This is a genomic window from Acidovorax sp. GW835-FHT14B10, from assembly GCF_058793725.1.
The window spans coordinates 112,659-162,127 of the sequence record NZ_JBXAGC010000002.1; the positions used below are offsets into that span (position 1 = coordinate 112,659).

Annotated in this window: 54 protein-coding genes and 2 tRNA genes (1 of these 56 only partly in view); 19 read left to right on the top strand and 37 right to left on the bottom strand. The window is 63.3% G+C overall.

Annotated features, from left to right (window positions below; all coding sequences use genetic code 11):
• Both AC1Q5S_RS02420 and AC1Q5S_RS02425 read right to left on the bottom strand, forming a co-directional pair.
• Positions 1-695, bottom strand: the 5' portion of a protein-coding gene (locus AC1Q5S_RS02420) for an N-formylglutamate amidohydrolase (protein WP_422203685.1). The gene continues 196 nt to the left of window position 1, outside the view; 695 of the gene's 891 nt are visible here — the first part of the coding sequence; it begins with the start codon at positions 693-695; the stop codon falls past the left edge of the window.
• Positions 695-1,678 (bottom strand): tripartite tricarboxylate transporter substrate binding protein BugE, encoded by a 984-nt coding sequence (locus AC1Q5S_RS02425; RefSeq protein ID WP_492238274.1) that lies wholly within the window; start codon positions 1,676-1,678, stop codon positions 695-697. Before AC1Q5S_RS02425 ends, AC1Q5S_RS02420 begins: the two co-directional genes overlap by 1 nt.
• A gap of 109 nt (positions 1,679-1,787) precedes the next feature.
• On the opposite strand from AC1Q5S_RS02425, the gene AC1Q5S_RS02430 reads away from it, so the two are divergent.
• The gene (locus AC1Q5S_RS02430) at positions 1,788-2,687 is read left to right on the top strand and encodes a LysR substrate-binding domain-containing protein (RefSeq protein ID WP_492238275.1); all 900 of its coding nucleotides are present in this window, start codon (positions 1,788-1,790) and stop codon (positions 2,685-2,687) included.
• Between the two features lie 52 nt (positions 2,688-2,739).
• Here the strand turns inward: AC1Q5S_RS02430 and AC1Q5S_RS02435 are convergent, their stop codons facing one another.
• On the bottom strand, positions 2,740-3,018 hold the full coding sequence (locus AC1Q5S_RS02435; protein ID WP_492238276.1) for a hypothetical protein: 279 nt from the start codon (positions 3,016-3,018) through the stop codon (positions 2,740-2,742).
• Between the two features lie 72 nt (positions 3,019-3,090).
• Here AC1Q5S_RS02435 and hemA point away from each other — a divergent pair, with 72 nt between their 5' ends.
• The 5 genes from hemA (at position 3,091) to paeA (ending at position 8,391) form a co-directional block, all read left to right on the top strand.
• Positions 3,091-4,398, top strand: a complete 1,308-nt coding sequence (gene hemA / locus AC1Q5S_RS02440; protein WP_303833158.1) for a glutamyl-tRNA reductase — start codon at positions 3,091-3,093, stop codon at positions 4,396-4,398.
• A 100-nt stretch (positions 4,399-4,498) separates the two neighbouring features.
• Positions 4,499-5,587, top strand: coding sequence for a peptide chain release factor 1 (gene prfA, locus AC1Q5S_RS02445; protein ID WP_492238277.1), 1,089 nt, complete (start codon positions 4,499-4,501; stop codon positions 5,585-5,587).
• Between the two features lie 76 nt (positions 5,588-5,663).
• Positions 5,664-6,506, top strand: a complete 843-nt coding sequence (gene prmC / locus AC1Q5S_RS02450; RefSeq protein ID WP_303835040.1) for a peptide chain release factor N(5)-glutamine methyltransferase — start codon at positions 5,664-5,666, stop codon at positions 6,504-6,506.
• Positions 6,507-6,555: 49 nt separating this feature from the next.
• Positions 6,556-6,879 carry a Grx4 family monothiol glutaredoxin gene (gene grxD / locus AC1Q5S_RS02455; RefSeq protein WP_026437548.1) on the top strand — a complete coding sequence of 108 codons (324 nt, stop codon included), beginning with the start codon at positions 6,556-6,558 and terminating at the stop codon, positions 6,877-6,879.
• 171 nt (positions 6,880-7,050) lie between these two features.
• Complete coding sequence (paeA, locus tag AC1Q5S_RS02460) at positions 7,051-8,391, top strand: polyamine export protein PaeA (RefSeq protein WP_492238278.1); 1,341 nt, start codon at positions 7,051-7,053, stop codon at positions 8,389-8,391.
• 28 nt (positions 8,392-8,419) lie between these two features.
• Here paeA and AC1Q5S_RS02465 read toward each other — a convergent pair whose 3' ends face one another.
• Entirely contained in the window at positions 8,420-9,097 is a 678-nt protein-coding gene (locus AC1Q5S_RS02465) for a lytic transglycosylase domain-containing protein (RefSeq protein WP_492238279.1), read from the bottom strand.
• The gene (locus tag AC1Q5S_RS02470; RefSeq protein ID WP_303835045.1) at positions 9,094-10,836 is read right to left on the bottom strand and encodes a proline--tRNA ligase; all 1,743 of its coding nucleotides are present in this window, start codon (positions 10,834-10,836) and stop codon (positions 9,094-9,096) included. The genes AC1Q5S_RS02465 and AC1Q5S_RS02470 overlap by 4 nt, the downstream gene beginning before the upstream one ends.
• A gap of 91 nt (positions 10,837-10,927) precedes the next feature.
• Between AC1Q5S_RS02470 and AC1Q5S_RS02475 the strand changes: the two genes are divergently transcribed.
• Positions 10,928-11,608, top strand: coding sequence for an RNA pyrophosphohydrolase (locus tag AC1Q5S_RS02475; protein WP_303835047.1), 681 nt, complete (start codon positions 10,928-10,930; stop codon positions 11,606-11,608).
• A gap of 105 nt (positions 11,609-11,713) precedes the next feature.
• Here AC1Q5S_RS02475 and proB read toward each other — a convergent pair whose 3' ends face one another.
• The 4 genes from proB to rplU all read right to left on the bottom strand — a co-directional run bounded on the left by proB (position 11,714) and on the right by rplU (position 14,769).
• Complete coding sequence (gene proB, locus AC1Q5S_RS02480; protein ID WP_492238280.1) at positions 11,714-12,853, bottom strand: glutamate 5-kinase; 1,140 nt, start codon at positions 12,851-12,853, stop codon at positions 11,714-11,716.
• Between the two features lie 94 nt (positions 12,854-12,947).
• Positions 12,948-14,018, bottom strand: a complete 1,071-nt coding sequence (cgtA, locus tag AC1Q5S_RS02485) for an Obg family GTPase CgtA (protein ID WP_303835051.1) — start codon at positions 14,016-14,018, stop codon at positions 12,948-12,950.
• Between the two features lie 166 nt (positions 14,019-14,184).
• Entirely contained in the window at positions 14,185-14,442 is a 258-nt protein-coding gene (gene rpmA / locus AC1Q5S_RS02490; protein WP_026437555.1) for a 50S ribosomal protein L27, read from the bottom strand.
• Between the two features lie 15 nt (positions 14,443-14,457).
• Positions 14,458-14,769, bottom strand: coding sequence for a 50S ribosomal protein L21 (rplU, locus tag AC1Q5S_RS02495; protein WP_005794184.1), 312 nt, complete (start codon positions 14,767-14,769; stop codon positions 14,458-14,460).
• Positions 14,770-14,999: 230 nt separating this feature from the next.
• Here rplU and AC1Q5S_RS02500 point away from each other — a divergent pair, with 230 nt between their 5' ends.
• The 8 genes from AC1Q5S_RS02500 (at position 15,000) to AC1Q5S_RS02535 (ending at position 21,712) form a co-directional block, all read left to right on the top strand.
• Entirely contained in the window at positions 15,000-15,929 is a 930-nt protein-coding gene (locus AC1Q5S_RS02500) for a polyprenyl synthetase family protein (protein ID WP_422202626.1), read from the top strand.
• Between the two features lie 45 nt (positions 15,930-15,974).
• Positions 15,975-16,051 (top strand) — tRNA-Pro (locus AC1Q5S_RS02505).
• A gap of 127 nt (positions 16,052-16,178) precedes the next feature.
• The gene (gene pilB / locus AC1Q5S_RS02510) at positions 16,179-17,915 is read left to right on the top strand and encodes a type IV-A pilus assembly ATPase PilB (RefSeq protein ID WP_303835117.1); all 1,737 of its coding nucleotides are present in this window, start codon (positions 16,179-16,181) and stop codon (positions 17,913-17,915) included.
• 20 nt (positions 17,916-17,935) lie between these two features.
• Positions 17,936-19,156: a type II secretion system F family protein gene (locus AC1Q5S_RS02515; RefSeq protein ID WP_303835060.1), complete on the top strand. Its 1,221-nt coding sequence runs from the start codon at positions 17,936-17,938 to the stop codon at positions 19,154-19,156.
• Complete coding sequence (locus AC1Q5S_RS02520; RefSeq protein WP_492238281.1) at positions 19,156-20,025, top strand: prepilin peptidase; 870 nt, start codon at positions 19,156-19,158, stop codon at positions 20,023-20,025. The genes AC1Q5S_RS02515 and AC1Q5S_RS02520 overlap by 1 nt, the downstream gene beginning before the upstream one ends.
• Positions 20,026-20,027: 2 nt before the next feature.
• On the top strand, positions 20,028-20,636 hold the full coding sequence (coaE, locus tag AC1Q5S_RS02525; RefSeq protein WP_303835065.1) for a dephospho-CoA kinase: 609 nt from the start codon (positions 20,028-20,030) through the stop codon (positions 20,634-20,636).
• Positions 20,637-20,724: 88 nt separating this feature from the next.
• Entirely contained in the window at positions 20,725-21,480 is a 756-nt protein-coding gene (gene zapD, locus AC1Q5S_RS02530) for a cell division protein ZapD (RefSeq protein ID WP_303835066.1), read from the top strand.
• 13 nt (positions 21,481-21,493) lie between these two features.
• Complete coding sequence (locus AC1Q5S_RS02535; protein WP_303835068.1) at positions 21,494-21,712, top strand: DNA gyrase inhibitor YacG; 219 nt, start codon at positions 21,494-21,496, stop codon at positions 21,710-21,712.
• 82 nt (positions 21,713-21,794) lie between these two features.
• Here AC1Q5S_RS02535 and AC1Q5S_RS02540 read toward each other — a convergent pair whose 3' ends face one another.
• The 4 genes from AC1Q5S_RS02540 to secA all read right to left on the bottom strand — a co-directional run bounded on the left by AC1Q5S_RS02540 (position 21,795) and on the right by secA (position 27,253).
• The gene (locus tag AC1Q5S_RS02540) at positions 21,795-22,268 is read right to left on the bottom strand and encodes an NUDIX domain-containing protein (RefSeq protein WP_422202628.1); all 474 of its coding nucleotides are present in this window, start codon (positions 22,266-22,268) and stop codon (positions 21,795-21,797) included.
• Entirely contained in the window at positions 22,246-23,118 is an 873-nt protein-coding gene (locus AC1Q5S_RS02545; protein ID WP_303835072.1) for an ATP-binding protein, read from the bottom strand. Before AC1Q5S_RS02545 ends, AC1Q5S_RS02540 begins: the two co-directional genes overlap by 23 nt.
• 55 nt (positions 23,119-23,173) lie before the next feature.
• The gene (gene argJ, locus AC1Q5S_RS02550; protein ID WP_303835074.1) at positions 23,174-24,403 is read right to left on the bottom strand and encodes a bifunctional glutamate N-acetyltransferase/amino-acid acetyltransferase ArgJ; all 1,230 of its coding nucleotides are present in this window, start codon (positions 24,401-24,403) and stop codon (positions 23,174-23,176) included.
• A gap of 96 nt (positions 24,404-24,499) precedes the next feature.
• Entirely contained in the window at positions 24,500-27,253 is a 2,754-nt protein-coding gene (gene secA, locus AC1Q5S_RS02555; protein WP_492238282.1) for a preprotein translocase subunit SecA, read from the bottom strand.
• A gap of 368 nt (positions 27,254-27,621) precedes the next feature.
• Here secA and AC1Q5S_RS02560 point away from each other — a divergent pair, with 368 nt between their 5' ends.
• A complete protein-coding gene (locus tag AC1Q5S_RS02560) occupies positions 27,622-27,921 on the top strand; it encodes a DciA family protein (protein WP_026437567.1) in 300 nt (99 codons plus the stop codon).
• A gap of 46 nt (positions 27,922-27,967) precedes the next feature.
• Here AC1Q5S_RS02560 and AC1Q5S_RS02565 read toward each other — a convergent pair.
• The 6 genes from AC1Q5S_RS02565 to petA all read right to left on the bottom strand — a co-directional run bounded on the left by AC1Q5S_RS02565 (position 27,968) and on the right by petA (position 32,168).
• Positions 27,968-28,043: transfer RNA gene (locus AC1Q5S_RS02565), tRNA-Thr, on the bottom strand.
• 51 nt (positions 28,044-28,094) lie between these two features.
• Entirely contained in the window at positions 28,095-28,613 is a 519-nt protein-coding gene (locus tag AC1Q5S_RS02570) for a ClpXP protease specificity-enhancing factor (RefSeq protein WP_492238283.1), read from the bottom strand.
• A gap of 40 nt (positions 28,614-28,653) precedes the next feature.
• Positions 28,654-29,265 carry a glutathione S-transferase N-terminal domain-containing protein gene (locus AC1Q5S_RS02575; protein WP_007854512.1) on the bottom strand — a complete coding sequence of 204 codons (612 nt, stop codon included), beginning with the start codon at positions 29,263-29,265 and terminating at the stop codon, positions 28,654-28,656.
• A gap of 99 nt (positions 29,266-29,364) precedes the next feature.
• Positions 29,365-30,126, bottom strand: coding sequence for a cytochrome c1 (locus AC1Q5S_RS02580; protein WP_422202621.1), 762 nt, complete (start codon positions 30,124-30,126; stop codon positions 29,365-29,367).
• Between the two features lie 18 nt (positions 30,127-30,144).
• Positions 30,145-31,560 (bottom strand): cytochrome b, encoded by a 1,416-nt coding sequence (locus AC1Q5S_RS02585; protein ID WP_303835088.1) that lies wholly within the window; start codon positions 31,558-31,560, stop codon positions 30,145-30,147.
• A gap of 11 nt (positions 31,561-31,571) precedes the next feature.
• Entirely contained in the window at positions 31,572-32,168 is a 597-nt protein-coding gene (gene petA / locus AC1Q5S_RS02590; RefSeq protein ID WP_092699899.1) for a ubiquinol-cytochrome c reductase iron-sulfur subunit, read from the bottom strand.
• A 144-nt stretch (positions 32,169-32,312) separates the two neighbouring features.
• Here petA and mscL point away from each other — a divergent pair, with 144 nt between their 5' ends.
• The gene (mscL, locus tag AC1Q5S_RS02595) at positions 32,313-32,741 is read left to right on the top strand and encodes a large conductance mechanosensitive channel protein MscL (RefSeq protein WP_303835091.1); all 429 of its coding nucleotides are present in this window, start codon (positions 32,313-32,315) and stop codon (positions 32,739-32,741) included.
• A gap of 80 nt (positions 32,742-32,821) precedes the next feature.
• On the opposite strand, the gene pdxA is transcribed toward mscL, so the two are convergent.
• From pdxA to AC1Q5S_RS02620, 5 genes are all read right to left on the bottom strand, one after another.
• On the bottom strand, positions 32,822-33,850 hold the full coding sequence (gene pdxA, locus AC1Q5S_RS02600) for a 4-hydroxythreonine-4-phosphate dehydrogenase PdxA (protein ID WP_492238284.1): 1,029 nt from the start codon (positions 33,848-33,850) through the stop codon (positions 32,822-32,824).
• Positions 33,851-33,947: 97 nt separating this feature from the next.
• Positions 33,948-34,697 carry a Nif3-like dinuclear metal center hexameric protein gene (locus AC1Q5S_RS02605; RefSeq protein WP_303835095.1) on the bottom strand — a complete coding sequence of 250 codons (750 nt, stop codon included), beginning with the start codon at positions 34,695-34,697 and terminating at the stop codon, positions 33,948-33,950.
• A gap of 102 nt (positions 34,698-34,799) precedes the next feature.
• Positions 34,800-36,770, bottom strand: a complete 1,971-nt coding sequence (locus AC1Q5S_RS02610; RefSeq protein WP_422202620.1) for a TRAP transporter large permease — start codon at positions 36,768-36,770, stop codon at positions 34,800-34,802.
• Complete coding sequence (locus AC1Q5S_RS02615) at positions 36,767-37,387, bottom strand: TRAP transporter small permease subunit (RefSeq protein ID WP_492238285.1); 621 nt, start codon at positions 37,385-37,387, stop codon at positions 36,767-36,769. The genes AC1Q5S_RS02610 and AC1Q5S_RS02615 overlap by 4 nt, the downstream gene beginning before the upstream one ends.
• Before the next feature lie 76 nt (positions 37,388-37,463).
• Entirely contained in the window at positions 37,464-38,579 is a 1,116-nt protein-coding gene (locus AC1Q5S_RS02620; protein ID WP_303835101.1) for a TRAP transporter substrate-binding protein, read from the bottom strand.
• 2 nt (positions 38,580-38,581) lie between these two features.
• On the opposite strand from AC1Q5S_RS02620, the gene AC1Q5S_RS02625 reads away from it, so the two are divergent.
• Together AC1Q5S_RS02625 and AC1Q5S_RS02630 are read left to right on the top strand one after the other, a co-directional pair.
• Complete coding sequence (locus AC1Q5S_RS02625) at positions 38,582-38,866, top strand: hypothetical protein (protein WP_303835103.1); 285 nt, start codon at positions 38,582-38,584, stop codon at positions 38,864-38,866.
• Positions 38,863-40,008: a S1C family serine protease gene (locus AC1Q5S_RS02630; RefSeq protein WP_303835105.1), complete on the top strand. Its 1,146-nt coding sequence runs from the start codon at positions 38,863-38,865 to the stop codon at positions 40,006-40,008. Before AC1Q5S_RS02625 ends, AC1Q5S_RS02630 begins: the two co-directional genes overlap by 4 nt.
• Positions 40,009-40,168: 160 nt before the next feature.
• Here AC1Q5S_RS02630 and tatC read toward each other — a convergent pair whose 3' ends face one another.
• The 13 genes from tatC to hisH form a co-directional block, all read right to left on the bottom strand.
• Positions 40,169-40,963: a twin-arginine translocase subunit TatC gene (tatC, locus tag AC1Q5S_RS02635; protein WP_303835107.1), complete on the bottom strand. Its 795-nt coding sequence runs from the start codon at positions 40,961-40,963 to the stop codon at positions 40,169-40,171.
• A gap of 53 nt (positions 40,964-41,016) precedes the next feature.
• Entirely contained in the window at positions 41,017-41,478 is a 462-nt protein-coding gene (tatB, locus tag AC1Q5S_RS02640) for a Sec-independent protein translocase protein TatB (RefSeq protein WP_303835109.1), read from the bottom strand.
• A 20-nt stretch (positions 41,479-41,498) separates the two neighbouring features.
• Positions 41,499-41,741, bottom strand: a complete 243-nt coding sequence (gene tatA, locus AC1Q5S_RS02645; protein ID WP_422202618.1) for a Sec-independent protein translocase subunit TatA — start codon at positions 41,739-41,741, stop codon at positions 41,499-41,501.
• 89 nt (positions 41,742-41,830) lie between these two features.
• Positions 41,831-42,187, bottom strand: coding sequence for a histidine triad nucleotide-binding protein (locus AC1Q5S_RS02650; protein ID WP_303835111.1), 357 nt, complete (start codon positions 42,185-42,187; stop codon positions 41,831-41,833).
• A 45-nt stretch (positions 42,188-42,232) separates the two neighbouring features.
• The gene (locus AC1Q5S_RS02655; RefSeq protein ID WP_492238286.1) at positions 42,233-43,264 is read right to left on the bottom strand and encodes a patatin-like phospholipase family protein; all 1,032 of its coding nucleotides are present in this window, start codon (positions 43,262-43,264) and stop codon (positions 42,233-42,235) included.
• On the bottom strand, positions 43,257-43,643 hold the full coding sequence (locus tag AC1Q5S_RS02660; protein WP_492238287.1) for a DUF4870 family protein: 387 nt from the start codon (positions 43,641-43,643) through the stop codon (positions 43,257-43,259). The genes AC1Q5S_RS02655 and AC1Q5S_RS02660 overlap by 8 nt, the downstream gene beginning before the upstream one ends.
• Positions 43,640-44,038 carry a phosphoribosyl-ATP diphosphatase gene (locus AC1Q5S_RS02665; protein ID WP_303833826.1) on the bottom strand — a complete coding sequence of 133 codons (399 nt, stop codon included), beginning with the start codon at positions 44,036-44,038 and terminating at the stop codon, positions 43,640-43,642. The genes AC1Q5S_RS02660 and AC1Q5S_RS02665 overlap by 4 nt, the downstream gene beginning before the upstream one ends.
• A 5-nt stretch (positions 44,039-44,043) precedes the next feature.
• The gene (gene hisI, locus AC1Q5S_RS02670) at positions 44,044-44,442 is read right to left on the bottom strand and encodes a phosphoribosyl-AMP cyclohydrolase (protein ID WP_208859744.1); all 399 of its coding nucleotides are present in this window, start codon (positions 44,440-44,442) and stop codon (positions 44,044-44,046) included.
• 113 nt (positions 44,443-44,555) lie between these two features.
• Positions 44,556-45,356, bottom strand: a complete 801-nt coding sequence (gene hisF / locus AC1Q5S_RS02675; RefSeq protein WP_422202616.1) for an imidazole glycerol phosphate synthase subunit HisF — start codon at positions 45,354-45,356, stop codon at positions 44,556-44,558.
• Between the two features lie 119 nt (positions 45,357-45,475).
• Positions 45,476-46,486, bottom strand: a complete 1,011-nt coding sequence (gene galE / locus AC1Q5S_RS02680) for a UDP-glucose 4-epimerase GalE (RefSeq protein WP_492238288.1) — start codon at positions 46,484-46,486, stop codon at positions 45,476-45,478.
• Between the two features lie 488 nt (positions 46,487-46,974).
• Complete coding sequence (locus AC1Q5S_RS02685) at positions 46,975-47,859, bottom strand: D-hexose-6-phosphate mutarotase (RefSeq protein ID WP_303833821.1); 885 nt, start codon at positions 47,857-47,859, stop codon at positions 46,975-46,977.
• Complete coding sequence (hisA, locus tag AC1Q5S_RS02690; RefSeq protein ID WP_092699926.1) at positions 47,849-48,595, bottom strand: 1-(5-phosphoribosyl)-5-[(5-phosphoribosylamino)methylideneamino]imidazole-4-carboxamide isomerase; 747 nt, start codon at positions 48,593-48,595, stop codon at positions 47,849-47,851. Before hisA ends, AC1Q5S_RS02685 begins: the two co-directional genes overlap by 11 nt.
• A gap of 64 nt (positions 48,596-48,659) precedes the next feature.
• Positions 48,660-49,337 carry an imidazole glycerol phosphate synthase subunit HisH gene (gene hisH, locus AC1Q5S_RS02695; protein ID WP_492238289.1) on the bottom strand — a complete coding sequence of 226 codons (678 nt, stop codon included), beginning with the start codon at positions 49,335-49,337 and terminating at the stop codon, positions 48,660-48,662.
• Positions 49,338-49,469 lie beyond the last annotated feature (132 nt).

The window sequence follows — 49,469 nt, forward strand, 5'->3', positions numbered from 1 at the left end:
TAGGGCTCGTTGCAGGCCACGCTGTAGCCAAAGCCCCGCAGCGTGTCGCCGATCAGATGGATGAATTCGGGTGCGCAGGTGGTGCCATCGCGGTCGCCCAGCACGAAGTCGGCCAGGGGCGGCGCATTGGTACGGCCCAGGCGCCGGTACACGTCGCTCGGCATGGAGTGCAGGTTCAGATGCCACACGCCGCCAAAGCGCTGCACGCTCGTGTCGATGGCCTGCTGCAGCGCGGCGTGGTAGGGGCGCCAGTAGTTGGCGATGCGCCCCTGCACCTCGGCCACGGTCAGGCGGCGGTCATACAGCGGCGTCGCCACGCCATCCTTGTTGATGCACGCCCACACCAGGCCCAGGCCCTGGCGGGTTTTCTCGCCCGGCGTCAGGGGGCCGGGCCAGTCGCCAGCCAGCATGGCGGGGTCGATATCGAACTCGCTGCGGTTGGGGTCGATATAGGTGCGGGGAAAGGTCGCCGCGATCAGGGTGGCACCATGGGCCGGCGCCTCCTGCCACAGCGTATGGATGTGCGTGTCCTCGCCCCGGCGCAGCAACGACAGGGGCACGACATGGCCAAAGTCGGCCGGGTAGGCCGTGCCGCTGTGCGGCGAGTCGCACACCAGCGGCAGGGCCGCCGCGGTGGGCGCGCGCACCTCGACCGGGGCTTCCGGCCGGGGCTGCAGGAAGTCGGGCAAGACCATCAATCGATACGGATATTGGCCTTCTTGGCCACGCCCTGGTAGCGCGCGATCGCGGCATCGATCTGCTTGGCGAACTGGGCCGGCGTGTTGGCCATGGACTCGCCCGAGATCGCGTTCATGCGCTCGATGTAGTCGGCACTGGCCATGACCTTGTGGGCCGCGTCGTTGAGCTTCTGGATCACGGCCGTGGGCGTACCGGTCGGCGCCACCAGGCCGAACCAGCCGCCGTCGCCCATGCCGGGGTAACCCAGCTCGGTATAGGTGGGCACGTCGGGCAGCACCGGGCTGCGCTTCAGGGCCAGCACCGCCAGCGGGCGCAGCTTGCCCGACTTGATGTGCGGCAGGGTCGAAGGCAGGTTGTCGGTCATGGAATCGACCTGGCCCGCCAGCGCATCGTTGATGGCCTGGCCCGCACCCTTGTAGGGGATGTGCAGCAGGCGGATGTCCGCCAGGTCCATGAAGTTCTCGATGTTGGCGTGGCCCAGCGAGCCGGTACCCGGCGAGGCAAAGGTGTATTTGCCGGGATGGGCCTTGGCCAGGGCGATGAATTCCTTCATGTTCTTGGCGGGCACGCTGGTGTGCACCACGAACACGCTGGGCACGGCCATGACGTTGGTGATGGGGGCGAAATCCTTGACCGCGTCATAGGGCAGCTTGGCGTAGATGGCCGGATTGGCACCGTGGGTGCTCACCGTGGCCATGCCGATGGTGTAGCCATCGGGTGCGGCCTTGGCGATCGCGTCGGCCCCCAGCGAGCCGCCCGCGCCGCCCTTGTTGTCCACCACCACGGCCTTGCCCAGCACCGCCGTCATCTTGTCGGCCAGCATGCGCGCCACCATGTCGGTGGAGCCACCGGCGGCAAACGGCACGATCAGCTTGATCGGACGGGCCGGGTAATCGCTGGCCTGGGCCAGCGCGCCCGGCACACACAGGGCGGCGGCGCTGGCGGCCAGGGTGGCAGCAAGGCAACGGCGAGACATCATGGCTTTCTCCCTTGTAATGAATTGAACGTCCATTCTGGACAATCGCACCAGGGAGGAAAAGCGACAATGCGGCACCCATCCATTACCAACGCTCACCAATCCCACGGCCATGCGCATCCGCTCCCCCTCCCTGTCCGAACTGCACGCCTTCGCCACGGCGGCGCGCCTGGGCAGCTTTTCCCAGGCGGCGGATGAACTGCATGTGACACAGGGCGCCATCAGCCGCGCCATCGCGCGCCTGGAAGAGCACCTGGCGCTGGCCCTGTTTGTACGCGAGGGGCGGCGCAGCGTGCTCACGGCCACCGGCCAGTCGTACCTGGACGCCATCGCCCCCGCCATCGCCGCGATCGAGGCGGCCACCGTGGCCCTGCAGACCCGCCGCGCCGAGCGTGCGCTGCGCCTGTCGGTCCCGCCCACGCTGTTCAGCCACTGGCTGATTCCCCGCCTGCCCGACTTCCACGCCCAGCACCCGGACACCACGCTGTCGTTCGCCCCCTACCGGCGGGACGATCCGCTGCAGGCGCCCGAGATCGATGCCTGGCTGCGCGTGGGCACGCGCGAATGGCCGCGCCACATCCAGGCCGACTATGTGGTGGGGCGCGAACTCGTGCCCATCTGCCGCCCCACCGACCTGCAGGGCCCCCATGCCATCCGCACGGCGCAAGACCTGCTGGCACGCCCGCTGCTGTTCCACACCAATTACCCGGACAACTGGGCCCGCTGGTTCGAGGGCGTGGGCTGCCCGCACCCGCCGCTGGCGCCTGCGGCCGACTTCGAGCTGGTCGCCCTGCTGGTGCAGGCCGTGATCGCGGGGCTCGGGGTGGCGGTCGTCCAGCACTGCCTGGTGGAAAAAGACCTGGCGGCCGGCCGCATTGCCATTGCGGTGCCGCAGTCCGTGGTGATCGACCGTGGCTACTCTCTGTGCCAGCCAGCGGGCCGGGCCGCCCCGGCCGCGTTGCAGGACTTTCGGCTGTGGCTGCTGGCACAGGCACAACCAGGGTCCGCATAGCCCCCGTGCGGCGGCAAGGCGAACACAGCGAAACGGCCCCGAAACCCCACCCCTACGCCCGCCAGCCGCGCACCAGCACCCATTGGCAACTGGCACAGGCCAGCGCCAGCGCCGCATAGGTGAGCATCTTGCCGTCGCGGCCCAGCACCACCAGCCCGGCCACCAGCACGGCGCAGCCAACCACAAAATGAAGAGCTATCTGCGCCCGCCACGTAAGCATCGGCTGGCCTTTGGGTCGTATCCAACGCCCCCCCAGCACCAGCAGCAGGGCCAGCGCCGCAGCGGGTGCCATGAAATTCACAGCGTGGTAAAGAGCGTCCAGAAGACCCATAAAACATGACCCAGATCAAGGTTTGGGCAGACACGGTGCCCGGTACTGCGAACAATTTTATAATCGGCGCTTATGGCAGTCTGGGCCCTCGGCATCAACCACACCACCGCGCCGCTCGACCTGCGCGGCCGGTTTGCGTTTGCGCTCGACCAGATCACGCCCACGCTGCAGGGCCTGCGCCAGTCGCTGGGCCAGAGCAGCCGCCACCCAGGCGTTGAAACCGCCATCATTTCCACCTGCAACCGCACCGAGATCTATTGCGCGGGCGAGCAGGCCGCCATGGACCACACGCTGGGCTGGCTGGCGCAAAGCGGCGGCGTGAGCCCCGCGCTGCTGCGCTCGCACTCCTACACCCTCGAAGACAGCCTGGTGGCACGCCACGCCTTTCGCGTGGCCAGCGGGCTCGACTCGATGGTGCTGGGCGAAGCCCAGATCCTGGGGCAGATGAAAAACGCCGTGCGCGCCGCCGAAACCGCCGGGGCGCTGGGCACCACGCTCAACCAGCTTTTTCAGCGCAGCTTTGCCGTGGCCAAGGAAGTGCGCACCAGCACCGAGATCGGCGCACACAGCATCAGCATGGCCGCCGCCGCCGTGCGCCTGGCGGGCCAGCTGTTTGAAGATCTCAGCAAGATTCGCGTGCTGTTTGTCGGCGCGGGCGAGATGATCGAGCTGGCGGCCACGCACTTCGCGGCCAAGAGCCCCCAGTCGATTGCCATCGCCAACCGCACGCTCGAACGCGGCGAGAAGCTGGCCACGCGTTTTGGCGGCGAGGTGATGCGCCTGTCCGACCTGCCCGAGCGCCTGCACGAATTCGACGCCATCATCAGCTGCACGGCCAGCACCCTGCCCATCATTGGCCTGGGCGCCGTGGAGCGGGCCCTCAAGAAGCGCCGCCACCGCCCCATGTTCATGGTCGACCTGGCCGTGCCGCGCGACATCGAGCCCGAGGTCAAGGCCCTCGGCGACGTGTACCTCTACACCGTGGACGACCTGGCCAGCGTGGTACAGACCGCCCAGGCCAATCGCCAGGCGGCCGTGGCGCAGGCCGAGGCCATCATCGATGCCGGCGTGCAAAGCTTCATGCACTGGATGGAGCTGCGCAGCCCCATCGGACAGGTCGGCGGCGTGGTGCCCCTGATCCAGCAGATCAACGCCCAGACCGACGAATGGCGCGCCCTGGAGATCGCCCGAGCCAAGAAGCTGCTGGCCAAGGGCGAGGATGTGGATGCCGTGCTGGAGGCCCTGTCGCGCGGCCTGGCCCAGAAGATGCTGCACGGCACCATGGCCGAGCTGCGGGCCGGCGACGCCGACATGCGTGCGCAAACCGCGCAGACCGTCTCGCGCCTGTTCCTGCGCTCGCAGAGCAAGACCAGGCTGTAGCGGCGCCCGCCTGCTCCGAATTTCAAGCCAGATCAGCCCTGACGCCTGATCCACAGGCGCATTAAGCTACACATTCAGTAGCATTCACTTCCCCCCTCGCATGAAACCCTTTCTCCGAAGCCAGCTGGAACGCTATGCACAGCGTCTGGGCGAACTGGACTTTCTGCTCTCGCGCGAGGACATCATGGCCGACATGGCGCAGTACCGCGCCATCTCGCGCGAGCACGCCGAAGTCACACAGATTGCGGGCCGCTATGCCCGCTACCAGCAGCGCGAGGCCGACCTGGAGGGCGCGCGCGAGATGCTGGCCGACCCCGACATGGCCGAGATGGCGCAGGAAGAAATCACCTCCGCCGAGACCGAGCTGCTGCAGCTCGCAGACGAACTGCAGCGCCTGCTGCTGCCCAAGGACCCGGACGACGCACGCAATGCGTTTGTGGAAATCCGCGCAGGCACGGGCGGCGATGAATCCGCACTGTTCGCGGGCGACCTCACGCGCATGTACATGCGCTACGCCGACCGCGTGGGCTGGAAAGTCGAAGTGGTCAGCGAGAACGCGGCCGAGCTGGGTGGCTACAAGGAAATCGTGCTGCGCATCGAAGGCGACCAGGTGTATGGCGCCCTCAAGTTCGAGTCCGGCGGCCACCGCGTGCAGCGCGTGCCCGCCACCGAAACCCAGGGCCGCATCCACACCAGCGCCTGCACCGTGGCCGTGATGCCCGAGCCCGACGAGACCGAGGCCATCAAGCTCAACCCGGCAGATCTGCGTATCGACACCTTCCGCGCATCGGGCGCGGGCGGCCAGCACATCAACAAGACCGACTCGGCCGTGCGCGTGGTGCACCTGCCCACCGGCATCGTGGCCGAATGCCAGGACGGGCGCAGCCAGCACAGCAACAAGGCCAAGGCGCTGCAGGTGCTGCAGGCCCGCATCCAGGAAAAGGAACGCAGCGAACGCGCCGCCAAGGAGGCTGCGCTGCGCAAGGGCCTGATCGGCAGCGGCGACCGCAGCGACCGCATCCGCACCTACAACTTCCCGCAGGGGCGCCTGACCGACCACCGCATCAACCTCACGCTCTACAAGCTGCAGTACGTGATGGACGGCGACCTGGCCGACGTGCTGCTGGCCCTGGCCCACGCGCGCGAGGCCGAACAGCTCGAAGAGCTGGAAATGGGCGCCACGGGCTGACGATCTTCCACCAATATTTGAATCAGATGGACCTCTGGCGTTGACCCATCAAGCGCCAACAGCCATCACCACAAGAGTGACCAACACAACCCCCACCCTGGCGCAGGCACTGGACCAGGCCCGCACCCTGGGCCTGGAACGCATCGACGCCCAACTGTTGCTGCTGCACGCCCTGGCCCGCCCCGACGCCGGCCGCGCCTGGCTGCTGGCGCACGACACCGACGCCCTGGACCTCGCGGTGCACGCGCAGTTCCTGGCCCTGTGCCAGCGCCGCACCGCAGGCGAACCCGTGGCCTACCTCACGGGCCGCAAGGAGTTTTACGGCCTGCCCCTGCAGGTGGACGCCCGCGTGCTCGACCCACGCCCCGACACCGAAACGCTGGTGGACTGGGCCCTGGAAGTGATTGCCCCCCTGCCCACCCCGAACGTGCTGGACCTGGGCACCGGCAGCGGCGCCATTGCGCTGGCCCTGCAACACCAGCGCCCCACGGCCCAGGTGTTGGCGGTGGATGCCAGCGCCGATGCCCTGGCCGTGGCGCAGGCCAATGCGCAGCGGCTGGCGCTGCCCGTGCGGTTCCTGCAGGGCCACTGGCTGGCTGCAGTGCAAGGCCGGTTCGAGGCCATCGTTTCCAACCCGCCCTACATTGCCGCCGCCGACCCGCACCTGGCCGCGCTGATCCATGAGCCCCTGCAGGCCCTGGCCAGCGGAGCCGACGGCCTGGACGACATCCGCACCATCGTCGCCCAGGCCCCGGCGCACCTGCAGCCTGGCGGCTGGCTGCTGCTGGAGCATGGCCATGACCAGGCCGGCGCCGTCAGAGCGCTGCTGCAGGCGCGGGGTTTTGCACAGGTGCAAAGCCGCAATGACCTCGCCGGCATCGCGCGTTGCACCGGCGGGCAGTGGCCAACAGTGAAATAATCCCCCCATTGCGGGCCTGCGCCCGTCAGCCCCTTCAAGGAGAACCCCCATGAGCGACACCCAACAACGCATCGACGCCCTCGTGAAGTCCAACGACATCCTGCTGTTCATGAAAGGCAATGCCAGCTTTCCGATGTGCGGCTTCTCGGGCCGCGCCATCCAGATCCTCAAGGCCTGTGGCGTGGACACCAAGGCGCTGACCACCGTCAACGTGCTGGAAGACGAGGAAATCCGCCAGGGCATCAAGGAATACAGCAACTGGCCCACCATTCCCCAGCTGTATGTGAAGGGCGAGTTCATCGGCGGCTCGGACATCATGATGGAGATGTACGAGTCGGGCGAGCTCAAGCAGGTGCTGGGCACCGAGGGCTGACAGCCCGCCGGGCCCTTCCGCCCGCGCATCCTGCGCTGCAAGGCCGCCCCCGGGCGGCCTTTTGCATGGCGGCAGCCGCGGGTGCAGCGCCGCCGGGGCCGCGCACGCGCGCCGCTACACTCACAGGGCCCCGTGGCAGCGCCGCCCGTATCTGCCCGTCGTCCACCTACCATGACCCTGACCCAAAGCCTGCTGGTGATTGGCCTGCTCATCGCGGCCAGTGCCTTCTTTTCGATGGCAGAGATTTCGCTGGCTGCAGCGCGCCGGCTGCGCCTGCGCCAGATGGCGGACGAGGGCGATACCCGCGCCGACCGGGTGCTGCGCCTGCAGGAGCAACCGGGCGACTATTTCACCGTGGTGCAGGTGGGCCAGAACGCGGTGGCCATCCTGGGGGGCATTGTGGGCGAAGGCGCACTGAGCCCGCATTTCACGGCATTGTTCGGGCTGTGGCTGTCGGATGGCAGTGCGCAGAACATCGGTTTTCTGGCGTCGTTCGTGGCCATCACCTCGCTGTTCATCCTGTTTTCCGACCTGTTCCCCAAACGCCTGGGCATGGCCGATCCAGAAAACACCGTGGTGCGGCTGGCGCAGCCCATGGTGTTTCTGATGGCCATGCTGCGCCCGCTCGTATGGTTCTACAGCAAGGGCGCGGACGCCCTGTTTCGCCTGCTGGGCATGTCCTCGCTGCGGGACGACCGCATCACCTCCGACGACATCCTGGCGATGATGGAAGCCGGCGCGCGCGCGGGCGTGCTGGCTGCGCGCGAGCAGCAGGTCATCACCAACGTGTTCGAGCTGGACACGCGCACGGTGTCCAGTGCCATGTCCCCGCGCGACCGCGTGGCGTTCTTCCTGCGCGACGAGCCCGACGCCGTCATCCGCCTGCGCATCGCGGCCGAGCCCTTCTCGACCTACCCGGTATGCGAGGGCGACATCGACCATGTGGTGGGTTACGTGGACGCCAAGGACCTGTTCCAGCGCGTGCTGAACAACCAGCCGATCTCGCTGGCCGATGACAGTCTGGTGCGCAAGGTGCTCATCGTGCCCGACCGGCTCACCCTGTCCGAGGTGCTGGAGCAGTTCCGCCAGGTGCACGAGGACTTTGCCGTGATCGTGAACGAATACAGCCTGGTGGTCGGCGTGGTCACGCTGAACGACGTGATGAGCATCGTGATGGGCGATCTGGTGGGCCCGGCCGATGAAGAACTGATCGTGCGGCGCGACGAAAACTCATGGCTCATCGATGGCGTCACCCCGGTGGAAGACGTGCTGCACGCGCTGAGCCTCGATGAACTGCCGCACAGCGACGAATACAAAACCCTGGCCGGCTTCCTGATGGTGATGCTGCGCCGCGTCCCCCGGCGCACCGACAGCGTGGTCTGGGGCGGCTACAAGTTCGAGGTGCTGGACGTGGACAGCTTCCGCATCGACCAGGTGATGGTGTCGCGCCTGACGCCGGTGCCGGTAGCCAGTGGCAGCGCGGCAACCCCTGCAGAGCCGGCGGCACCATAGATCTTGCGCCCCGTGCCGCCTTGGTGCATCAGGCCGCTGCGGGTTTTTCGCTGAACAGCCAGTTGCGCTGCGCTCCAAACACGGCATCCGGATAGGGCGAGCGCCCCCGGCTGCCGTTGTAGCGACCCAGCGCCATGAAAAGGTCGCCCCGTTCACGATCAAGGTAGTGGCGCAGGATGACGCAGCCAAAGCGCAGGTTGGTCTGCATGTGAAACAGCTTGCCCGGATCACCGTCGCCGATCACGCGCGTCCAGAACGGCATGACCTGCATGTAGCCCCGCGCACCGACGCTGGACACGGCAAACTTGCGAAAGGCGCTCTCCACCTGGATGAGCCCCAAGACCAGCGAGACATCCAGCCCCGCACGTTTGGACTCGTACCACACGGTCTGCAGAAAATCGCGACGCACTTCCCACTCGGGTTTGCGACGGCGCAGGCGGTCGCTCATGGTGCCCAGCCAGCGCAGGTAGTGCAGCCGGGACTCGGTGGTGAAAAACTCCGGCTCGGGCGGCGCGTAGTTGCCCACGGCCGAGGTCAGCGCCGTGCGCACCGAATCCATCAAGGGTTCTTCCAGCTGCCCGCCCGCGTGGGCCTGCGCCGGCGCCACCAGCCATGCAGCCGGCGCGGCCAGCGACACCAGGCACGCTCGGCGGGACACGCCGTTCAGGGCCGATGCGCTGGCAGGCCAATCTCGCTCGCCCGTCATACGGCCATACGTCCCTTCACATGGGCCAGAATGTCGGCGACCGCCACCTTGGTGGCAGCCGCATCACGGCGGTGCTGGTACTCGACCACGCCTTCTTTGAGGCTCTTGTCGCCAATGGTCACGCGGTGCGGCACACCAATCAGCTCCCAATCGGCAAACATGGCACCCGGGCGCTCGCCGCGGTCGTCCAGGATCACGTCGACGCCGGCGGCCAGCAGACCGGCATAAAGCTGCTCGGCCGTGGCCTTGACGGCTTCGCTGCGGTCCATGCCCACCGGGCAGACCACCACGGTGAACGGCGCAATGGCGTCGGGCCAGATGATGCCGCGCTCGTCGTGGTTCTGCTCGATGGCGGCGGCAGGCAGGCGCGTGACGCCAATGCCGTAGCAGCCCATCTCCAGCGGCTGGGGCTTGCCGGTTTCGTCCAGGAAGGTCGCGTTCATGGCCCGGCTGTACTTGGTTCCCAGGTAGAACACATGGCCCACCTCGATGCCACGCTCAATCGCCAGCACCCCCTTGCCGTCGGGCGAGGGGTCGCCCGCCACCACGTTGCGCAGGTCGGCCACCGCATCAGGCTCGGGCAGGTCGCGGCCCCAGTTCACGCCGGTGATGTGGAAGTCGGGCGCATTGGCGCCGCAGATCCAGTCGGCCATCAGGGCGACTTCGCGGTCCACCACGATCTTCAAAGGCTTTTTCAGGCCGATGGGCCCCAGATAACCCGGCTTGCAGCCAAAGTGTTCGTCGATTTCGCCCAGCGTGGCAAAGCGGAAGCCCGCCAGGCCGGGCACCTTGCCGACCTTGATCTCGTTCATGTCATGGTCGCCGCGCAGCAGCAGCAGCCAGACCTGGCTTTTGACGATCTCGCCCGCCTCGTTGGTCTCGTCGGTGGCCAGAACCAGCGACTTGACGGTGGTGCTCAATGGCACGCCCAGCAGCTGCGCCACATCGGCGCAGGTGGCCTTGCCGGGGGTGGCGGTCTTTTCCATCGCCTGGGCGGGTGCGGGACGCGGCCCCGTGGGCGCCAGGGCCTCGGCCTTTTCCATGTTGGCCGCGTAGTCGCTCCCCGGGCAGTAGACGATGGCGTCCTCGCCCGTGGCGGCGATCACCTGGAACTCTTCGGAGAGGTCGCCACCGATGGCGCCGCTGTCGGCGGCCACGGCACGGTAGGTCAGGCCGAAACGGTCAAAGATGCGGCGGTAGGCCTGCGCCATGACCTGGTAGCTGGCCTTGGCCGCCGCCTGGTCCTTGTCAAAGCTGTAGGCGTCCTTCATGGTGAATTCGCGGCCGCGCATGAGGCCGAAACGCGGACGGCGCTCGTCGCGGAACTTGGTCTGGATCTGGTAGAAGTTCTTCGGCAACTGCTTGTAGCTCTTGATCTCCTGGCGCGCAATGTCAGTGATCACTTCTTCGCTCGTAGGCTGGACCACAAAGTCACGGCCATGGCGGTCCTGGATACGCAGCAACTCGGGGCCCATCTTGTCAAACCGCCCTGTCTCCTGCCACAGCTCTGCCGGCTGCACCACCGGCATGGTCAGTTCCACGGCACCGGCACGGTTCATTTCCTCGCGCACGATGGCCTCGACCTTGCGAATCACCCGAAGGCCCATGGGCATGTAGTTATAGATGCCTGCGCCCAGCTTCTTGATCAGACCTGCCCGCATCATGAGTTTGTGGCTGACCACTTCGGCGTCGGCCGGGGCTTCCTTGAGGGTGGAAATGAAGAATTGGGAGGCTTTCATCGAGATCGGCTTCGGGCAGAACGAAATGGTCCACTTGCCGCGCAGTAGGTGCCGTGCATAATGGACACAGTTTAAAAATTGGGGTTTGATTATGCTTGACCGGGACGGCTTTCGGCCGAACGTCGGCATCATCCTGCTCAACCAGAAGAACCAGGTGTTCTGGGGCAAACGCATTCGCACCCACAGCTGGCAGTTTCCGCAAGGTGGCATCGACCGGGGCGAAACCCCCGAGCAGGCCATGTTCCGCGAGCTGCACGAGGAGGTGGGACTGCATCCCAACCATGTGCGCTTGGTCGCACGAACACGGGACTGGTTGCGCTATGAGGTGCCTGACCGGTACATCCGGCGCGACGCGCGCGGACATTACAAGGGCCAGAAACAAATCTGGTATCTGCTTCAACTCGTGGGCCACGATTGGGATCTGAACCTGCGGGCCACCGACCACCCCGAGTTTGATGCCTGGCGCTGGCACGATTATTGGGTGCCGCTGGATGTGGTGGTCGAGTTCAAGCGGGGCGTCTATGAGATGGCCCTGACCGAGCTGGCCCGTTACCTTCCACGCCACGAACAGCGCAACCGGTACCTGCGCAGCGGCATGCGCGCGCGTGACACGGAGCCGCAAGGCAGCCCCACGCACCGTGCGGGCTCCCTGCTGTTGAATCCAGGGGTGGAACTGCCTCCGGGCGCAAGTTTTGACCCAGATCCGCAAAACAGTGTGCCGGCAGAACTGCAAGCCCTGCCGCTCCCCAGCCTGGGTTCGCGACCGGTCTAGAGGGACGGGCAGAAAGAGCCCTTCGGCATGCAGGGCGTGCCGGACAGTCTGATGGCGGCCTTCCTGCGGCCAGCGGACCCAGGTCCCCTGGGTCAACTGCTGTCATCAGCCTGTGGTGAGCACCAGATTGTCCCGGTGCACCATTTCCGACTCCGCAACATAACCGAGCAGCTTTTCAAATTCGGAGGAGGGCTTGCGGCACAAGAGCCGGGCTTCCGCGCTGGCGTAGTTGGCCAGCCCGCGTGCGATCTCCCGCCCCGACGGATCACGCACTGCAATCACTTCGCCACGCGAGAAATCTCCCTCCACCGCCGTCATGCCGATGGGCAGCAGGCTCTTACCTTCATCGCGCAGCTTGGCTGCCGCACCAGCGTCGACCACGACAGCGCCCCGCATCTGCAGATGGTCGGCCATCCACTGCTTGCGCGCCTGCTTTTTGGCCGTCTGGGCCACCAGCAGGGTGCCCAGCGCCTCGCCGTGCACCAGACGCAGCAGCACGTCTTCTTCCCGCCCCCAGGCGATCACGGTGGAAGCCCCGGACCCTGCCGCCCGCTTGGCGGCCAGGATTTTAGTGATCATCCCACCTTTGCCAATGCTGGAGCCCGCCCCGCCGGCCATGGCTTCCAGTGCGGGATCTCCCGCCTGTGCTTCGTGCACGAACTGCGCGGCCGGGTCTTTGCGGGGATCGGCCGTATACAGGCCTTTCTGGTCCGTGAGAATGACCAGTGCATCCGCCTCCACCAGATTGGCGACCAGCGCCCCCAGGGTATCGTTGTCGCCGAACTTGATTTCGTCATTGACCACGGTGTCGTTTTCGTTGATCACCGGCACGACACCCAGGCGCAGCAGGGTCAGCAGGGTCGAACGGGCATTGAGATAACGCTCACGGTCTGCGAGATCGGCGTGGGTGAGCAGCACCTGCGCACTGCCCATGCCTTGTTCACGCAGCTTGGTCTCGTACATCTGCGCCAGCCCCATCTGTCCCACTGCGGCGGCGGCCTGCAACTCGTGGATTTCCTGGGGGCGCACCGTCCAGCCCAGGCGCTTCATGCCCTCAGCAATCGCGCCGCTGGACACCATCACCACCTCGCGGGGTGCGCCGCCGTCACCGCGCACCAGGGCCGCCAGCTGGCGGCTCCACTCGCCGATGGCGGCTTCATCCAGGCCGCGCCCCTCGTTGGTAACGAGACTGGAACCCACTTTCACCACAATGCGGCGGGCATCGCGCAATACGCTGGAAACCATTTTTCGAGTCATTTTTTACCACTAGCGCCTGTACATAAAGCGCCAATAGCTATTATAAGTATAGCAAAATAGACGGCGTGGACAGCACAGCCCGTCAGACGGGGGCATCTCCTGCAAACCGTGGATCCACTTCCTCCGGCTCGTTTTCGATGCGCTGCTCCGACTGCACATGGCGGAAGATGGCATGGATCAGCGGCTCGCAACCCTCGCGTGTCAGCGCAGAGATCTCGAACACCGGCCCTTTCCACTTGAATCGCTTCACAAAATCTTTGACGCGGGCCTCCCGCTCATCGGCGGGCACCATGTCGAGCTTGTTCAGCACCAGCCAGCGCGGCTTGTCGTAGAGCTGCTGGTCGTATTTCTTCAGTTCGTTGACGATGGCCTTGGCCTGGGCCACAGGATCCACCGCGTCGTCAAATGGCGCCAGATCCACAATGTGCAGCAGCAGGCGGGTGCGCTGAAGGTGGCGCAAGAATTGGTGACCCAGCCCCGCCCCTTCCGAGGCACCCTCGATCAGACCGGGAATATCGGCCACCACAAAGCTCTGCTCGGGGCCCACGCGCACCACCCCGAGATTCGGGTGCAACGTGGTGAAAGGGTAGTCGGCGATCTTGGGACGCGCATTGGAAACTGCCGTGATCAAGGTGGACTTGCCCGCGTTCGGCATGCCCAGCAGGCCCACATCGGCAAGCACCTTCAGCTCGAGTTTCAGGTTTTTCTTCTCGCCCGGCCATCCGGGCGTCTTCTGGCGTGGCGCCCGGTTGATGGCGCTTTTGAAACGCATGTTGCCAAAGCCGCCATCGCCACCCTTGGCAATGGTGATGACCTCGCCGGGATTGAGCAATTCATAGAGCACCTCGCCCGTTTCCGCGTCGGTGATGATGGTGCCCACGGGCATCTTCAGGGTGATGTCAGAGCCCGCCGCGCCAAACATGTCGGAGCCCATGCCGTGCTCGCCCCGTTTGGCTTCGTGGCGGCGCGAATAACGGAAATCCACCAGCGTATTGAGATTGGGGTCGGCCACTGCAAACACATGCCCCCCGCGCCCGCCATCGCCCCCATTGGGACCGCCGAATTCCTTGTATTTTTCGTGCCGGAACGACACGCAGCCATTGCCACCATCACCGGCAGCAATGTCAATATAGGCTTCATCGACGAACTTCATGGGGTATCCAGTTTACAAAAGAGCGCAAGCCAGGGAGCGAACCCTCCGGAAAGCACAAAGCCCCGTCCATGCGGGGCACGCGGGCCAGCACCATGGTACCGGCCAGCGCCTTAAACAACAAAGCCCCGACAGGGCGGGGCTTCGATTGCTGCCAGAGGAATCAACCTCAGGCGGGAGTCACATTGACCGTGTGCTTGGACAGCGCACCCTTGGTGCCAAACGACACGTGGCCGTCCACCAGGGCAAACAAGGTGTGGTCCTTGCCCACGCCGACATTGCTGCCGGGGTGGAAGCGCGTACCGCGCTGGCGCACGATGATCGAGCCAGCACTGATCAGTTCACCACCGAACGCCTTGACACCCAGCATCTTTGGCTTGGAGTCGCGCCCGTTTCGCGTAGAGCCGCCGCCTTTTTTCTGTGCCATGACATCAGCTCCTTCTTAAGCAGCAATCGCACCGATTTGCAGCTCGGTGAACTGCTGGCGATGGCCTTGGCGTTTTTGATAGTGCTTGCGACGGCGCATCTTGAAGATGTGCACTTTGTCGTGCTTGCCGTGGGCCACGACAGTGGCTTTCACGGTTGCGCCGGACACCAGGGGAGTACCCACCTTCAGTTCAGCGCCGTTGCCGACAGCCAGAACCTGGTCGATCACAATTTCCTGGCCTACGTCCGCAGCAATCTGTTCTACTTTAATTTTTTCGCCGGAAGCAACGCGATACTGCTTGCCGCCGGTTTTTATGACCGCGTACATGTTGACCTCTTGATATGAGTTCTGCAGACGGATTTCCGCAGAGCCAAAAATTATACCACCAAGCATCAAAACAGCCAACCCCTGCGTGCACCGAACCGCCAAGACATAGGCAATGGCCTGCCTGTGTGCGGTCCTTCCTATAATTCGCAGCACTTTCTGCGTGCCACTTCATCTTGACATCCCCCCTCACCCCCACCGCCACATCACCGCTGACGATCATCAACGACGACATGCGCGAAGTGGACCATGTCATAGCCCAGCGCCTGACAACCAGCGTGCCCCTGGTGGCACAAATCTCCCAATACATCATCGCCGCCGGAGGCAAGCGACTGCGCCCTGCACTGTTGCTGCTGATATGCGGCGCTCTCGGCTATCGGCAGCACCACCGCTTCAGCATGGCCGCCGTAGTCGAACTGATCCATACGGCCACCCTGCTGCACGACGACGTCGTGGATGCATCCACCCTGCGCAGAGGGCGCGCCACAGCCAACCAGACCTTCGGCAACCCTGCGAGCGTGCTGGTGGGCGATTTTCTGCACTCACGTTCATTTCAGATGATGGTGGAGACGGGAAAGATGCGCGTCATGGAAGTGCTGTCCGAAGCCACCAACGTGATTGCCGAAGGCGAGGTCTTGCAGTTGTTGAACATGCACGATGCCTCCCTGGATGCGGCAGGGTACCTGCAGGTCATCCGCTCCAAGACCGCCAAGCTGTTTGAAGCCAGTGCGCGGCTGGGCGCCATTCTTGCCGAAAGCCCCCCCGCAATCGAAGAGGCCTGCGCAAACTATGGGCAGGCCCTCGGCACGGCATTCCAGATCATCGACGATGTACTGGACTATGACGGGGACACCCTGGAAATGGGGAAGAACCTGGGTGATGATCTGCGCGAAGGAAAGTCCACCCTGCCCCTCATCGTGGCCATGCAAAGAGGCACCCCCGAACAGGCGGCCGTCGTGCGACACGCCATCGAAGAAGGCTCCACAGACCGCCTTGACGATGTGGTAGCCATTGTGCGAACCACCGGAGCCCTGGAAGCAGCCCGCACAGCAGCCTTCGCGGAAGCCCGCCGCGCAATGACCGCTGCCGAGCAACTGCCAAAAGGGGACTACTCCACGAGCTTGCTACAATTGGCCGCTCAATTGCTTGAGCGCCGTGCCTGAAATCTGCCGAACCCAGCGGAATTTGTAATCAGCGGTGTCAATGCGCGGGGTGTAGCTTAGCCTGGTAGAGCGCTACGTTCGGGACGTAGAGGCCGGAGGTTCGAATCCTCTCACCCCGACCATTATCCGCACCAATCAAGCGGTATTCCCACCCACTGTGGCAATCCTGCCAATCCGGCAGCGCTGTACAGGGCCCGAGTGCTTGGGGATGATAGGATGGTTTTTTCCACCACTAATTGCCCGGGTTCAATGGCAGCTGTCGATACCGCCCATAAAGAAGCCTCCTCAGTAGCGCTCCCGGGATTGGGCCGCGCACTGATGTCCGCGGGAAAGCTGACACAAAAATCCGCCGAGGAAATTTACAAAAAGTCACAAATCAACCGCACCAGCTTTATTGCTGAACTGACCGGTTCTGGCGTTGTTTCGGCTGCGGATTTGGCGCATACCGTTTCGGCTGTTTTTGGTGCGCCCTTGCTCGATCTGGACGCCATAGATCCGCTGCGCCTTCCCAAAGACCTCCTGGATGCAAAGATTTGCACCGCTTACCGGGTGGTTGTTCTCAGCAAACGAAACAACCGACTGATCGTTGCCACGGCGGACCCAACAGATCAAGAGGCTGCCGAAAAAATCAAATTCACCACCCAAATGGGGGTGGACTGGACTATTGCAGAATACGATAAATTAAACCGTCTGGTTGAGATCAGCACAAAATCCACGGGTGAAGCCATGGATTCGCTGATCAGCGCCGGGGGCGATTTTGAATTTGATGATGTGACAGTGGAAGAGGCCACTGAAAACACCGATGCGACAACCGAAGTTGAAGATGCTCCCATCGTCAAGTTTCTCCACAAGATGCTGCTGGACGCATTCAACATGCGGGCGTCCGATCTGCATTTCGAGCCCTATGAGCACCAATACCGGGTACGTTTTCGCATTGACGGTGAATTGCGCGAAATCGCTTCACCTCCCATTGCTATCAAGGACAAGCTGGCCTCCCGGATCAAGGTGATTTCCCGCCTCGACATTTCCGAAAAACGGGTGCCCCAGGATGGGCGAATGAAACTGAAGGTGGGGCCAGACCGGGTCATCGATTTTCGCGTCAGCACCTTGCCTACCCTGTTTGGCGAGAAAATCGTGATCCGCATTCTCGATCCCAGTAGCGCAAAACTGGGAATCGATGCACTCGGCTATGAGGCGGTGGAGAAAGAGCGCCTGTTGACAGCGATTGGACGTCCTTACGGAATGATTTTGGTCACAGGTCCCACGGGGTCGGGCAAGACCGTTTCGCTCTATACGTGCTTGAATCTGCTCAACAAGCCTGGCGTCAATATCGCCACGGCCGAAGACCCCTCCGAAATCAACCTGCCCGGGGTCAACCAGGTCAACGTGAACGAAAAGGCCGGACTTACTTTTGCCGTCGCCCTCAAGTCTTTTCTGCGCCAAGACCCTGACATTATCATGGTGGGTGAAATTCGGGATCTGGAGACCGCCGATATTTCCATCAAAGCGGCTCAGACAGGGCACTTGGTACTGTCGACCTTGCATACCAATGACGCCCCCACCACGCTGACTCGCATGCGCAACATGGGGATTGCCCCTTTCAACATTGCCTCCAGCGTCATATTGATCACCGCCCAGCGTCTGGCGCGTCGGCTTTGCCCTATTTGCAAGACACCTGCGGATATTCCATATGAGGCACTCGTGGATGCAGGCTACCCCGAGCACGAGCTCGATGGTTCATGGGTCACCTATCGCCCCGTTGGCTGCTCTGCCTGTAACAATGGGTACAAGGGCCGCCTGGGGATCTATCAGGTGATGCCAATCTCTGAAGAGATTCAGCGCATTATCCTGCGCGACGGCAGCGCGCTCGAAATTTCGGAACAGGCCAAGCTGGAGGGTGTGCGCTCCCTGCGTGATGCCGGGCTGCATAAAGCAAAGTTAGGTCTCACTTCCCTGGAAGAAGTGTTGGCAGTGACCAACGAATAATTCAAGAACGAGGGAGCATCATGGCAACCGCAGCATCCAAACGCGACGTCAAGGATTTTGTCTTTGAATGGGAAGGCAAAGACCGCAACGGAAAGATTGTCCGGGGAGAAACTCGCGCAGTCGGTGAAAATCAGGTGCAGGCCATGCTGCGGCGACAAGGTGTTTTTCCCACCAGGATCAAGAAGCGCCGGATGCGCTCGGGCAAGAAGATCAAGCCGAAGGATATTGCACTGTTCACCCGCCAGCTCGCCACCATGATGAAGGCCGGAGTGCCTTTGCTGCAGGCATTCGACATCGTGGGACGAGGCAACACCAATGCCAGTGTGACCAAGTTGCTCAACGATGTGCGTTCGGACGTCGAAACCGGCACCTCCTTGAATGGCGCATTTCGCAAATACCCCATGTATTTCGACAGCCTGTATTGCAACCTGGTCGAAGCGGGCGAGGCAGCGGGTATTCTGGAAGCGCTTCTCGATCGCCTGGCGCTTTATATGGAAAAGACCGAAGCCATCAAATCCAAGATCAAATCGGCACTGATGTACCCGATCTCGGTGGTGATCGTGGCATTTGTGGTGGTCACCGTGATCATGATTTTTGTGATTCCGGCCTTCAAGGAAGTATTCACCTCGTTCGGCGCCGACCTGCCTGCCCCTACCCTGTTCGTCATGGCGATCAGCGAAGTATTCGTGCAGTGGTGGTGGCTGATTTTCGGTGTATTGGGTGGGGGTTTTTACTTTTTCATGCAGGCCTGGCGCCGGAATGAAAAAGTCCAGATGTTCATGGACCGCCTGATGCTGCGCATGCCCATTTTTGGCGCGCTGGTTGAAAAGTCCTGCGTGGCCCGCTGGACCCGAACCCTCTCGACCATGTTTGCCGCGGGCGTGCCCTTGGTGGAGGCGCTCGATTCCGTGGGGGGCGCAGCCGGCAATTCGGTCTATTCCATGGCGACCGACAAGATTCAGCAAGAAGTTTCTACCGGAACGAGCCTGACAGCGGCCATGGGCAATGCCAATATTTTTCCGTCCATGGTGCTGCAGATGTGCGCCATTGGGGAAGAATCGGGGTCCATTGACCACATGCTGGGCAAGGCGGCAGACTTCTATGAAGCGGAAGTGGATGACATGGTGGCCGGCCTCTCCAGCCTGATGGAACCCATCATCATCGTGTTCCTGGGCACGCTGATTGGGGGCATCGTGGTGTCGATGTATCTGCCTATCTTCAAGCTGGGTCAGGTCGTTTAATGGGCGTGGAAATCTTGGCAGAACCCGCCATTGCGGGCCTTGTGGGTCTGCTGCTGGGCAGCTTTCTCAATGTGGTGATTCACCGCTTGCCCCAGATGATGGAGCGCCAATGGGCACAGGAGCACGCGGCATTCGCGGCCGGCACGGATGCCCCGCCAACGCCCGGCACCGAGGCGGCCTTCAATCTGTGGACACCCCGCTCGCGTTGTCCGGCGTGCGGGCATGCGGTGCAGTGGTATGAAAACATCCCGGTGCTGAGCTATCTTTTTCTGCGGGGTCGCTGCTCCGCGTGCAATGTGCGCATCAGCGCACGCTACCCCCTGGTGGAAATCCTGACGGGCGTGCTTTTTGCATTCTGCGCCCACCGGTGGGGACTCACTGCCACAGGTCTGGCATGGGCCGGTTTTTCTGCCGCCATGGTGGCACTGGCGTTCATCGACTGGGACACCACCCTGCTGCCTGACGACATCACCCTGCCCTTGCTGTGGGCTGGTTTGATCGCGTCGGCCATGCACTGGATCGACGTTCCCCTGCTGGCTTCCGTGACGGGTGCTGCTGCGGGCTACCTCTCCCTGTGGCTGGTGTACTGGGCCTTCAAGCTGGCCACCGGCAAGGAAGGCATGGGATATGGTGATTTCAAGCTCTTTGCCGCCCTGGGGGCCTGGTTCGGCTGGCAGGCCCTGGTTCCCATCATTTTGATGTCTTCCGTGATCGGGGCGCTGGTAGGAATCGGCCTCAAGATATTCAACAACTTGCGTGAAGGCGGTTATATCCCTTTCGGCCCTTTCCTCGTGGGTGCCGGCTTGACGGCCATGGTGTTCGGACCCCAGGCCATGTTGCAAACGGTGCTGAACCTGTTCGGTCTGTGACCATGCAGCGGCCAGTGCATGTGGGTCTGACAGGGGGCATTGGCAGCGGCAAAAGCACGCTCGGACAGATGCTTCAGTCCTGCGGGGCAGCCCTGATGGATGCGGATGCCATCGCCCGATCGGTTACCGCACCCGGGGGAGCCGCCATTGCCGACATCCGGACTGCCTTTGGACCGGAGGCCATCGACTCCACCGGCGCCATGGACCGCGCCCGCATGCGGACACTGGCCTTTTCCAGCCCCCAGGCACGCGCCCAGCTTGAAGCCATCGTGCATCCCTGGGTGACCCGGCTGAGCGCGCAGCAAGCACGGGATGCCGCGACCGCAGGACATCGCGCCATCGTCTTCGACATCCCGCTGCTGGTGGAGTCGGGCCGCTGGGTGCGCAAGCTCGACGCCGTGGTGGTGGTGGATTGCAGCACCGAAACACAGATCCACCGCGTCATGGCGCGCAATGGGCTGCAGCGTGCGGCAGTACAGGCCATTCTGGAGACGCAGGCGTCCCGCCAGGCCCGTCGGGCCGCAGCAGACGCCATCGTGGTGAATGATGGGATTTCGCTGGAGGCACTGCGAGGCCATGCAACGCAGCTTGCGCGCCTGTTCGGGCTATGATGATGCGTTAGAGCCTGTTTGTGCTGCCTTTCCATGCCGTGCGCCACCGGCGTCAGAACATCCACTGAGCCCCCAGGAATCCGCCAGCGTGATCCTTTACGAATACCCCTTTAACGAACGCATCAGAACCTACCTGCGACTGGAACAGCTGTTTCGCAGGCTGGGTGAACTGATTCCCCGCCAGCACCCGCTGGACCACCACTTTGCCCTGGTCACCATCTTCGAAATCATGGACGTGGCGGCGCGTGCCGACCTGAAATCCGACGTTCTCAAAGATCTCGAGAAACACAAGCACCAACTCGACAGCTACCGGGGCAATCCCTCCATCTCCGAGGCGGCACTGGATACCGTGGTCGCTCAGCTGGACCACTGCTTCACATCACTCAACCAGCAAACCGGCAAGGCGGGCCATGCCCTGACCGAAAACGACTGGCTGATGAGCATCCGCAGCCGCGTGGGCATCCCTGGTGGCACCTGCGGGTTTGATCTGCCGGCCTACTACACGTGGCAACACAAAGAGGTGGCGGTGCGCCAGCAGGCACTGGAGCAATGGGTCTCCACCCTTGCACCGCTGGCCGAGTCGATTTACGTGCTGCTCAAGCTGCTGCGGGACTCGGGGGTGCCACAAAAGGTGGCCGCCGAGCGGGGCCAGTTCCAGCAAAACCTTCCGCAGGGCCGTACATTCCAGCTGCTGCGCCTGCGCATCGACCCCGCCCTGGAGCTGATCCCGGAGATCAGCGGCAACCGCCTCATTGTGTCGGTGCGCCTGATGCGGCAGGAACCCGATGGACACCTGCAATCGTCCACCGACGATGCCGCGTTCGAGCTCACGCTCTGCGCCTGAAGGAGACCCGCAGATGGCCGTCAACCCCCCAACGGGTGAAGTCACCCGCCATGTCACCTGCCCCCAGTGCGGCGGCGACAGCATCTACAGCACGCAAAACCCCTTTCGGCCCTTTTGCAGCGAGCGCTGCAAGCAGATGGACCTGGGCGCCTGGGCCAGCGAGGACTTTCGCATGCCGACCGAAGCGCCTCCTGACGACGCTCCCTATGGCGATCCCCGCCTGCAGCACTGAGGAATATCGACTGCATGCAGATCTGAAATAACAGAAAAATCAGACTCCAGCGCCTATCCACAATGCGTCTATTGCTATTTATTTAATAGCAATCCAAAGAAAACTTCTGGCCACGCTCTTCGGCCAGCCATTGCAGTACTGGGTACGCACCGGGCAATACCGGTGCCACGGTCAGTGGCATCTGCTGCCAGGCCATCGTCTGGCCTTCGCGCATTTCGAACGCGCCCGACCACTCCCGCACCTTGCACCAATGCAGGCGCACCAGGGCATGCGGGTAGTCGTGCTCGGTCACTTTCCAGACGCTGGCGGGGCCGATGGTCACGCCAAGCTCTTCGATCAGCTCGCGGCGCAGGGCCTGCTCCACCGTCTCGCCCGCCTCCAGCTTGCCGCCCGGAAACTCCCAATAGCCCGCATAGGGCTTGCCGGGCGGGCGTGTGGACAGGAGCATCGCACCATCGGCCCGCAGCAGGATGCCCACGGCCACCTCGGTGTGCGCGCGGTCGGCGGCGCCGGCCGCATCAGGATGAACCGTGTCAGCCACCATGCCGCCCCGCATAGTCGCGCGCAAACTGGTAGGCCACGCGGCCGCTGCGCGAGCCGCGCTCCAGCGCCCAGACCAGCGCCTCGGGTCGGGCCGCCGCAATGGTGGCCGCCGGCACACCGAGCGACCCCAGCCACTGGGCCACGATGGTCAGGTATTCATCCTGGCTGAACGGATAGAAACTGACCCACAGGCCAAAACGCTCCGACAGGGAAATCTTTTCCTCGACCGCCTCGCCAGGATGCACCTCGCCGTCGTCGGTGTGCGTGTAGGTGCGGTTTTCTGCCATGTACTCGGGCACCAAGTGGCGCCGGTTGCTGGTGGCATAGATCAGCACATTGGGTGTGGCGGCGGCCACCGAGCCATCGAGGATGGACTTGAGCGCCTTGTAGCCCGGCTCGCCGTCTTCAAAGCTCAGGTCATCACAGAAGACGATGAATTTCTCGGGCCGCTCCGACACCACGTCCACGATGTCGGGCAGGTCGGTGAGGTCCGCCTTGTCCACCTCGATCAGGCGCAGACCCTGGGCTGCATGGGCATTCAGGCAGGCCTTGATCAGCGAAGACTTGCCCGTGCCCCGTGCGCCGGTCAGCAGCACGTTGTTGGCCGGTTTGCCCTGCACGAACTGCTGGGTGTTGCGCTCGATCTTTTCTTTTTGCCCGTCGATCTCCTGGAGGTCGGCCAGCTGCATGGCCGCCACATGGCGCACGGGCTCCAGGCTGCCGTGGCCGCTGCTGCGCTTGCGATAGCGCCAGGCAATGGATGCCGACCAGTCGGGCGCGCCCAGGGGCTGCGGCAGCACGGACTCGATGCGGGCGATGAGCTGCTCGGCGCGCTCGATCAGGTGTTCCAATTTTTGATTCATTTTGGTATCAAGCGCTTATCCACCAAGCGCTAGCAGCTAGCAAGACAGGGGTCATTCAGGAGCGGTAATCCGCATTGATGGTGACGTATTCATGGCTGAAATCGCAGGTCCACACCGTGTCCGCCGCACCACCGCGACCCAGCAGCACGCGCACGGTGATTTCGCTTTGCTTCATCACGCGCTGGCCGTCTTCCTCGCGGTAGGCGGGGTTGCGCCCGCCATGCACCGCCACATGCACGTCGTCCAGGTAGAGATCGATGCCGGTCTGGTCCAGGTCTTCGATGCCTGCATAGCCCACGGCCGCCAGGATGCGGCCCAGATTCGGGTCGCTGGCGAAGAAGGCGGTCTTGACCAGCGGCGAATGGGCGATGGCATAGGCCACCTTGCGGCACTCCTCGCCTGTCTTGCCACCTTCGACACGCACGGTGATGAACTTGGTGGCGCCTTCACCGTCGCGCACGATGGCCTGGGCCAGCTTTTGCGCCACGCCCAGCATGGCCGCCTTGAGGGCCTGACCCTCGGCACCGGCCAGCGTGGTGACAGGGCTGTGCGCCGCCTTGTTGGTGGCCACCACCACGAACGAATCGTTGGTGGAGGTGTCGCCGTCGATGGTGACGCGGTTGAACGAGCCATCGGCCAGTTCGCGCGCCAGCTGCTGCATCACGGCAGGCGCAACGCAGGCGTCCGTGGCCAGAAAGCCCAGCATGGTGGCCATGTTGGGGCGGATCATGCCCGCGCCCTTGCTGATGCCGGTGATGGACACGGTGGCCCCACCGATCTGCACCTGGGCCGAGAAGGCCTTGGGCAGGGTGTCGGTGGTCATGATGCCCTCGGCCGCACGCGCCCAGTGGCCGGGCTGCGCATCGGCGATGGCAGCGGGCAGACCGGCTTCAATGCGGTCGTTGGGCAGCGGCTCCATGATCACGCCGGTGGAGAACGGCAGGATCTGCTCGGGCGCCACGCTCAGCTGGCGTGCGAGCGCAATGCAGGTGGAACGTGCGCGCGCCAGGCCGTCTGCACCGGTGCCCGCGTTGGCGTTGCCCGTGTTGATGACCATGGCGCGGATGGATTGACCGCTGCCCAGATGCTCGCGGCTGATTTGCACCGGGGCCGCGCAAAATCGGTTCTGCGTGAACACGCCAGCCACGCTGGCGCCTTCGTCCAGCAGGAACACGGTGAGATCCTTGCGGCTGGCCTTGCGGATACCGGCTTCGGCAACGCCGATACGGACGCCGGCAATCGGGTGCAGATCGGCGGCAACGGGGGCAAGTAGATTGACGGGCATGGTGGTCTTTCTCAAAAACTGCGTTGGATTATCCGGAAAACCGTGGCGCGCCAATGAAGACACGGGCCGCGGCCCGTGTCGTTGGGTTCCATTCAATCAGGCCAGCTTACCGTGGCACTGCTTGTACTTCTTGCCACTGCCGCAAGGGCAGGGATCATTGCGCCCCACGCGAACGCCTTGTGGCAAGGCCTGGCCCATCGTCTGGGCATCGACGGTGGTCTCCACCTCACCCGTTTCGGTGGGCGCCGTGTAGGTCACATTGGCAATGCTTTCGGCACGGCTTTCCATGTCCTGCGCGGCCTGGTCCAGCTGCGCTGGCGACTGCACCTGCACGGTCATGAGGATCTTGGTGACTTCGTTCTTGACCTGGTCGATGAGCTGGCGGAACAGCTCGAACGCCTCGCGCTTGTATTCCTGCTTGGGCTGCTTTTGCGCATAGCCGCGCAGGTGAATGCCCTGGCGCAGGTAGTCGAGCGCGCTCAGGTGGTCGCGCCAGTTGGAGTCAAAGCTCTGCAGCAGCACCACGCGTTCGAACTGGGTGAAGTTGTCACGCCCCACCTGTTCGATCTTGGCGTCGAACGACGCATGTGCGGCCTGAAGCACCTTGTCCAGAATTTCGTCATCGGTGATGCTGTGCGCGCCCTCCACCTCCTTTTGCAACGCAATCGAAACCTGCCATTCGTCGGCCAGGACCTTTTCGAGGGCCGGCAGGTTCCACTGCTCCTCCACCGATTCCGCGGGAACATACAAACGCACCAGATCGGTCATGCAGTCCTCGCGCATGGCGGCAATCACGTCGGACAGTTCGGCGGCATCCAGGATGTCGTTGCGCTGCTGGTAGATGACCTTGCGCTGGTCGTTGGCCACATCGTCGTACTCCAGCAATTGCTTGCGGATGTCGAAGTTGCGGGCCTCGACCTTGCGCTGGGCCGACTCGATGCTGCGCGTGACTATGCCCGCTTCGATGGCCTCGCCATCGGGCATCTTCAGGCGGTCCATGATGGCCTTGACGCGGTCGCCCGCGAAGATGCGCATCAGCGAATCATCAAGGCTCAGGTAAAAGCGCGAGGAACCCGGGTCGCCCTGGCGGCCCGAACGGCCCCGCAATTGGTTGTCGATGCGGCGCGACTCATGGCGCTCCGTGGCGATGATGCGCAGCCCGCCCAGTTCTTTCACCTTCTCGTGGTCACGCGCCCATTCGGCGCGCACTTCGGCGATGCGGGCCTGCCGGGTGGCTTCGTCCAGCGACTCGTCCGTCTCCACGGCAGCCACCAGTTTTTCAATGTTGCCACCCAGCACGATGTCGGTGCCGCGGCCCGCCATGTTGGTGGCAATGGTGATCATGCCGGCGCGTCCGGCCTGGGCCACAATGTCCGCCTCTCGGGCATGCTGCTTGGCATTGAGCACCTGGTGGGGCAGGTTTTCCTTGTTCAGAAGCTGGTCGATGATCTCGGAGTTCTCGATCGACGTGGTGCCTACCAGCACGGGCTGGCCGCGCTCATGGCACTCGCGGATGTCCTTGATGGCCGCTTCGTATTTCTCGCGCGTGGTCTTGTACACGCGGTCGAGCTGGTCATCGCGCCGGCTGGGACGGTTGGGTGGAATGACCACGGTTTCCAGGCCGTAGATTTCCTGGAACTCGTAGGCTTCGGTATCGGCCGTTCCGGTCATTCCGGCGAGCTTGCTGTACAAGCGGAAGTAGTTCTGGAACGTGATGGACGCCAGCGTCTGGTTCTCGGCCTGGATGGCCACGCCCTCCTTGGCTTCCACGGCCTGGTGCAGGCCTTCGCTCCAGCGGCGGCCCGACATCAGGCGGCCGGTGAACTCGTCCACGATGACGATCTCACCGTTCTGCACCACATAGTGCTGGTCGCGGTGGTACAGGTGGTTGGCCCGCAACGCCGCATACAGATGGTGCATCAGCGTGATGTTGGCGGGGTCGTACACCGACGCGCCTTCGGCGATCAGGCCCTGGGCAGCCAGGATGCGCTCGGCGCTTTCATGGCCCTGCTCGGTCAGGAACACCTGGTGGGTTTTTTCGTCCAGCGTGAAATCGCCGGGTTTGGTCACACCCTCGCCCGTGCGCGGGTCGGCTTCGCCTTCCTGGCGTACCAGCAGTGGCACCACCTTGTTCATGGCGATGTACATCGCCGTATGGTCCTCGGCCTGGCCGCTGATGATGAGCGGCGTACGCGCCTCGTCGATCAGGATGGAGTCCACCTCGTCCACGATGGCGAAGTTGAGGCCATGCTGCACACGGTCCCGTGCCTCATAGACCATGTTGTCGCGCAGGTAGTCAAACCCATATTCATTGTTGGTGCCGTAGGTGATGTCTGCGGCGTAGGCGGCCTGCTTTTCTTCGCGCGGCATGTTGGGCAGGTTGATACCCACCGTCAACCCCAGGAAGTTGTAAAGACGGCCCATCCACATGGCGTCCCGGTTGGCCAGGTAGTCGTTCACCGTGACCACGTGAACGCCCTTGCCTGACAGTGCATTCAGGTAGACCGGCAAGGTTGCGGTGAGGGTCTTGCCCTCACCGGTGCGCATTTCCGCGATTTTCCCGTAGTGCAACGCCATGCCACCGAGCAGCTGCACATCGAAATGGCGCATCTTCATGATGCGCTTGGAGCCCTCTCGCACCACGGCGAATGCCTCCGGCAACATGTCGTCAAGCGACTCACCCTTGGCCACACGCTCCTTGAACTCCAGCGTCTTGGCGCGCAGCGCGTCATCGGTCAGCTTCTCATAGTCGGGCTCCATCGCATTGATGCGGGCAACCGTTTTGCGATATTGCTTGAGGAGCCGGTCATTGCGGCTGCCGAATAATTTGGTAAGGAAGTTGGTGGCCATGCGAACAGGACCGCCTGACATGCGCCGAAAAGCATGTGAGACGACCGAAACCCCTAAGATGAATTGATTTCAGGTGGGTCAGCTGCCCCCGATTGCAAGCACTGCAATGCCAGGCAACAAACTCCGGACCGATGATTTTACCTGCCTGGTGCCAAGGCTCCCGGTACCGCAGCAGAAGGCACTGCGTGGGCACCTGCAACCGGGGCGCAGGGATTCATTGCCCCCACATCGGAAATTCCCGACGCACCTGAAAAGACGCCCCGATTCCCACCACCAGCAGGGCAACGGGGGAAACGACAACGCGCGCACCAGGCGTCCGCGATAATCCAACGCCGTCCCGCTCTGTCCGGCTCCCTCACACTACTCCCATGAATCGCCGCCACTACGCCATCACACTGCAACAAGCCAGCGAGGACTCTCCGACGCTGGCCAAACTGGCGGCGCTCACACGGGATTCCAGTGAACGGCTTCAGGCGATTGAACGGCTGATCCCTTCAGCCCTGCGCTCGACGGTGCAAGCAGGCCCCATCGATGGAGGCAACTGGTGTCTGCTGGTGAAAAGCAACGCTGCGGCGGCAAAAATACGCCAGTTGCTACCAGCGTTGCTGGCGCACTTGCGCAGCCGGGGGTGGGAGGTGGACTCCATTCGCCTCAAGATTCAGGCCTGATCAGCCTCTCTGATAGAGGTGTAGGCCCGGGCGTTTCCGCGAAAAATGGTGCCGATTGTCGGAATCGAACTGACGACCTACCGCTTACAAGGCGGTTGCTCTACCAACTGAGCTAAATCGGCGAAGGCTGCATTTTATCCTGCAAAGACCGTGTCTTTTGCGGCGTGCGGTGGCTATTTGATGCGCTTGAGAGAGGGGCGCACACCACTGCCCGAGGTGCGCGGGGGACGGGGATCGTCGCCCCCCTCTTCGGCGGGCATGCCATCGCTGGGCACCAGTTGCACCACACGGTCTTCGGCATCCTCGACCGGCACTGGCGGGGGCACAGCAGCTGGCACGAGGCCTCCGTCGAGTACGGCAGCATCCACGTCCACCGGTGCAGGAAATGCCATGCCTTGCCCGTTCTCACGTGCATAAATGGCAATCACCCGCCCCACGGGCACCAGGATCTCACGCGGCTTGCCGCCAAAGCGTGCCTTGAATTCAATGAAGTCGTTGCCCAGCTGCAAGGAGCTCGTTGCGTCATAACTGATGTTCAGGACGATTTCGCCATCTTTCACATATTCACGCGGCACCTGAACGGACCCATCCACACGCACCGCCACGTAGGGTGTGAACCCGTTGTCGGTGCACCACTCATAAAGAGCCCTGATCAGGTAAGGGCGTGTGGAGGTGGAATCCTGGGCATTCATGGTGTCGCTACGGGGCAAGTATCGGTACAAGCAGATGGGCTTACTTGCGCATCACCTTCTCAGATGGTGTGAGCGCCTCAATGTAGGCAGGACGCGAGAAAATCCGCTCTGCATATTTGAGCAATGGCGCCGCGTTCTTGCTGAGATCAATACCGTAGTAATCGAGGCGCCACAGCAGGGGAGCAATGGCGACATCGAGCATCGAAAAGTTGTCACCCAGCATGTATTTGTTCTTGAGGAACACGGGGGCCAGCTGCGTCAGGCGGTCACGGATGTGGGCGCGGGCCTTTTCCAGCGCCTTTTCGTTGCCCTTGGTGGCGCGCGACTCCAGGATGTTCACATGCACGAACAATTCCTTCTCGAAGTTGAGCAGGAACAGGCGCACGCGGGCACGGTCCACAGGGTCACCCGGCATCAGCTGAGGATGGGGAAACCGCTCGTCGATGTACTCGTTGATGATGTTCGACTCGTACAGGATCAGGTCACGCTCCACCAGAATCGGCACCTGACCATAGGGATTCATCACGCTGATGTCTTCGGGCTTGTTGTACAGGTCCACATCGCGGATCTCGAAATCCATGCCTTTTTCAAACAGGACAAAGCGGCAGCGGTGGGAGAAGGGACAGGTCGTACCCGAATAAAGCACCATCATGGTGGGAGGCTCCTAAAAATCAAAAGAGTGGGACGCAAAAAGCGCCCACTCTGTAAAGTCCCGCCGCGCCAGCGGGCGCGCGGTCAGCGGATCCAAGGTTTACTTGACGTCTTTCCAGAAGGCTGCGTTCAGCCTCCAGGCGATGACCGTGAAGAGACCCAGGAAAATCAGTACCCACACACCCACCCGCACGCGGGTGTTTTGTGCAGGCTCGCCCATCCACTGCAGGTAGTTCACAAGGTCGCCAATGGTCTGGTCATACTGCAGGGGCGTCATGGTACCAGGGGTGACTTGCTCCCAGCCCTTGAAAACCTGGGTCGTTTGTCCGTGGCTTTCATGCGCCTCGAACACCGGACGGCGGTCGCCTTGCAACTCCCAGAGCACATGGGGCATGCCCACATTCTGGAATAGCAAATTGTTCCAGCCGGTAGCCTTGGCTTCATCACGATAGAACGTGCGCAGGAACGTGTAAAGGTAGTCCGCCCCCGTGCCGCCGTGGCCCGCACGCGAGCGTGCGATGACCGTCAAGTCAGGTGGGTTGGCACCGAACCATTCCTTGGCCTGCCTGGGATCGATGGATGCCTTCATGGTTTCACCCACCTTCTCCGTGGTGAACAGAAGGTTGTCTTTGATCTGCTGATCGGTCAGACCAATGTCGCGCAGGCGGTTGAACCGCATGAACGCGGCCGAGTGGCAGCTCAGGCAATAGTTCACAAACACCTTGGCGCCATTTTGCAGCGAAGCCAGGTCGTTGGTCTTGTTGGGGGCCTTGTCCCAGGCAATGGTGCTGCCACCGGCGGCATGCGCAGCACCGGCTGCCAAGCCCAGTGCAGCAACCAGCGTGAGGATGAGTTTCTTCATTGTTGTTATCTCCAGGGCTCAATGCGCGGTGAAGTTGACACGGTCAGGCACTGGCTTGGTTGCACCGATACGGCTCCACCAGGGCATCAGCAGGAAGAAACCGAAATAGAACAACGTGCCCACCTGCGAAACGCGCTCACCCACGGGCGATGGTGGCTGCACGCCCAGGTAACCCAGAATCAGGAAGTTGATCACGAAGACGGCATACAGATACTTGTGCCAGTTGGGACGATAGCGGATGGATTTCACCTCACAGGCGTCCAACCATGGCAGGAAGAACAGGATGATCACGGCTCCCCCCATCACCACCACGCCCCAGAACTTGGCATCGATCGCCAGCATGAGCAGAACCGCAATCACGGCTGCAATCGCAATGCCACCCTTGAGGAACCCAGGCAGCCGGGCCTTGACCACGCCGAGGAAAGCGCCCGCCAGCACGCAGGCGATCAGCGCGTACATCATCTCGCTGGTGATGGCACGCAGCATGGAGTAGAACGGCGTGAAGTACCAGACAGGTGCAATGTGCAGCGGCGTCACCAACGGATCTGCCGGGATGAAATTGTTGTACTCCAGGAAATAGCCTCCGAACTCGGGTGCAAAAAACACCACTGCCGTGAAAGCCATGAGGAACATGCTCAGCGCGAAGATGTCATGCACCGTGTAGTAGGGATGGAACGGCACGCCGTCGAGCGGTTTGCCCTTGGCATCCTTGGGCGCGTTGGGCGCCTTGATTTCCACACCGTCGGGGTTGTTGGACCCCACATCGTGCAAGGCCAGCAAGTGGGCGACCACCAGGCCCAGCAGCACCAGCGGCACAGCAATCACGTGGAAGCTGAAGAAGCGGTTGAGCGTCGCATCGCCGACCACGTAGTCGCCACGAATCAGCAGTGCCAGGTCAGGACCGACGAAAGGAATGGCGGCAAACAGGTTGACGATCACCTGCGCACCCCAGTACGACATCTGACCCCAGGGCAGCAGGTAACCCATGAAGGCTTCAGCCATGAGCGCCAGGAAAATCGCGCAGCCAAAGATCCAGACCAGTTCACGCGGTTTGCGGTAGCTGCCATAGATCAGGCCACGGAACATGTGCAGGTAGACGACGATGAAGAACGCCGAGGCCCCCGTAGAGTGCATGTAGCGGATCAGCCAGCCCCAGGGCACATCACGCATGATGTACTCGACCGATGCAAACGCCAGCGCCGCATCTGGCTTGTAGTGCATCACCAGGAAGATCCCGGTGACGATCTGGATCACCAGCACTACCAGTGCCAGCGAGCCAAAGACGTACCAGAAGTTGAAGTTCTTCGGAGCGTAGTACTCCGACATGTGCACGCGGTAGGCATCGAACGCCGTTGGAAAACGGTTTTCGAACCAGTTGGTGACCTTGGCACCGGCCGAAGCGTTGGGGGAGATTTCTTTGAATTCGTGGGCCATGTAGTGCTCCTTCAGGCCTTCTTGTCTTCGCCGATGATCAGACGTGTATCGGAGAGATACATGTGCGGCGGCACCTCGAGGTTGTCAGGTGCGGGCTTGTTCTTGAACACCCGACCGGCCACGTCAAACGTGGAGCCATGGCAAGCACACAGAAAGCCACCATGCCAGTCATCGGGCAGTGACGGCTGAGGACCGGTCTGGAACCTGTCACCTGGCGAGCAACCCAGGTGGGTGCATATGCCCACGCCGACAAACACTTCGGGCTTGATCGAGCGGTGCTGATTCTTGGCGTACTCAGGAATAGGGTAGGCCTTGCGATCAGATTTTGGATCGGCCACCTGGGGCTCGGTTTGCGCCAGGGATTCCAGCTGCTCGGGTGTGCGCTTCAGGATCCACACCGGTTTGCCGCGCCACTCCACGGTCATTTTTTCTCCGGGCTTGAGGGCGGAGATGTCCACCTCGACGGCGGCACCTGCGGCCTTGGCTCGCTCGGAGGGCTGGAAAGAACTCACGAAAGGTACGGCAGCTGCCACGCCGCCCACCGCACCAGCGCAGGCAGACGTGATGATCCACGTCCGCTTGCTGGAGTCGATTGGAGTGTCACTCATGGGGATCCTCGATGAACATCGCTAGATTGGGGTCAACCTCGAATTGTAGCGGAGTGAAAATGGGTAATTCAATGCGCAGGCCCGCGTTGACAGACCTGTAAACTGAGCAATACTTGCGCATCCGCAATTAATCGAGAAATAACCATGGGCATGATGCAAGAGTTCCGCGAGTTTGCGATCAAGGGCAACGTGATCGACCTGGCCGTCGGTGTGATCATCGGTGGCGCTTTCGGCAAGATTGTCGATTCGGTGGTTTCCGACCTGATCCTGCCCTTGGTGGGCATGGTGTTTGGCAAGCTCGATTTTTCCAACATGTTCATCGCGCTGGGCGAGGTGCCGGCAGGCACGGCGCAGACGCTGGATGCCATCAAGAAGGCCGGCGTCCCGGTATTCGCTTACGGCAACTTCATCACCGTGGCGGTGAATTTCCTGATTCTTGCGTTCATCATCTTCATCATGGTCAAACAGATCAACCGCCTCAAGCGCGAAGCGCCCGCAGCGCCGGAAGCCCCTGCGGCACCCGCCGAAGACATCGTTCTGTTGCGCGAAATCCGCGACAGCCTCAAGCGCTAAAACGCGTTTTCATAGACACGCGGCACCCTTGCCGCGCCACCCTTGCCAGCGCCCTCGGCACCTGCTGAGGGCGTTTGTTTTTATTGGACCATCTGGCGTGCAACCCGCACCGCTTCCACCAGGCTTGCAGCATCGGCAATGCCCTGGCCGGCAATGTCGAAAGCGGTGCCGTGGTCTGGACTGGTGCGCACCAGCGGCAGGCCCAACGTCACGTTCACCCCCTTGTCCACCCCCAGGTATTTCACGGGGATCAAGCCCTGATCGTGGTACATGGCCAGCACCACATCGAACTCTCCGGCATGCTGCGGCGTGTGGCGCGCGCGCATGAACACCGTGTCGGGCGCCAACGGGCCATGCACATCCATGCCCAGCGCACGCGCATCGGCGACGGCGGGCGCGATGCTGTTGATTTCCTCGCGCCCGAACAAGCCCCCTTCGCCGGCGTGCGGATTGAGGCCCGCCACCGCCATGCGCGGCGCCCGCCCCAGGCTTCGCAGCAACGCGGCATGGGTGATCTGCAGGGTCTGCAAGATGTTTTCCCGCGTCACGGCCGCAATGGCGTCGCGCAGCGACAGGTGGATGCTGACCAGCACCGTGCGCAGTTCGTCACTGGCCAGCATCATGCGCACTGGCATGGCAGCCAGCGGCACGCCCTGATGGGCCGCCGCCTCGGCCTGCAGCAACTCGGTATGGCCGGGAAAGGCCACACCCGCGGCAGACAGCGCCTCCTTGTGCAACGGCGCCGTCACCAGGGCCGCAATGCGGCCCTGCAGGGCGGCTCGCGCGGCCCACACCACGCAGTCGGCGGCAGCACGGCCGGCCGCGGCACTCACCTGGCCCCACGGCACGTGGCCGGGCAAGCCAGGCAGTTGCAGCACCGGCATGCAGCGCGAGGGTGCCTGCCAGGCGTCATCGGGCGATGCGATCAGCGCTACTGGCAACTCCGGTACGCCGGGGCGCACGATGCACTGCGCAGCGCGGCGCAGGGTCGCCAGATCGCCCACCGCAAAGCAGCCGCGCAGCACGTCGGGAGCGTCACGAAAGGCCTTGGCAACGATTTCGGGGCCGATACCGGCCGGGTCACCCTGGGTGATGGCAATGGTTTGCATGATGAAAGTTTGGGCCAAATCAGCCGCTAGCAACCTTAAATAAAGCGCCAGAAGCTATCAAATAAATAGCATGAATGCATGAAGCACCACACTCCGCTCACGCCGGATTGTCAATCTCGATGAAATGGTGCGCCACCCCCAACTGCTGCGCCACCAGCGCGGCAGCGGCGGGGGCACCATAACGCTCGGTGGCATGGTGGCCGGCGGCAATGAAGGCCACACCCGTTTCCCGCGCCAGGTGGGCCTGGGGCTCCGAGATTTCGCCGGTGATGAAGGCATCGGCCCCTGCGGCAATGGCCGATTCGAAATAGCCCTGCGCCCCGCCCGTGCACCAGGCCACGCGCCGAATGCGCCGCGCCACGGGCTGCACCAGCGTCACGGGGCGGCCCAGCGTCCGGGCCACATGGTCCGCCAGCGCCTGCGCGCCATCCAGCGCAGCCGGTCCGGCAAAGCCCAGGTCCTGCTCGCCAAAGCGCTGGTCGGCCGTCCAGCCCAGCACCCGCCCCAGCTGCGCGTTGTTGCCCACTTCGGGGTGCGCATCGAGCGGCAGGTGGTAGGCAAACAGATTGATGTCATGCGCCAGCAGCAGGCGCAGGCGTTCGCGCATCCAGCCAGTAATGCGGCCATCCTGTCCGCGCCAGAACAGGCCGTGGTGCACAAAAATGGCGTCGGCCCGGTGCGCAATGGCGGCTTCGATCAGCGCCCGGCTGGCCGTCACGCCGCTCACGATGCAGGCAATGTCGGCCTTGCCCTCGACCTGCAGGCCATTGGGGCCGTAATCCTTGAAACGCTCGGGTTGCAGCAGGCTGTCAAATGCCTGCACGAGTGTGGTGCGGGAAATGCTCATGGCGGTATTGTCACCGCCGCCCAACGGAACAAGGCGCCGCTGGAGCGCCTTGTCCGCATTCGGCCCCGGCAGACCATTGCGCGGTGCGAACTCTTCACGTCCTCACTTGTAAAGCACCTGGGGCAGCCACAGGCCGATGCCGGGGAACATGTACAGCAGGACAATGGCCAGCACCTGGATGCCCATGAACGGCAACATGCCCGCAAAGATCTGGTTGAGCGTGACATGTTTGGGCGCCACGCCTTTCAGATAGAACGCGCTCATGGCCACGGGAGGGCTCAGGAAGGCGGTTTGCAGGTTCAGTGCCACCAGCAGGCCAAAGAACAGCGGGTCCACACCGAAGTTGTCGAGCAGCGGGATGAAGATGGGCATGAAGATCACGATGATCTCGGTCCACTCCAGCGGCCAGCCCAGGATGAAGATGATCACCTGCGACAGCACCAGGAACTGGATCTTGGTGAGGTTCATGCCCAACACCCACTGCTCGACCAGCTCCTGCCCGCCCAGCAGCGCAAAGGCCGCCGAGAAGATGGCGGAACCCACGAACAGCCAGCACACCATGGCGCTGGTCTTGGCGGTGAGAAACACCGACTCCTTGACCACGCCAAAGGTGAGCTGCCGGTAGGCAGCTGCCAGCACAAAGCCGCCAAACGCGCCCACGGCCGCAGCCTCGGTCGGAGTGGCCAGGCCAAACACGATGGAGCCCAGTACCGCCAGGATCAGCACCAGCAGCGGGAAAAAACTCGCCAGCAGCATCTTGAAGACTTCCAGCCTGGCATAGCTCAAGATGGCATAGAACACCGCCAACACCAGGGCTCCGACACCGAGACCGACCCAGAAGCTGGTGGACGCAGGCTTGGTGGTGGCTGTGGGCTCGCCCGGGCCTGTGCCACCTGCGGCAGCGGGAGGCTCGGCTACGGCGCCGGCGGCGGACTCTGCCCCCGGTGGCTCTGCCACGGCACCTGCGCCCGGTGGTTCGGTCGCCGCGTCGGCACTGGGTGGCTCGGCCAGGCCCGAGTCCTCGGGTTCGGCCAGGCCGCCGCCCGAAGAAGTGTCTTCGTTCGAGCCCGCACCCATGGCCTGCAGCTCGGTGTACGACTCTTCCACCATGACGCGCGTGGCGCTCTGGTAGCTGGCCACGGCCACCACGGCAAACAGGATTGCCGGCAGCAGCGCAATGCTGAGCTGGCCAAGCAGGTAGCGGCCGGAGACGCTCTGGTTGCGCCGACCCTTCAAGGCATTGACCAGGCTGCCCAGGGCCCAGCCCTCGGGAGTGGCACCGATGGCCTTGAGGCCGGCGGGCAGCGGAACGGCGCGCTGCGCGGCCGTGAGCGGCGGCGCCCAGTCGGGCTTGAGCTTGGCCACGAGGACCACGTACACGATGTACAGACCCGCCAGCATGAGGCCGGGGAAAAACGCCCCCGCATACAGCTGCACCACCGATACGCCGGCCGTCGCGCCATACACGATGAGCAGCACCGAGGGCGGGATCAGGATGCCCAGGCAACCACCTGCCGTGATGACACCCGCGGACAAGCGCACGTCATAACCGGCCCGCAGCATCTGCGGCAAGGCCAGCAGCCCCATCAGCGTGACCACGGCACCGACGATGCCGGTGGCGGTGGCAAACACCGCGCAGGTGACCAGCGTGGCCACACCCAGCGAGCCGGGCAGGCGTGCCAGCGCCAGGTGCAGGCTGTGGAACAGCTTTTCGATCAGGTTGGCGCGCTCGACGAGGTAGCCCATGAACACGAACAGCGGGATCGAGATCAGCACGTCGTTGCCCATGACCGAGAACGCGCGCTGCACCATGAGATCCAGCGTCTGCTGGAGTGCCCCGGCCGCCGTCTGGTCCCCCGAGTGGTAGGCAAAGAAGGCGAACACCATGCCCATGCCCATGAGGGTGAAGGCCGTCGGAAAACCCAGCATGATGGCCACGACCACCAGCGACAGCATCAGCAGGCCATAGTGGCCGTTGGTCATCCGGTCCACGCTGAACACCATCACGAGGGCCGCGAGGATGATCAGCGCCATCAGCGTAAAACCGAAATACAGTTCCTTGCGGATCTTCATTGCCGGCCACCTTTCTGCACGACCAGGCGGTCCAGCGCTTCGATATCCGCGTCCTTGACATGCACCATCTGCTTGAGCTTGTCCACGTCCACTTCCTCGACGTCGTCTTCACGCCGGGGCCATTGGCCGGTGCGGATGCAGATCACGCAACGAATGATTTCCACGATGCCCTGCAGCAGCAAAAAAAAACCCGCGAGCGGCACGACAAACTTGAAGGGATACACCGGCAGCGGGTCGGCATTGAAGGTCTGCTCACGCATGGCCAGCGAGTCCTGGAAAAAGAACCAGCCCGCATAGGTCAGCGCGATGATGCCCGGCAGGAAGAAAAGGATGTAGAGGATCAGGTCAATCCAGGCCTGCGTGCGCGGTGCAAAAAAACCATAGAGCACGTCGCCGCGCACATGGCCGCTTTTGGCCAGCGTGTACGCCCCGGCGGTCATGAACAGCAGGCCATACATCATGATCTGGGCATCCAGCACCCAGGCATGCGGCTTGTTGAGTACATAACGGGAGAAAACCTCCCAGGAGATCAGCAGCGTGAGACCGACCACGCTCCAGGCACAGGCCTTGCCGAACCAGGTCGAAAGCCGGTCAACGGTGAGTAATAGTTTTTGCATGGCTTACCTAACTCGAAACACAAAAAGGGCGCCTTGAGGCCATTGCCTGCAGGCGCCCTTGCTTCCCTCGCGTGAATCAACCCTTCTTGGCCCCTTTGCCGAAGTAATGGTTGTAGGCCATCTTGAAATCGACCATGTAGTCGCCCTGCCACTGGCCGGCACGCTGGGCAAAGACCTTTTGCGAGGCCAGAACCTTCTTGAACAGCGGGTTCTCGTCGCTCTTCTTGGCGATGATCTTGTCCCACGCGGCCAGCTGGGCGCGCAGGATGGCATCGGGGGTCTTGTAGAACTTGACACCCTGCTTCTTGAGCTCCTCGTAGTCCCTGGAATTGCGCTCGACGGCCTTCCAGCTCATGTCGGCGCTGGCGGCCTGCACGGCATAGTCAACGATGGCCTTGAGTTCTGCGGGCAATGCATTGAGCTTGCCCTTGTTGAACAGGATTTCAAACTGCTCGCCACTCTGGTGGAAGCTTTGCAGCATGCAGTTCTTGACCACATCGGAGAAACCCAGCACGCGGTCGGACGAAGCATTGTTGAACTCGGCTCCATCGATCAGCCCGCGGTCCAGCGCCGGCACAATTTCGCCGCCGGGCAACGGGTTCACCGCAGCGCCCATTTCGGTGTACATGTCCACCGCCAGACCCACGGTGCGGAACTTCACGCCCTTCATGTCCTCGGCCTTGGCAATCGGCTTCTTGAACCAGCCTAGCGGCTGCGAGGGCATGGGGCCGTACAGGTAGGACGCCACGTCCAGCTTCAGGCTTTTGTAGATTTCATCGAGCAGCGCCTTGCCGCCGCCATAGTTGTGCCAGGCCAGCACCATGTTGGGGTCCATGCCAAACGCAGGGCCCGAGCCCCACAGCGCCAGTGCAGAGTTCTTGCCATAGTGGTAGGCCACCACGCCATGGCCCCCATCGAGCGTGCCCTTGCCCACGGCTTCGAGCAACTGGAACGCAGGCACCACCGCACCGGCCGGCAGCACCTCGATCTTGAGGCGGCCGCTGGCCATGTCATTCACTTTCTTCGCGAAGTCCTGCGCGTACTCGTGAAAGATGTCTTTGGCAGGCCAGGTGCTCTGAAAACGCAGACTGGTGGTCTGCGCAGTGGCGACCATGGGGGCGCTCAAGGCGCCTGCTGCGACGGCGGCGCCCTTGAGCAGGTTGCGACGGCGCGGGGTGTTGCTATGCGTCATGAATGAATGTCTCCGTGATGTTGATGCAATCTACTGTTGCAATTTCATTGTCTGCACGACCACCGCTGGTGCCAGAGGGTTTACACCATGCGCCAAATGACGAAACCTGCGACACAGGTGAAAATAATTTCACGGCCACCCCGCTCGCAACGCGGGTGGCCGCCCTCATCACGGGAGACGGTTGTGAACGGAAAACCGACCATTCAGCGACAATCACCAACATTCCGCCAACAGCGGTGGACACGGCTTTCCCGGTATCCACTCCAGAGTCCCTCAAAACACCATGAAGCGCATTTGGCTCCTCTTTTCCCAGTCCGTGACGGTGCTCGTTGCCGCCTACTTTGTTGTCGCCACCCTGCAGCCGGACTGGCTGGACCGAGGCACCACGCGATCGGGTGCAGGCATTGCGCTGATCGAAGCGCCCGCCACGAATTCCGTGCAAGTGGAACCGGGAAGTCTCAGCAGCGCCGCCCGCAAAGCAGCGCCTGCCGTGGTCAGCATCAACACCAGCAAGGAAGTGCGGCACCCGCGCAGCAACGATCCATGGTTCCAGTTCTTCTTTGGCGACCAGGGCAGCCAGTCCCAGACCGGACTGGGCAGCGGTGTGATCATCAGCCCCGACGGCTACATTCTCACCAACAACCATGTGGTCGAGGGCGCCGACGAGATCGAGGTCACGCTCACCGACAGCCGCCGTGCCCGGGCCACCGTGATCGGCACCGACCCCGACACCGATCTGGCCATTCTCAAGGTGGAACTCGACAAGCTGCCCGTCATCGTGCTGGGCAACTCCGACCAGGTCGCCGTGGGTGACCGGGTGCTGGCCATCGGCAATCCCTTCGGCGTGGGCCAGACGGTGACCAGCGGCATCATCAGCGCGCTGGGCCGCAGCCAGCTGGGCATCAACACCTTCGAAAATTTCATCCAGACCGACGCGGCCATCAACCCCGGCAACTCGGGGGGTGCGCTGGTGGATGTCAACGGCAACCTGCTGGGCATCAACACAGCCATCTATTCGCGCTCTGGTGGCAGCATGGGCATCGGCTTTGCCATTCCCGTGTCCACCGCCCGGCTGGTGCTCGATGGCATTGTGAAAGACGGTCAGGTGACCCGGGGCTGGATTGGCGTGGAGCCCAATGAACTCTCGCCCGAACTGGCCGAAACCTTTGGCGTGAAAGCCACCGAGGGCGTGATCATCACCGGCGTGCTGCAGGACGGCCCCGCCGCCCAGGCCGGCCTGCGGCCCGGTGACGTGATCGTGCGCGTCGATGGCAAGGCCGTTACCAACGTCTCCGAATTGCTCACGGCCGTGGCGGCCCTCAAGCCCGGCACCGCCACACCCTTCGCCGTGCAGCGCGGCGATGCCATGGTCGATCTGAAGGTCACCCCCGGCGTTCGTCCCCGGCCGCAGCGTGCCGTGAAGCGCTGACAAGGCGCTGTTGAAAGCGCTGGCGCCGTGCTGGCCATCGGTGCATTGGCGCTGCCGCACACGCTCCGATGCTCCAAAAAAATAGCTTCCAACGCTTGATGGGCAAGCGTTGGAAGCTATTTTTGCTTCAGACCAGCAGCGGCATCCGATTGTGCGGCCCTCAGGACGAGGAGGATGCCGCCTCTTCGGTGTCTTCGGGTGCCTTGGTGTGCTTGATGAAGATCTGGGCCGCCCAGATACCTACTTCGTAGAGCAGGCACATCGGAATGGCCAATGCCAGCTGGGACACCACATCCGGAGGCGTGACCACGGCCGCGATGATGAAAGCGATCACGATGAAATAACCCCGAAAGCTCTTGAGCTTTTCCACACTCACAATGTTCATGCGGGCCAGCACCACCACCGCGATGGGCACCTCAAAGGCCATGCCGAACGCCAGGAACATGGTCAGCACGAAGCCGAGGTAGGCCTCGATGTCTGGCGCCGCCGTGATGCTCTTGGGCGCGAAGCCCTGGATAAAGCTGAACACCTGCCCGAAGACGAAGAAGTAGCAAAAAGCCACCCCGATGAAAAACAACACGGTGCTCGACACCACCAGGGGCAGCACCAGCTTCTTTTCGTGCGAATAAAGGCCAGGCGCCACAAACGCCCACAGTTGCCACAGCACGACAGGCAAGGCCAGCAGAAATGCCGACATGAGCAATATCTTGAGCGGCACCATGAAAGGCGAGATCACCGAAGTGGCGATCAGCGTGGCCCCCTTGGGCAGATGGGCCACCAGTGGCGCCGCCAGAAAGTCGTACAGCGCGCCAGGACCAGGAAAGAAGAACAGCAGCGCTGCCGCCACACCGATGGCGATGATGGCCTTGACCAGGCGGTCGCGCAGCTCCATGAGGTGCTGCACAAACGGCTGCTCGGTGCCGGCCAGTTCGTCTTGGGAGGGGGTTTCGGACATGTTGGAATTTCGCGGGCGTCAGCAACGCCCCCGCTGCGCGGCAGGGTGCAGCATCAATGGAATTTCTGTGGCCGGTAGCGCGCAACGCGCGCCGCGCCCGACAGGGCCTTGGTACGCACGCCACTGCGTGCCTTGTACCACTGGGGCATGGCGCCCTTTTTCAGGCGCCAGTTCTTGCCCGGGTGCCTGTAGGCGGGCACCACGGCGAGCGGGTCATGCAGGTCGGCACTGGCCGTACCGCTGGCTTGGGCCAGGTCCTTTTCGAATTCGCTGGCGCTGGTCTGGATGGATTGCTCCACATCGCGCGCCGCGTTTTCGACCGTGTCCTTCATCTTCTTGAGCTCGTCGAGCTCCATGGACCGGTTCACCTCGGACTTCACGTCCGCCACGTAGCGCTGCGCCTTGCCCAGCAAGGCGCCCACCGTGCGGGCAACGCGCGGCAGCTTCTCGGGTCCGATGACAATGAGTGCCACCACGCCGATCAGCGCCATCTTGGACAGGCCAATATCAATCATGGAAGCACCAGCAGCCGAGCTCAGCTCTTTTGCTTGGCTTCGACATCGATGGTGGTCTTGTCGGCGGTGGCCTGGTTGGCCACCTGACCGGCGGGTGGCGTGGCAGCGTTGGTGTCGGACGAGGAGCCATCCTTCATGCCGTCCTTGAAGCCCTTGACGGCGCCTCCCAGGTCAGAACCCATGTTCTTGAGTTTCTTGGTGCCAAACACCATCACAACGATCAGCAGCACGATCAGCCAGTGCCAGATGGAAAAAGAACCCATGGAATATCTCCTAACGAATTGGAATCATTTTAGACGGGGGCCGCGACAGGAGTTCAAAGCGCCTGTACAGCCCCCAGGGACAAAGGCATTCAACCCTTGAGCCAGGGGCGCGGACCACCGATCACATGCATGTGCAGATGGTGGATCTCCTGCCCGCCTTCAAGCCCCGTGTTCGCCACGATGCGAAAACCACCCTCCGGATACGGATTGCAGCCCTGCTCCAGGGCCAGGCGCGGCGCCAGCGCCAGCATGCGGCCCAGCAGGCCGGCATGCTCGGGCGTGACCTGGGCCATCGAGGGGATGTGCAGCTTGGGCACCATCAAAAAGTGCACCGGCGCCCAGGGGTGGATGTCATGGAAGGCAAAGATTTCCTCGTCTTCATGGACCTTCTTCGAAGGAATCTGGCCTGCGATGATTTTGCAGAAAAGGCAGTTTGGATCGTGCATGGTGAAAAAAGAAGGCTGGCTCAGCGCCCAAAGGAACACAAACAGTTACACATTGTCGGCGATGTTGAGGGAAGGGCGCACCCCCACATCGCGGTGGTGCGCCCGCAGCCAGTCCTGGCCTGCCGTGCGCCCCAGCGCGAACAGCTTGCGCACAAAGGCCATGTCCGCGCGCGCCTTGCTGTCAGCGCCAAATGGAGCCAGTACCGCCCCGCCGTCAATGCGGTGCATGCGCACATTCTTGTAGCGGCGCGCATCCAGCTTGCCCTCGGCCAGCAGGCGCCGCACGAACTCGATGGCCCGGAGTTCGGCCAGCAGGCTGGCATTGAAGGTGACCTCGTTCATGCGTTCGAGGATTTCGGGGGCCGTGTCGGGCAGCGCATGGTGCTCGGTCGGATTGATCTGCACCAGCAGGATGTCGGAGGCGTCGGTCTGGTAGATCAGCGGGTGCAGCGCGGGATTGCCGGAATAACCCCCGTCCCAGTAGCGTTCGCCGTCGATCTCCACGGCCTTGAACAACAGCGGCAGGCAGGCCGACGCCATCACTGCGTCGGCGCTGAGCCGCGCGCCCGAGAAGATTTCGCCGCGCCCGGTGCGTACATTGGTGGCGCACACAAACACCTTGGGGTCGGAGGCGCCCTTGGCGGCGCACAGCAGGTCGAAATCCACCTCGCGCTCCAGCAGCCGGCGCAGCGGATTGATGTCCAGGGGATTGGTCTGGTAGGGCGACAACCAGCGGTTCATCATGCCCAGCAGCGGGTTGGCGGCTGCCAGCGGCGTGCCCCACATGAGGCTGCCCAGCGTCCCGACGCCTTCCCACAGCCGCGCCAGCACCGCGCGGGCCAGCCCGCAGCCGGCGGCATGGGCTTCCTGCGGGTCTTTGTGCTGCTGGGCCGCCTGCGCAAAACCATGCGCCACCGCCACGGCGTTCATGGCTCCGGCGCTGGTGCCGCTGATGCCATCGATCAGCAGGCGCCCGTCTTCGAGCAGCGCATCCAGCACGCCCCAGGTCAGCGCGCCATGCGAGCCGCCACCCTGCAGCGCCAGATTGATGGGGGTCAGCGTGCCGCGCTCAGGCATCGATGGCCTGGCTCTTGTTCATGGTGACCATGCCGCGCACGATGCGGTAAAGGAACCAGATGGAGATCAGGCCCCAGGCCACCCAGCCGGGAAAGAAAAACAGCAGCCACAGCGGCGCTGTGCTGATGTACAGCACCCCCGCCCAGAGCACCGTGCGGATGCGCCAGGCAAAGTGGCTGGCCTGCCAGGTGCCCGCGCCCTCGCCCTGTTTCACCAGATCGATGACCAGCGCGATGATGAGCAGCGCAGCGCCCGGCTGCGCCCCCGGAATGACCGCCCCCACCGCCACGATCAGGTGCAGCACATAGCTGACCCAGCCCCAGGCCTTGAGGCCCTCGGCCTTCTCGTCATTGGTCTGCACATCGATGATGTCGTTCATGGCGATGGTTCCTGGGCAGCACGCGCAACCGCCTTGCGCAGGGCTTTTTCCTCGATGCCACTGGTGCCCTCGCGGCGCTCCAGTTCGGCCAGCACATCGGCGGGCGTGAGGCCATAGTGGGCCAGCGCGATCATGGAGTGGAACCACAGGTCGGCCACTTCATAGACGATTTTGGCCTTGTCGGCGCCATGGTCCACGTCCTTGGCCGCCATGACCACCTCGGTGGCCTCTTCGCCGATCTTCTTCAGGAACGCATCCGGCCCCTTGTGCAGCAGGCGCGAAACGTAGCTCTTTTCCGGGTCGCCGCCGTTCAACGGCTTGCGGCTTTCGATGATGGCAGCCAGACGCGCCAGCGCGTCCTGCGAAGTCGGGGCCAGGGAATCGTTGGAACTCATGGGTGTTATCTGTAGATGGATTCAGGGTCTTTCAAGACCGGCTCGACCGCCTGCCAGGCGCCGTCCCGGAGCACGCTGAAAAAGCAGCTGTGGCGGCCCGTGTGGCAGGCAATACCGGGCTCGTGCCCGAGTTGGGTGATCTTGAGCAGCACCACATCGTTGTCGCAATCGAGGCGGATTTCATGCACCGTCTGCACATGCCCCGACTCTTCGCCCTTGAACCACAGCTTTTTGCGCGAGCGGCTGAAGTACACGGCCCGGCCCAGCTCTGCCGTTTTTTGCAGCGCCTCGCGGTTCATCCAGGCAAACATCAGCACGTCGCCCGTGCCCTGCTCTTGCGCAATCACGGGCACCAGGCCCTGCGCATCCCACTTCACTTCGTTGAGCCAGTTCATGGGTGCGATTGTCGATGATTTGGGTGACGGCGCGGTGCGCCCACCCCGGCCTGGAAGTCTTTGGAGGTTCTAGCGTTGATGTATTCAGCGCAACAAGCCATCAAATAGTGAGCAAATGACGATCACAGACGCACCGGAATCCCGCGCTCGGCCATGTGCTGCTTGGCCTGCAACACGGTGAATTCGCCGTAATGGAAGATGCTGGCGGCCAGCACGGCGTCGGCGCCACCGATCTGGATGCCGTCGGCCAGATGATCGAGGTTGCCCACACCGCCCGAGGCAATCACGGGCACGCTGACAGCGTCGCTCACGGCGCGCGTGAGTGCCAGATCAAAGCCCGCCTTGGTGCCGTCGCGGTCCATGCTGGTCAGCAGGATCTCTCCGGCGCCGCGCCGTGCCATCTCGCTCGCCCAGGCCACGGCATCCAGGCCGGTGTTCTTGCGCCCGCCATGGCTGTAGACATCCCAGCCGGGGCCCACGGCCCGACCATCGGGTCCCTGGCGCCGCACCTCCTCTTCGGAGCGGCGCTTGGCATCGATGGCCACCACGATGCACTGCGCGCCGTAGCGGGCCGATGCCGCACTGATCACATCGGGGTTGGCAATGGCGGCCGAGTTGAAGCTGGTCTTGTCGGCCCCCGCATTGAGCAGGCGGCGCACGTCTTCGACCGTGCGCACGCCCCCGCCCACGGTGAGCGGAATGAACACCTGGCTGGCCACCGCCTCGATGATGTGCAGGATCAGGTCGCGCCCGTCGCTGGTGGCGGTGATGTCCAGAAAGGTGAGTTCGTCGGCGCCCTGCGCGTTGTAGCGCGCGGCGATCTCGACCGGGTCGCCCGCATCGCGCAATTCGACAAAGTTGACGCCCTTGACGACACGACCACCGGTCACGTCAAGGCAGGGGATGATGCGTTTGGCAAGCATGGAATGAAAGCGCTATCGGCAAGGCTGGTTGGGGGCAACAAGATACCACGCAGGCGCACCGCCAGCGCAGTGCGGCCCTCGGAACCCGTGCAGCATGTTCACGGAATGAGTGGACGATCTCACCCCAGCGTGCGCGCCACCCCGTTTTGCCAGCGCCAGACATCGGCGCACATGCGGTCCACCCCGTGGCGGGCACGCCAGCCCAGGAGCCACTCGGCCAGCGCCGGGTCGGCCCAGCACTGCGCAACGTCACCCGGCCGCCGCGCCACCACCTGGTAGGGCACGGCACGGCCGCTGGCCTGCTCGAAGCCGCGCACCATCTCCAGCACCGACACCGGCTGCCCGGTGCCCAGGTTCACGGTGAGCAGCCCGGCGTGCTCGCGCAGATAACGCAGGGCGGCCACATGGCCCTCAGCCAGATCGCACACATGGATGTAGTCGCGCACGCCCGTGCCATCGGGCGTGGGGTAGTCGTTGCCATACACGCTCAGGGATGCGCGCTGCCCGGCCGCCACCTGCGCCACATAGGGCATGAGGTTGCCCGGCTCGCCCTGGGGGTCTTCGCCGATGAGCCCGCTCTCGTGCGCGCCCACGGGATTGAAATAGCGCAGCCGCGCAATACGCCACTGGCCAGGCTCGGCGTGGTCCACGTCCGCCAGCACCTGCTCCATCATGAGCTTGCTCCAGCCGTAGGGGTTGGTGGCGGACAGAGGGAAATCCTCGCGGATCGGCACCGACGCAGGCTCACCATAGACCGTCGCCGACGAGGAGAACACCAGCGTGTACACACCCGCCGCCTGCATGGCACGCAGCAAGGTCACCGTGCCAGCGACATTGTTGTCGTAATAACGCAACGGCTCGCGCACCGACTCCCCCACGGCCTTGAGCGCGGCAAAGTGGATCACACCCTCGATGGGATACTGCGCGAACACGCGCGCCAGCCCCTGTGCATCGCGCACATCCCCCTCGATGCACAGGGGCTGCGTACCCGTGATGCGCCCCAGGCGCTCCAGCACCGAGCGGCGGCTGTTGCAAAAGTTGTCCAGAATCAGACAGGGAATGCCCGCCTGGGCGAGCGCCACGCAGGTGTGAGAGCCAATAAAGCCGGCGCCGCCGGTGACAAGAATCATCTAAAGCACCACTTCCATGAAACGACGGGAATCGATCGACCCGCTCTTTGCACAGGTTCTCAGAGCCTGTTTACGATCTCCCTGGGGTCGCGCAGCGGCATTTGCGGGATAGGATGCAAGGCGCGGTGCGCAGTGGATAGCCAAGCTATCCACAAGCGCCGCAACACCGCAGACCGCCCGCAAAGACCACTGCCCGAAGGGTTGGAGCGAAATCGGGCGATTGGACGCCCCGGCTGCTTGCATGGGCACCAGCCCATGCGGCGCATCCGAAGCATCCACTCATCCCGATTGCGCTCCAACGCGATCCCCTGCGAGATCGTCAACAGGCTCTTATAGGATATCCGCAACCGCCCACCGCATCATCCCGTCGGAACCATCGGGATCTGCGCCCACCTTCCGCGAACGCACCCTGGCCGTGCGCACGCCTGCCGAGCGCACCTGGATCACGCCCGTCTACATCCCGCAGCGCACGCGACAAGGCTGTCGCACTAGGACGCCTGCAGCACCCGGAGCTCCTGCCAACCCTGCCACTGCGCCTGCGGTGCCAGGGTCACGGGCGAGTCGATCCGGGCCGCTTCCACGCACAGCATGGAGCGGTAGCCATCGGGCGGCATGTCTGCCAGCCGGGTGCAGAGTCCAGCCCCCGGGTTCCAGACCACGGTGTCGGACAGGCTGGCGCTCTGGGCGATCTGAAGACATTGGGCGCCGTCGCGCAGTTGCATGGGCCCGGCTGGCGCCTGAAAGACACAGTCGTATTCACCCGCCACGCGCACCGCGCACCGCTGCACGCCGCGTGCGTCCGCCACGGCGTCCCAGCGCGCGCAGCCATCGAGCCCGCTCAGGTGGACACGATCGACATTTTCCACGCGCAGATAGGTGTGCAGCGCGGTGGTGAAATTCCAGGCATCGGCGTCCGCATCGCCCGTATTGCGCACCGCCAGTTGCACCCGCAGGCTGCCTGCGCCCAGCGCCACCGTCAGCTGCACCGCAAAGCGCCCGGGCCACCAGGCGCGCGTGGCCTCGCTGTCGGCAAGTTCCAGGCACACAACCGACGGCGCATCGCCATCACCGCCCGACAACACGCGGTGCCAGGCCAGATTGCGCGCAAAGCCATGCTTGGACAAGGGGCCGCGCTGGTTGAACTGGGGAAAGCACAGCGGAATGCCGCCACGGATGGCCGACTGGCCATCGAAAACCGCCTGGGGACTCAGGTACAGGCGCTCGCGCCCGCCGGCCACCCACGAGAGCACCTGGGCGCCATGCAGGGCCACCAGCGCGCTATCGCCCTGGGGTGCCTGCAGGCGGATGCAGGGCTGCCCCTGAAAATGCTCTGTGCAACCCCACGCAGCCACCGCCGCGCTGTCAGGCGGCATGGCCCAGCGAGTCGGCGCGCGCCTGGGCCGCGGCAAAGTCGAGGTCGCCACTGTAGATGGCGCGGCCGCAGATCACGCCTTCGACGCCTTCGCTCTCCACGGCGCACAGCTGCTCGATGTCGGCCATGTTCGACAGGCCGCCCGAGGCGATCACGGGGATGGACAGCGCCTGCGCGAGCTTCACGGTGGCGTCGATGTTGATGCCCGAGAGCATGCCGTCACGGCCGATGTCGGTGTAGATGATGGATTCGACACCCCAGTCCTCGAACTTCCGGGCCAGGTCCACCACCTCGTGGCCGGTGAGCTTGCTCCAGCCGTCGGTGGCCACCTTGCCGTCCTTGGCATCCAGCCCCACGATGATGTGGCCGCCAAAGGCGCTGCAGGCGTCTTTCAGGAAACCGGGGTTCTTGACCGCTGCCGTGCCGATGATCACGTAGCGCAGGCCGCCGTCGATGTATTTCTCGATGGTGTCCAGGTCGCGGATACCGCCGCCCAGCTGCACCGGAATTTCTTCGCCCACCTCCTTGAGGATGGATTTGATCGCGCCGTGGTTCTTGGGCACACCGGCGAAGGCACCGTTCAGGTCCACCAGATGCAGGCGGCGCGCGCCGGCATCCACCCATTTGCGGGCCATGGCGGCAGGGTCTTCACCGAAGGTGGTGGATTGGTCCATATCGCCTTGCTTGAGGCGAACGCAGTGGCCGTCTTTCAGGTCGATGGCGGGAATGAGCAGCATGGTGGTGAAGTTCGGGAGGTAAAGGGCGAGCACGGCTCGGCCCGAACGGGTGGAAGTTAAGAAATCAGGGATTCCAGTGCAGAAAATTGCGGTACAGCGCCAAGCCATGCTCCGCGCTCTTTTCCGGATGGAACTGCGTGGCGAAAATATTGTCGCGCGCAATGGCGGCAGCAAACCAGCCGCCATAGTCCGTTTGCCCTGCGCAATGGGCAGGATTCTGCGGCACAGCGTAGAAACTGTGCACGAAGTAAAAGTAGCTGTTGTCCGGCACGCCAGCCCACACCGGGTGCACACCGCCCCCGTGGTGGGCATGGGGCATTTGCCGCACCTGGTTCCAGCCCATCTGGGGCACCTTGTAGCGGCTGCCGTCGGGCTGCGTCTTGCCCGCCAGATCGAACTTGAGCACTTCGCCGGGGATCAGGCCCAGGCCCGGCGTGTCGCCCTCGGCGCTGTGGTCCAGCAGCATCTGCATGCCCACGCAGACGCCAAACATCGGCTTGGTGGCCGCAGCTTCGAGCACCGATTCCTGCAGGCCGGATTCTCGCAGTTCGCGCATGCAGTCGGGCATGGCGCCCTGCCCTGGCAGCACGATGCGCTGGGCGGCGCGCACGTCCTCGGGGCGGGAGGTGACCACGACCGTCCAGCCCGTAACGTGGGCCGCAGCCTGCACGGCCTGCGACACCGAGCGCAGGTTGCCCATGCCGTAATCGATCACCGCAACGGTTTTTACGTCCATATTCATAGCTGCTAGCACTTATCCATCAAGCACCAGCGCCTGATTTGATCAAATATCTCACTCCAGCCCGTAACGTGGGCCGCAGCCTGCACGGCCTGCGACACCGAGCGCAGGTTGCCCATGCCGTAATCGATCACC

Bases quoted from the DNA above. Each gene is read 5' to 3' on its own strand.
- AC1Q5S_RS02615 (WP_492238285.1), bottom strand. From the start codon at position 37,387: ATGCAAAAACTATTACTCACCGTTGACCGGCTTTCGACCTGGTTCGGC.
- AC1Q5S_RS02535 (WP_303835068.1), top strand. From the start codon at position 21,494: ATGGCCGTCAACCCCCCAACGGGTGAAGTCACCCGCCATGTCACCTGC.
- AC1Q5S_RS02620 (WP_303835101.1), bottom strand. From the start codon at position 38,579: ATGACGCATAGCAACACCCCGCGCCGTCGCAACCTGCTCAAGGGCGCC.
- mscL (WP_303835091.1), top strand. From the start codon at position 32,313: ATGGGCATGATGCAAGAGTTCCGCGAGTTTGCGATCAAGGGCAACGTG.
- AC1Q5S_RS02610 (WP_422202620.1), bottom strand. From the start codon at position 36,770: ATGAAGATCCGCAAGGAACTGTATTTCGGTTTTACGCTGATGGCGCTG.
- secA (WP_492238282.1), bottom strand. From the start codon at position 27,253: ATGGCCACCAACTTCCTTACCAAATTATTCGGCAGCCGCAATGACCGG.
- AC1Q5S_RS02475 (WP_303835047.1), top strand. From the start codon at position 10,928: ATGCTTGACCGGGACGGCTTTCGGCCGAACGTCGGCATCATCCTGCTC.
- AC1Q5S_RS02425 (WP_492238274.1), bottom strand. From the start codon at position 1,678: ATGATGTCTCGCCGTTGCCTTGCTGCCACCCTGGCCGCCAGCGCCGCC.
- petA (WP_092699899.1), bottom strand. From the start codon at position 32,168: ATGAGTGACACTCCAATCGACTCCAGCAAGCGGACGTGGATCATCACG.
- hemA (WP_303833158.1), top strand. From the start codon at position 3,091: ATGGCAGTCTGGGCCCTCGGCATCAACCACACCACCGCGCCGCTCGAC.
- AC1Q5S_RS02560 (WP_026437567.1), top strand. From the start codon at position 27,622: ATGAATCGCCGCCACTACGCCATCACACTGCAACAAGCCAGCGAGGAC.
- rplU (WP_005794184.1), bottom strand. From the start codon at position 14,769: ATGTACGCGGTCATAAAAACCGGCGGCAAGCAGTATCGCGTTGCTTCC.
- pilB (WP_303835117.1), top strand. From the start codon at position 16,179: ATGGCAGCTGTCGATACCGCCCATAAAGAAGCCTCCTCAGTAGCGCTC.
- AC1Q5S_RS02685 (WP_303833821.1), bottom strand. From the start codon at position 47,859: ATGCCGCCTGACAGCGCGGCGGTGGCTGCGTGGGGTTGCACAGAGCAT.
- AC1Q5S_RS02465 (WP_492238279.1), bottom strand. From the start codon at position 9,097: ATGACGGGCGAGCGAGATTGGCCTGCCAGCGCATCGGCCCTGAACGGC.
- AC1Q5S_RS02570 (WP_492238283.1), bottom strand. From the start codon at position 28,613: ATGAATGCCCAGGATTCCACCTCCACACGCCCTTACCTGATCAGGGCT.
- tatA (WP_422202618.1), bottom strand. From the start codon at position 41,741: ATGGGTTCTTTTTCCATCTGGCACTGGCTGATCGTGCTGCTGATCGTT.
- AC1Q5S_RS02665 (WP_303833826.1), bottom strand. From the start codon at position 44,038: ATGAGTTCCAACGATTCCCTGGCCCCGACTTCGCAGGACGCGCTGGCG.
- hisH (WP_492238289.1), bottom strand. From the start codon at position 49,337: ATGAATATGGACGTAAAAACCGTTGCGGTGATCGATTACGGCATGGGC.
- AC1Q5S_RS02500 (WP_422202626.1), top strand. From the start codon at position 15,000: ATGCGCGAAGTGGACCATGTCATAGCCCAGCGCCTGACAACCAGCGTG.
- argJ (WP_303835074.1), bottom strand. From the start codon at position 24,403: ATGCCCGTCAATCTACTTGCCCCCGTTGCCGCCGATCTGCACCCGATT.
- AC1Q5S_RS02575 (WP_007854512.1), bottom strand. From the start codon at position 29,265: ATGATGGTGCTTTATTCGGGTACGACCTGTCCCTTCTCCCACCGCTGC.
- AC1Q5S_RS02430 (WP_492238275.1), top strand. From the start codon at position 1,788: ATGCGCATCCGCTCCCCCTCCCTGTCCGAACTGCACGCCTTCGCCACG.
- tatC (WP_303835107.1), bottom strand. From the start codon at position 40,963: ATGTCCGAAACCCCCTCCCAAGACGAACTGGCCGGCACCGAGCAGCCG.
- AC1Q5S_RS02515 (WP_303835060.1), top strand. From the start codon at position 17,936: ATGGCAACCGCAGCATCCAAACGCGACGTCAAGGATTTTGTCTTTGAA.
- hisF (WP_422202616.1), bottom strand. From the start codon at position 45,356: ATGCTTGCCAAACGCATCATCCCCTGCCTTGACGTGACCGGTGGTCGT.
- AC1Q5S_RS02520 (WP_492238281.1), top strand. From the start codon at position 19,156: ATGGGCGTGGAAATCTTGGCAGAACCCGCCATTGCGGGCCTTGTGGGT.
- grxD (WP_026437548.1), top strand. From the start codon at position 6,556: ATGAGCGACACCCAACAACGCATCGACGCCCTCGTGAAGTCCAACGAC.
- AC1Q5S_RS02435 (WP_492238276.1), bottom strand. From the start codon at position 3,018: ATGGGTCTTCTGGACGCTCTTTACCACGCTGTGAATTTCATGGCACCC.
- AC1Q5S_RS02655 (WP_492238286.1), bottom strand. From the start codon at position 43,264: ATGCCTGAGCGCGGCACGCTGACCCCCATCAATCTGGCGCTGCAGGGT.
- AC1Q5S_RS02625 (WP_303835103.1), top strand. From the start codon at position 38,582: ATGAATGTCTCCGTGATGTTGATGCAATCTACTGTTGCAATTTCATTG.
- cgtA (WP_303835051.1), bottom strand. From the start codon at position 14,018: ATGAAGTTCGTCGATGAAGCCTATATTGACATTGCTGCCGGTGATGGT.
- AC1Q5S_RS02650 (WP_303835111.1), bottom strand. From the start codon at position 42,187: ATGCACGATCCAAACTGCCTTTTCTGCAAAATCATCGCAGGCCAGATT.
- paeA (WP_492238278.1), top strand. From the start codon at position 7,051: ATGACCCTGACCCAAAGCCTGCTGGTGATTGGCCTGCTCATCGCGGCC.
- hisA (WP_092699926.1), bottom strand. From the start codon at position 48,595: ATGCTGCTCATTCCCGCCATCGACCTGAAAGACGGCCACTGCGTTCGC.
- prfA (WP_492238277.1), top strand. From the start codon at position 4,499: ATGAAACCCTTTCTCCGAAGCCAGCTGGAACGCTATGCACAGCGTCTG.
- AC1Q5S_RS02605 (WP_303835095.1), bottom strand. From the start codon at position 34,697: ATGAGCATTTCCCGCACCACACTCGTGCAGGCATTTGACAGCCTGCTG.
- AC1Q5S_RS02470 (WP_303835045.1), bottom strand. From the start codon at position 10,836: ATGAAAGCCTCCCAATTCTTCATTTCCACCCTCAAGGAAGCCCCGGCC.
- AC1Q5S_RS02540 (WP_422202628.1), bottom strand. From the start codon at position 22,268: ATGCGGGGCGGCATGGTGGCTGACACGGTTCATCCTGATGCGGCCGGC.
- rpmA (WP_026437555.1), bottom strand. From the start codon at position 14,442: ATGGCACAGAAAAAAGGCGGCGGCTCTACGCGAAACGGGCGCGACTCC.
- pdxA (WP_492238284.1), bottom strand. From the start codon at position 33,850: ATGCAAACCATTGCCATCACCCAGGGTGACCCGGCCGGTATCGGCCCC.
- AC1Q5S_RS02585 (WP_303835088.1), bottom strand. From the start codon at position 31,560: ATGGCCCACGAATTCAAAGAAATCTCCCCCAACGCTTCGGCCGGTGCC.
- proB (WP_492238280.1), bottom strand. From the start codon at position 12,853: ATGGTTTCCAGCGTATTGCGCGATGCCCGCCGCATTGTGGTGAAAGTG.
- AC1Q5S_RS02660 (WP_492238287.1), bottom strand. From the start codon at position 43,643: ATGAACGACATCATCGATGTGCAGACCAATGACGAGAAGGCCGAGGGC.
- galE (WP_492238288.1), bottom strand. From the start codon at position 46,486: ATGATTCTTGTCACCGGCGGCGCCGGCTTTATTGGCTCTCACACCTGC.
- AC1Q5S_RS02630 (WP_303835105.1), top strand. From the start codon at position 38,863: ATGAAGCGCATTTGGCTCCTCTTTTCCCAGTCCGTGACGGTGCTCGTT.
- AC1Q5S_RS02545 (WP_303835072.1), bottom strand. From the start codon at position 23,118: ATGAATCAAAAATTGGAACACCTGATCGAGCGCGCCGAGCAGCTCATC.
- coaE (WP_303835065.1), top strand. From the start codon at position 20,028: ATGCAGCGGCCAGTGCATGTGGGTCTGACAGGGGGCATTGGCAGCGGC.
- tatB (WP_303835109.1), bottom strand. From the start codon at position 41,478: ATGATTGATATTGGCCTGTCCAAGATGGCGCTGATCGGCGTGGTGGCA.
- AC1Q5S_RS02580 (WP_422202621.1), bottom strand. From the start codon at position 30,126: ATGAAGAAACTCATCCTCACGCTGGTTGCTGCACTGGGCTTGGCAGCC.